The organism is Vibrio hepatarius, from assembly GCF_043642085.1.
In the GTDB taxonomy this organism is placed as follows: domain Bacteria; phylum Pseudomonadota; class Gammaproteobacteria; order Enterobacterales; family Vibrionaceae; genus Vibrio; species Vibrio hepatarius_C.
In genome coordinates this window covers 157,650-215,320 of sequence record NZ_JBHZSA010000001.1, presented here as the reverse complement: position 1 = coordinate 215,320, position 57,671 = coordinate 157,650, and the positions used below count along the sequence as shown (strand labels likewise).

General features: G+C 43.3%; 49 protein-coding genes (1 of these 49 only partly in view). 22 read left to right on the top strand and 27 right to left on the bottom strand.

The window, feature by feature from the left end:
* On the top strand, positions 1-1,213 hold the 3' portion of the coding sequence (locus tag ACHUFZ_RS00975) for an AAA family ATPase (RefSeq protein ID WP_394125482.1). Its footprint begins 434 nt before the window's first position; the window shows 1,213 of its 1,647 coding nt (coding positions 435-1,647); its start codon lies off the left edge, out of view; its stop codon occupies positions 1,211-1,213.
* Positions 1,214-1,304: 91 nt separating this feature from the next.
* Entirely contained in the window at positions 1,305-1,823 is a 519-nt protein-coding gene (gene fabA / locus ACHUFZ_RS00970) for a bifunctional 3-hydroxydecanoyl-ACP dehydratase/trans-2-decenoyl-ACP isomerase (RefSeq protein ID WP_004414032.1), read from the top strand.
* 131 nt (positions 1,824-1,954) lie between these two features.
* Here fabA and rmf read toward each other — a convergent pair whose 3' ends face one another.
* The 14 genes from rmf to ACHUFZ_RS00900 all read right to left on the bottom strand — a co-directional run bounded on the left by rmf (position 1,955) and on the right by ACHUFZ_RS00900 (position 22,732).
* Entirely contained in the window at positions 1,955-2,128 is a 174-nt protein-coding gene (gene rmf, locus ACHUFZ_RS00965; protein ID WP_004414030.1) for a ribosome modulation factor, read from the bottom strand.
* Positions 2,129-2,336: 208 nt separating this feature from the next.
* Positions 2,337-3,929, bottom strand: a complete 1,593-nt coding sequence (locus ACHUFZ_RS00960) for a DUF3466 family protein (RefSeq protein ID WP_394125481.1) — start codon at positions 3,927-3,929, stop codon at positions 2,337-2,339.
* 6 nt (positions 3,930-3,935) lie between these two features.
* Positions 3,936-5,852 carry an ABC transporter ATP-binding protein gene (locus tag ACHUFZ_RS00955; RefSeq protein ID WP_394125480.1) on the bottom strand — a complete coding sequence of 639 codons (1,917 nt, stop codon included), beginning with the start codon at positions 5,850-5,852 and terminating at the stop codon, positions 3,936-3,938.
* Positions 5,833-6,072, bottom strand: a complete 240-nt coding sequence (locus ACHUFZ_RS00950) for a glutaredoxin family protein (RefSeq protein WP_394125479.1) — start codon at positions 6,070-6,072, stop codon at positions 5,833-5,835. Before ACHUFZ_RS00950 ends, ACHUFZ_RS00955 begins: the two co-directional genes overlap by 20 nt.
* Positions 6,073-6,081: 9 nt before the next feature.
* The gene (gene rlmKL / locus ACHUFZ_RS00945; protein WP_394125478.1) at positions 6,082-8,205 is read right to left on the bottom strand and encodes a bifunctional 23S rRNA (guanine(2069)-N(7))-methyltransferase RlmK/23S rRNA (guanine(2445)-N(2))-methyltransferase RlmL; all 2,124 of its coding nucleotides are present in this window, start codon (positions 8,203-8,205) and stop codon (positions 6,082-6,084) included.
* A gap of 478 nt (positions 8,206-8,683) precedes the next feature.
* Positions 8,684-9,229, bottom strand: a complete 546-nt coding sequence (locus tag ACHUFZ_RS00940) for a cell division protein ZapC (RefSeq protein WP_394125477.1) — start codon at positions 9,227-9,229, stop codon at positions 8,684-8,686.
* A 197-nt stretch (positions 9,230-9,426) separates the two neighbouring features.
* On the bottom strand, positions 9,427-10,437 hold the full coding sequence (gene pyrD / locus ACHUFZ_RS00935; RefSeq protein WP_134836698.1) for a quinone-dependent dihydroorotate dehydrogenase: 1,011 nt from the start codon (positions 10,435-10,437) through the stop codon (positions 9,427-9,429).
* Positions 10,438-10,524: 87 nt separating this feature from the next.
* A complete protein-coding gene (locus tag ACHUFZ_RS00930; RefSeq protein WP_394125476.1) occupies positions 10,525-15,366 on the bottom strand; it encodes an NAD-glutamate dehydrogenase in 4,842 nt (1,613 codons plus the stop codon).
* A 188-nt stretch (positions 15,367-15,554) separates the two neighbouring features.
* A complete protein-coding gene (locus ACHUFZ_RS00925) occupies positions 15,555-15,773 on the bottom strand; it encodes a DUF2835 domain-containing protein (RefSeq protein ID WP_134836696.1) in 219 nt (72 codons plus the stop codon).
* A 95-nt stretch (positions 15,774-15,868) separates the two neighbouring features.
* Positions 15,869-18,475 (bottom strand): aminopeptidase N, encoded by a 2,607-nt coding sequence (pepN, locus tag ACHUFZ_RS00920; protein ID WP_394125475.1) that lies wholly within the window; start codon positions 18,473-18,475, stop codon positions 15,869-15,871.
* A 242-nt stretch (positions 18,476-18,717) separates the two neighbouring features.
* Positions 18,718-19,380, bottom strand: coding sequence for a hypothetical protein (locus ACHUFZ_RS00915; protein WP_394125474.1), 663 nt, complete (start codon positions 19,378-19,380; stop codon positions 18,718-18,720).
* Positions 19,381-19,514: 134 nt separating this feature from the next.
* A complete protein-coding gene (prc, locus tag ACHUFZ_RS00910) occupies positions 19,515-21,512 on the bottom strand; it encodes a carboxy terminal-processing peptidase (RefSeq protein ID WP_394125473.1) in 1,998 nt (665 codons plus the stop codon).
* Between the two features lie 17 nt (positions 21,513-21,529).
* Complete coding sequence (gene proQ, locus ACHUFZ_RS00905) at positions 21,530-22,159, bottom strand: RNA chaperone ProQ (RefSeq protein ID WP_394125472.1); 630 nt, start codon at positions 22,157-22,159, stop codon at positions 21,530-21,532.
* A gap of 99 nt (positions 22,160-22,258) precedes the next feature.
* Positions 22,259-22,732: a GAF domain-containing protein gene (locus ACHUFZ_RS00900; RefSeq protein WP_134836692.1), complete on the bottom strand. Its 474-nt coding sequence runs from the start codon at positions 22,730-22,732 to the stop codon at positions 22,259-22,261.
* A 101-nt stretch (positions 22,733-22,833) separates the two neighbouring features.
* On the opposite strand from ACHUFZ_RS00900, the gene ACHUFZ_RS00895 reads away from it, so the two are divergent.
* The 4 genes from ACHUFZ_RS00895 (at position 22,834) to rsmF (ending at position 30,061) form a co-directional block, all read left to right on the top strand.
* Positions 22,834-24,630, top strand: coding sequence for an ABC transporter ATP-binding protein (locus ACHUFZ_RS00895; protein ID WP_394125471.1), 1,797 nt, complete (start codon positions 22,834-22,836; stop codon positions 24,628-24,630).
* Between the two features lie 33 nt (positions 24,631-24,663).
* Positions 24,664-25,923 (top strand): PqiA/YebS family transporter subunit, encoded by a 1,260-nt coding sequence (locus tag ACHUFZ_RS00890; RefSeq protein ID WP_394125470.1) that lies wholly within the window; start codon positions 24,664-24,666, stop codon positions 25,921-25,923.
* Positions 25,916-28,549, top strand: coding sequence for a PqiB family protein (locus tag ACHUFZ_RS00885; protein ID WP_394125469.1), 2,634 nt, complete (start codon positions 25,916-25,918; stop codon positions 28,547-28,549). The genes ACHUFZ_RS00890 and ACHUFZ_RS00885 overlap by 8 nt, the downstream gene beginning before the upstream one ends.
* A gap of 87 nt (positions 28,550-28,636) precedes the next feature.
* Positions 28,637-30,061 (top strand): 16S rRNA (cytosine(1407)-C(5))-methyltransferase RsmF, encoded by a 1,425-nt coding sequence (gene rsmF, locus ACHUFZ_RS00880; RefSeq protein WP_394125468.1) that lies wholly within the window; start codon positions 28,637-28,639, stop codon positions 30,059-30,061.
* Positions 30,062-30,260: 199 nt separating this feature from the next.
* Here the strand turns inward: rsmF and ACHUFZ_RS00875 are convergent, their stop codons facing one another.
* Complete coding sequence (locus ACHUFZ_RS00875; protein WP_134837141.1) at positions 30,261-31,094, bottom strand: CvfB family protein; 834 nt, start codon at positions 31,092-31,094, stop codon at positions 30,261-30,263.
* Between the two features lie 90 nt (positions 31,095-31,184).
* Here ACHUFZ_RS00875 and ACHUFZ_RS00870 point away from each other — a divergent pair, with 90 nt between their 5' ends.
* On the top strand, positions 31,185-32,570 hold the full coding sequence (locus ACHUFZ_RS00870) for a hypothetical protein (protein ID WP_394125467.1): 1,386 nt from the start codon (positions 31,185-31,187) through the stop codon (positions 32,568-32,570).
* Here the strand turns inward: ACHUFZ_RS00870 and ACHUFZ_RS00865 are convergent.
* Together ACHUFZ_RS00865 and ACHUFZ_RS00860 are read right to left on the bottom strand one after the other, a co-directional pair.
* Positions 32,539-33,018, bottom strand: coding sequence for a PaaI family thioesterase (locus ACHUFZ_RS00865; RefSeq protein ID WP_394125466.1), 480 nt, complete (start codon positions 33,016-33,018; stop codon positions 32,539-32,541). The two genes, ACHUFZ_RS00870 and ACHUFZ_RS00865, sit on opposite strands and share 32 nt — an antisense overlap.
* Before the next feature lie 111 nt (positions 33,019-33,129).
* Complete coding sequence (locus ACHUFZ_RS00860; protein WP_394125465.1) at positions 33,130-34,017, bottom strand: putative PEP-binding protein; 888 nt, start codon at positions 34,015-34,017, stop codon at positions 33,130-33,132.
* Between the two features lie 213 nt (positions 34,018-34,230).
* Between ACHUFZ_RS00860 and ACHUFZ_RS00855 the strand changes: the two genes are divergently transcribed.
* Together ACHUFZ_RS00855 and ACHUFZ_RS00850 are read left to right on the top strand one after the other, a co-directional pair.
* Complete coding sequence (locus ACHUFZ_RS00855) at positions 34,231-35,283, top strand: 3-deoxy-7-phosphoheptulonate synthase (protein ID WP_394125464.1); 1,053 nt, start codon at positions 34,231-34,233, stop codon at positions 35,281-35,283.
* A 16-nt stretch (positions 35,284-35,299) separates the two neighbouring features.
* The gene (locus tag ACHUFZ_RS00850) at positions 35,300-35,785 is read left to right on the top strand and encodes a YajQ family cyclic di-GMP-binding protein (RefSeq protein WP_053440406.1); all 486 of its coding nucleotides are present in this window, start codon (positions 35,300-35,302) and stop codon (positions 35,783-35,785) included.
* Between the two features lie 58 nt (positions 35,786-35,843).
* Here the strand turns inward: ACHUFZ_RS00850 and ACHUFZ_RS00845 are convergent, their stop codons facing one another.
* The gene (locus ACHUFZ_RS00845) at positions 35,844-36,782 is read right to left on the bottom strand and encodes an NAD(P)-dependent oxidoreductase (protein ID WP_394125463.1); all 939 of its coding nucleotides are present in this window, start codon (positions 36,780-36,782) and stop codon (positions 35,844-35,846) included.
* Between the two features lie 459 nt (positions 36,783-37,241).
* Between ACHUFZ_RS00845 and ACHUFZ_RS00840 the strand changes: the two genes are divergently transcribed.
* The 7 genes from ACHUFZ_RS00840 (at position 37,242) to ACHUFZ_RS00810 (ending at position 42,702) form a co-directional block, all read left to right on the top strand.
* Positions 37,242-38,270, top strand: coding sequence for an amino acid ABC transporter substrate-binding protein (locus tag ACHUFZ_RS00840; protein ID WP_053440404.1), 1,029 nt, complete (start codon positions 37,242-37,244; stop codon positions 38,268-38,270).
* Positions 38,271-38,346: 76 nt separating this feature from the next.
* Positions 38,347-39,549 carry an amino acid ABC transporter permease gene (locus ACHUFZ_RS00835; RefSeq protein ID WP_394125462.1) on the top strand — a complete coding sequence of 401 codons (1,203 nt, stop codon included), beginning with the start codon at positions 38,347-38,349 and terminating at the stop codon, positions 39,547-39,549.
* 1 nt (position 39,550) lies between these two features.
* Positions 39,551-40,648 carry an amino acid ABC transporter permease gene (locus ACHUFZ_RS00830; protein ID WP_394125461.1) on the top strand — a complete coding sequence of 366 codons (1,098 nt, stop codon included), beginning with the start codon at positions 39,551-39,553 and terminating at the stop codon, positions 40,646-40,648.
* A gap of 18 nt (positions 40,649-40,666) precedes the next feature.
* The gene (locus tag ACHUFZ_RS00825; RefSeq protein WP_394125460.1) at positions 40,667-41,416 is read left to right on the top strand and encodes an amino acid ABC transporter ATP-binding protein; all 750 of its coding nucleotides are present in this window, start codon (positions 40,667-40,669) and stop codon (positions 41,414-41,416) included.
* Between the two features lie 131 nt (positions 41,417-41,547).
* The gene (locus tag ACHUFZ_RS00820; RefSeq protein WP_394125459.1) at positions 41,548-41,940 is read left to right on the top strand and encodes a hypothetical protein; all 393 of its coding nucleotides are present in this window, start codon (positions 41,548-41,550) and stop codon (positions 41,938-41,940) included.
* Positions 41,941-42,101: 161 nt separating this feature from the next.
* Positions 42,102-42,284, top strand: a complete 183-nt coding sequence (locus ACHUFZ_RS00815; protein ID WP_394125458.1) for a hypothetical protein — start codon at positions 42,102-42,104, stop codon at positions 42,282-42,284.
* Positions 42,285-42,462: 178 nt separating this feature from the next.
* Positions 42,463-42,702, top strand: coding sequence for an RNA recognition motif domain-containing protein (locus ACHUFZ_RS00810; protein WP_394125457.1), 240 nt, complete (start codon positions 42,463-42,465; stop codon positions 42,700-42,702).
* Between the two features lie 120 nt (positions 42,703-42,822).
* Here ACHUFZ_RS00810 and ACHUFZ_RS00805 read toward each other — a convergent pair whose 3' ends face one another.
* From ACHUFZ_RS00805 to ACHUFZ_RS00785, 5 genes are all read right to left on the bottom strand, one after another.
* Entirely contained in the window at positions 42,823-43,440 is a 618-nt protein-coding gene (locus ACHUFZ_RS00805; RefSeq protein WP_394125835.1) for an HAD family hydrolase, read from the bottom strand.
* 140 nt (positions 43,441-43,580) lie between these two features.
* Positions 43,581-44,057, bottom strand: a complete 477-nt coding sequence (locus tag ACHUFZ_RS00800) for a DUF6653 family protein (RefSeq protein WP_394125834.1) — start codon at positions 44,055-44,057, stop codon at positions 43,581-43,583.
* 100 nt (positions 44,058-44,157) lie between these two features.
* Positions 44,158-44,673, bottom strand: coding sequence for a P-loop NTPase family protein (locus ACHUFZ_RS00795; protein WP_394125456.1), 516 nt, complete (start codon positions 44,671-44,673; stop codon positions 44,158-44,160).
* Positions 44,674-44,919: 246 nt separating this feature from the next.
* Positions 44,920-45,396: a GNAT family N-acetyltransferase gene (locus tag ACHUFZ_RS00790; protein WP_394125455.1), complete on the bottom strand. Its 477-nt coding sequence runs from the start codon at positions 45,394-45,396 to the stop codon at positions 44,920-44,922.
* 128 nt (positions 45,397-45,524) lie between these two features.
* Positions 45,525-45,938, bottom strand: coding sequence for a nucleotide triphosphate diphosphatase NUDT15 (locus ACHUFZ_RS00785; RefSeq protein ID WP_394125454.1), 414 nt, complete (start codon positions 45,936-45,938; stop codon positions 45,525-45,527).
* A gap of 313 nt (positions 45,939-46,251) precedes the next feature.
* Between ACHUFZ_RS00785 and ACHUFZ_RS00780 the strand changes: the two genes are divergently transcribed.
* Positions 46,252-46,443: a hypothetical protein gene (locus ACHUFZ_RS00780; protein ID WP_394125453.1), complete on the top strand. Its 192-nt coding sequence runs from the start codon at positions 46,252-46,254 to the stop codon at positions 46,441-46,443.
* Positions 46,444-46,600: 157 nt separating this feature from the next.
* On the opposite strand, the gene ACHUFZ_RS00775 is transcribed toward ACHUFZ_RS00780, so the two are convergent.
* Complete coding sequence (locus tag ACHUFZ_RS00775) at positions 46,601-46,918, bottom strand: heavy metal-binding domain-containing protein (RefSeq protein WP_134837121.1); 318 nt, start codon at positions 46,916-46,918, stop codon at positions 46,601-46,603.
* A gap of 114 nt (positions 46,919-47,032) precedes the next feature.
* Positions 47,033-47,515: a GNAT family N-acetyltransferase gene (locus tag ACHUFZ_RS00770; protein ID WP_394125452.1), complete on the bottom strand. Its 483-nt coding sequence runs from the start codon at positions 47,513-47,515 to the stop codon at positions 47,033-47,035.
* Between the two features lie 187 nt (positions 47,516-47,702).
* Between ACHUFZ_RS00770 and ACHUFZ_RS00765 the strand changes: the two genes are divergently transcribed.
* The 3 genes from ACHUFZ_RS00765 (at position 47,703) to ACHUFZ_RS00755 (ending at position 50,148) form a co-directional block, all read left to right on the top strand.
* Complete coding sequence (locus ACHUFZ_RS00765) at positions 47,703-48,410, top strand: SDR family NAD(P)-dependent oxidoreductase (RefSeq protein ID WP_394125451.1); 708 nt, start codon at positions 47,703-47,705, stop codon at positions 48,408-48,410.
* A 612-nt stretch (positions 48,411-49,022) separates the two neighbouring features.
* Entirely contained in the window at positions 49,023-49,691 is a 669-nt protein-coding gene (locus ACHUFZ_RS00760) for a Bax inhibitor-1/YccA family membrane protein (RefSeq protein ID WP_053440382.1), read from the top strand.
* A gap of 127 nt (positions 49,692-49,818) precedes the next feature.
* Positions 49,819-50,148: a TusE/DsrC/DsvC family sulfur relay protein gene (locus tag ACHUFZ_RS00755; RefSeq protein WP_394125450.1), complete on the top strand. Its 330-nt coding sequence runs from the start codon at positions 49,819-49,821 to the stop codon at positions 50,146-50,148.
* A gap of 27 nt (positions 50,149-50,175) precedes the next feature.
* On the opposite strand, the gene yccX is transcribed toward ACHUFZ_RS00755, so the two are convergent.
* The gene (gene yccX, locus ACHUFZ_RS00750) at positions 50,176-50,448 is read right to left on the bottom strand and encodes an acylphosphatase (RefSeq protein ID WP_394125449.1); all 273 of its coding nucleotides are present in this window, start codon (positions 50,446-50,448) and stop codon (positions 50,176-50,178) included.
* A 96-nt stretch (positions 50,449-50,544) separates the two neighbouring features.
* On the opposite strand from yccX, the gene ACHUFZ_RS00745 reads away from it, so the two are divergent.
* Both ACHUFZ_RS00745 and ACHUFZ_RS00740 read left to right on the top strand, forming a co-directional pair.
* Positions 50,545-51,948, top strand: coding sequence for a methyl-accepting chemotaxis protein (locus tag ACHUFZ_RS00745; RefSeq protein ID WP_394125448.1), 1,404 nt, complete (start codon positions 50,545-50,547; stop codon positions 51,946-51,948).
* A 96-nt stretch (positions 51,949-52,044) separates the two neighbouring features.
* Positions 52,045-53,238: a class I SAM-dependent methyltransferase gene (locus ACHUFZ_RS00740; protein WP_394125447.1), complete on the top strand. Its 1,194-nt coding sequence runs from the start codon at positions 52,045-52,047 to the stop codon at positions 53,236-53,238.
* Between the two features lie 156 nt (positions 53,239-53,394).
* Here ACHUFZ_RS00740 and ACHUFZ_RS00735 read toward each other — a convergent pair whose 3' ends face one another.
* On the bottom strand, positions 53,395-57,660 hold the full coding sequence (locus ACHUFZ_RS00735) for an Ig-like domain-containing protein (RefSeq protein WP_394125446.1): 4,266 nt from the start codon (positions 57,658-57,660) through the stop codon (positions 53,395-53,397).
* Positions 57,661-57,671: the final 11 nt, after the last annotated feature.

Here is a 57,671-nt window from a genome sequence, read left to right as displayed (position 1 = left end):
GAGTGTTAACCCAGTAAACGCTAATACAAAGTCCATTGCACTCGAGGAACCATCATCTAAATACGATATTAAAGTCGTGCTGGTTGGCGATAGACACCAAATTGCTGACTTCGAGTACCTTGAGCCTGAACTCTACACCGGATTGGCTCTGTTTACAGAAATAGAAACCGAACTCGCACTTGATCATAATAGTATCGAGCAGTACTTAGGGTTTATTTCTTGGATTGTTCAGCAGTACAAACTGCCCCAGCCTACTTTTGGGGCCATTCACCGCCTGATGAACGCTGGAGCTCGATATACTGAAGATCAGCACTACATGCCTATTGAAGTACTTTGGTACTTGGCTCTTTTTGAAGAGGCACGCCTCACCTCCAATCAGCAGTTCATATCAGAACTCGACTTAGACCACGCACTAGAGAACAAGTATCAGCGTGAAGCTTACCTACCCGAGCGCGCGTTGGCGGATATTACCGATGGCCAAGTCATCATTGAGACTAAAGGGGAATGCATTGGCCAAGTCAACGGCCTAACGGTTATTGATGTACCTGGTCACCCGATGTCATATGGTGAACCTGCACGTATTTCATGTGTCATCCACTTCGGTGACGGTGATATTTCTGACGTTGAACGCAAAGCCGAGCTCGGTGGTAATTTGCATGCAAAAGGCATGATGATTATGCAAGCCTTCGTTAGCAGTGCCCTTCAACTTGATGAACCCTTACCGTACTCTGCTTCAGTTGTGTTCGAACAATCATACAGCGAAGTCGATGGCGATAGCGCAACCTTAGCGGAACTGTGCTCTTTCGTTAGCGCATTGTCTGAATACCCAATCAATCAACAAATCGCTGTGACCGGAGCCGTGGACCAGTTTGGTCGAGTGCAGGCCGTCGGTGGCTTGAATGAAAAGATTGAAGGTTTCTACCACGTATGTAAACACCAAGGCTTTACGGGCGAACAAGGCGTAATCTTGCCTAAAACAAACCTCAAACATTTGGCTCTTCATAAAGATGTCGTTGAAAGCATCAAAAAGAGCGAATTCCATATCTGGTCGGTATCAACGGTTGATGAAGCAATTCCAATCATCATGGGTAAGCCTTTTAGAGGTGATGATGAAGAAAGTGTGATTAGTAAAATCGCTCAACGTATTGAAAACTTTGAAAGACATGAACACCCTCCGGGATTTGTGGAACGAATCAAAAACTGGTTCATGTAAGACTAAAATCATTAAAAAATGGACTGATCGGAGTTGTTTAGCGTACACGTGTTCACTAACATGCTCCTATCAAAATTTGGAGTAATTGATAATGCAAAACAAACGTGATTCTTATAACCGTGAAGATCTTCTAGCATCTAGCCAAGGTGAACTGTTCGGCCCGGGTTACCCTCAACTACCAGCGCCAAACATGCTAATGATGGATCGCATCAGTAAGATGTCAGAAACAGAAGGCGATTACGGTAAGGGTCTTATCTTAGCTGAACTAGATATTACTCCAGACCTATGGTTCTTTGACTGTCACTTCCCTGGTGACCCAGTAATGCCTGGTTGTCTTGGTCTTGACGCAATGTGGCAGCTTGTTGGTTTCTACCTAGGCTGGGTTGGCGGTAAAGGTAAAGGTCGCGCACTAGGTGTTGGTGAAGTGAAGTTCACAGGTCAAATCCTACCTACTGCGAAAAAAGTGACTTACGAAATTCACATGAAGCGCGTTGTTAACCGTAGATTAGTTATGGGTCTTGCTGATGGCCGCGTTCTTGTAGACGGTAAAGAAATCTACGTAGCGAAAGATCTTAAAGTTGGCCTTTTCCAAGATACGTCAGCGTTTTAAGTAGTAGAGTTTTCAAAAGCGACTAAAACTAGTCGCTTTTTTCATAACAATATATTTAGTTATAGTGCATTAGTTTGCTATTTAAAAGCCCCTTTCGGGGCTAGATCCTTTCAAAGTATGTGGATTGAGTGTTATTTGTAGAGACCAGAGTGTTTATCTTCTCTGGCATCGCGCCAACCACCAAGCCAATAAGATCGAGCATCCATCTGCTGGTATGGACATGCCTCCATTGAGCGGCCATTAAGGCCCGCTTTGTATCCTTGAGATTGAGCTCTTTCTAAGCGGTCACGCTTTTGTCTCTTCATAGTGTCGTCCTCATACATAAAATGTTTTCTTAACGTACTACTTAAATCCATCACTCCACCAGCAATATCATTGCTCGCCTCTTTACGTGATAGACGTGAAGCTTTTATGGCTTCTAGATTAAGATTCGATCAAAATCTGGCTTTATTCAAGATAAAAAAAAGGCACAGATTCAAAATTGTGAACCTGTGCCCTTGTTGAATATTCAACCTATTTTCTACGGAACCCAAGCAGGCCTAGAAGTGTCAGAGCGAAGAAGCCTAACGTACCACCCTGGCGTTCAACTGTTGAAGTTTCCACAGGACGTTTAGTAATTGCAGTGCTGCCACTAATAGGCACAAGTTTCACCGCGACCAACTTAGATGAACCGCTACACGCCGCATCAATTGCGTCACTAGCGTAACCGCCTTCACAGTAGTATGCCGTTGCTGCAATCACGCCTGCATCATTAATGTCACCCGCTTGGATAATGCGGTAGTCATTGTTCGAAGCTAGCGCATCGCCACCATATGTAAGGTCATCAAGGTACCATGCTTTACCTTGAAGTGGTGCCTGAGCTTTAGTCGTTAGCTGAGTAATGAAACCTCTTTGCGCACGTGGTTGACCATCAACTTCACGGTGAGTTTCAAAGTCAACAGAACCCACTACTTCATCATACTTGTTAATGCCGCCGATTAAGCCGTTTGCGCCGGTAAAGAAGATATCACCGGAGAACACTTTCGCTGTTGGGTTAGCTACGTCTGTTACGTAGAATAATCCGTTACTGTATGCACCGTTACTCACGACATCTCTAAGCTTATACGTACCAACAGCGACACCATTTTCACTTACGGCTGTCAGTGATGAGTTCAGGTAGTTATCTAAGTCTCGGTCACCACCATCAAAGCCGCTAACAAATGTCGATGTCCAAGTATTGCCGTCAGTTGAAGAGAAAACGCTTGCGCGTAAACGCTCATCACCATCACTGTTATAGCCAACTGCGTAAAGTGTAGAAGAGACTTTTGTAATATCTCGAGCGCTACCTTGTGGCATTACGCGATCACGAACAGCCGCACTATCCCAAGCAACAGATGTTAGTGTAGTGCCTTTCCAAATAGCTGCTTTCGAGGTGTAATCGCTCGCTGAACCATATTTTGTTGAAACACTACCAACTGTGTAGACATCTGAACCATCAGTATACTGAGCCCATGCACGAGAACGATCTCCATCGGTAAAGGTATCAGTACCTGCATAAGCAGTGTTACGGCGAGTACTAGTTTGGTAGTTACCTACAGGCTCTCCAGAAGCATCGATACTGTTAACAATTACGTTGCCCTGAGCCGATTGAACATCGCTGTTCTCAAGGTATGCTTTTGAATTGTTTATATCACTATTTTCAAACTCATTTGCGTAGCCATTCGTATACTGGCTATTTGCCCAGTTTTCACACAGTGAGTCGGTGTAGCCAAGATAGTTGTAACAGTACGAACGGAAGTTGTCGTATACGTTATCACCTTGATCAATGTAATCAAAACCGAAGTTGACTAAGAACGGTGATTCATCACGGTACTGAAAGCCTTCCGGGTATCGCTTACCTTCATATGCAATATCTGAAGTATCTTTTGTACACTCGACACCTGATGGGTCAAGAGGGTCAAAACAGTTTACCTGTCCGTCAGCTGTAACTGGCGAGATCGCAACACCGTATGTCTGCACTGCAGAACTGTCATCATACTTGTAAACGTTGTATAACGCCGCATTCGCTGCAAAAGAAGCTGCGACTGTTGCCGCTACTGCTGAAATCTTAAAAATTTTACTACTCATTTGATCTTAACTTTCCTGTTGCATTGCCTCTAGCTCTTCCCAGCGTTCGAAGGCAACTTCAAGTTCCTGCTCAGTAGCAGCTAACTTATCTAATATTGGTTGCGTCTGGTCGACAGGCTTTGAAAAGAAGTCTGCGCTGTTGACCTGCTCTTGCAAATTCTCGATTTCAAATTCTAGCTCTTCAAGTTTTGCGGGTAACGCTTCTAACTCTCGCTGCAGTTTATAAGATAACTTCTTAGGCTTGCTCTTAACCGCTACAGTTTTGGGAGTTTCCTCAACCTGTTTAACACTTTTCGATGATTTTTCATCCGATCGAGCTTGATGGCTTTGTAGACGTTGCTGTTGAGCATCGTGATATCCGCCAACAAATTCCTCAATCACGCCTTCACCTTCAAAAATCCAGCTAGTGGTAACTGTATTGTCGACAAACTGACGATCGTGACTGACAAGAAGCAACGTACCCTGATAATTGGCAAGCAAATCTTCCAAAAGTTCCAAAGTTTCGATATCAAGATCGTTAGTTGGTTCATCTAGCACCAACAAGTTATTTGATTTGAGGAAAATTCGAGCAAGTAGCAAGCGGTTCTTTTCACCACCCGACAAGGCTTTAACCGGAGTACGAGCACGTTTTGGCGCGAATAAGAAGTCTTGAAGGTAGCTTAAAGCATGGCGCTGACGTCCACCGACCATAACCTCTTGCTTACCATCCGCTAAGTTATCAATAACTGACTTCTCAGGGTCTAGGATTTCACGATATTGGTCAAAATACGCTACTTCTAACTTAGTACCGCAATGTAGCTTACCGGACTGTGGCTCAATATCGTTCAGCAATAGTTTAAGCAGTGTACTCTTACCGCAACCATTAGGACCAATCAGCGCTATACGGTCGCCACGCATAATATTGAACGAGAAGTCCTTAACGATAGACTTACCATCAATACTGTAATTGATGTTCTTAGCTTCAAATACGATCTTGCCAGAACGCGCTGCATCATCAATTTGAATGTTGGCTTTACCCTGAACTTCACGGCGGTCGCTACGTTCTTCACGAAGCTTTTTAAGTGCTCTCACACGCCCTTCGTTACGAGTACGGCGCGCTTTAATACCCTGACGAATCCAAACTTCTTCTTGAGCGAGCTTTTTATCAAATTCAGCGTTTTGCATTTCCTCAACGCGTAACGCCTCTTCTTTCTCTACCAGGTAGTTCTCATAATCACCTGGGAATGAAGCGAGTTTGCCACGGTCTAAGTCGACAATACGAGTCGCCATTGATTTAATGAACGCGCGATCGTGTGAGATGAAAATGATTGAACCGCGAAAATCTTTAAGGAAGTTCTCTAACCATTCAATCGTTGTCACATCTAAGTGGTTGGTTGGCTCATCAAGCAGTAATACGTCTGGGTCGCGAACCAAAGCACGAGCAAGGGCTGCTTTACGCTGCCAGCCACCGGATAAATCCGTCAGTTTTGTATGACCATCGAGCTTCAAAGCCGCCAGTACGTTTTCAATGCGGTCTTCAAAACGCCAAGCACCATTAATTTCTAACTCTTCTTGGATACGCGCTAACTTATTGATGTTTTGTTCAGACGCGTCGACCGCAATCAGATCGAGCTGATCTTGATAGATCTTAAGCTTTTCACCAATTTCAGCTAAACCACCAGCAACATAGTCAAAAACGGTGCCTTCTTGGTTTCGAGGAGGATCTTGTTCAAGTCGCGAAACGACAACATCTTGCGTAACAGTAAGTTTACCGTCATCAAGAATGACCTCGCCGGCTAATACCTTCATCAAGGTAGATTTACCAGCGCCGTTTCGACCAACTAAACAAACACGCTCGTTTTCTTGAAGTGCGAAGTCCGAATGGTCAAGTAAAGGGTGATCACCGTAAGCCAGTAATCCGTTATTAATTGTTAGCAATGCCATTGTTATCTAACCAAACTTGTAGTTGTTCCAAATCAAAAGGCCAATTGAGCTCATTTCCTTGATAATTCAGCACGGGAATAGTGACCCCGTAACGAGAAAATAGCTCATCATCAAATGCGATATCTACAATTTCGACCTGATCTGATATTTTGAGTTGTTGAGTTAACTGAAATGCCATCTCACAAAGATGGCACCCTTCTGTACTGTACAAAGTGATCACGATACTTAACTAGTCCTTGTGTTTTAGTACCCAACAGTTGTGAATATGTTTGTTACGTGAAAAGTCTAATGGCAGCGTTTGACTAGAAATGTTCTTAGCTTCCAGCCCTAACTCTTGCAGAGACTCTAAGTCCATCTTGAAATGGCGCTTGTTATTTGAGAACACGATAGTGCCTTCAGGACGAAGGAGACGTTTTAAGTTTCTCATCAGCTGGATATGATCGCGTTGAATATCAAAGCTCTGTTCCATACGTTTAGAGTTCGAGAACGTTGGCGGATCGATGAAAATCAAATCGAACTGACCTGTCGACTTCTCTAACCACTGTAAGCAGTCTGCTTGTTCAAAACGGTGCTGACGGCCCACTTGACCATTAAGCTTCATGTTGTCTTTCGCCCACTCAAGATAAGTGTTCGACATATCGACGGTTGTTGTAGATTTAGCGCCACCACAAGCAGCGTGCACTGTTGCAGAACCTGTATAAGCGAATAGGTTCAAGAAATCTTTACCTGCAGCCATTTCACCCAGTTTACGACGAGTAATCTTATGATCTAAGAACAAGCCAGTATCAAGGTAGTCATGCAAATTAACGATGAGCTTAACGCCGTATTCGTTCACCTCTAGCTTTTCAGATTCTTGAGATAGCTTTTGGTATTGAGAGCGGCCTTTCTGCTTCTCTCTCACTTTAAGAACGACTTTGTTTGCCTCAGTACCTGTAACTTGTATCGCAGCGCGGATAATGTCCGTTAAACGGCGTTTAGCAGTCTCTTCAGGGATGTTTTTCGGTGCTGCGTACTCTTGAATCACTAATTGATCCAGATATACGTCGATTGCAACGTTGTAATCAGGCAAGTCAGCATCATAAATACGGTAACAATCTAGTTGCTCTTTACGAGCCCACTTACCAATCTTGCCGATATTTTTCTTGAGACGGTTTGAGAAGTCAGGTGCTATAACCTGCTCCGTGACATTGTCACCTTTATTTTCAGACTGACGTGTACTAATTGAATAATTCTTTTGCTGACAAGGCAACGCACCGTTATTGAGCTTGAATTGCTTGTCTGCACGCATGCGTAAACAACTTAGTAGCTCATCAGAACTAGAGAAGATTGAAGCTTGGCAACCACCAAACTGAGCTTTTAGTTGCGCACCAAATGCTGTGTATAAAGCGATTAGACCAGGATGTGTACCCAGACGCTCACCATATGGCGGGTTTGATACAATAACACCCTCTTCGAAGCCTTCTGGACGTAATACTTGAGCCGCATCACCTTCTTTAAACTCGATCAGTGAATCAACACCAGCGCGTCGAGCATTATCACGAGCGGTTTGGATTACGCGCGCATCATTGTCAAAGCCGTAGAATTTAGTGTCAATTTTATTGACGCCTCGGCGAGCTTGTACTGACGCCTCAGATTTAACCTCAGTCCAAAGGTCAGGTTCAAAATCTTCTAGTGATTCAAAGCCCCACTTTTCGCGTTTAACACCTGGAGCCATGTTAGCGGCCATCATTGCAGCTTCGATAAGCAAAGTACCTGAACCACACATAGGGTCCAACAATGGCTTATCAGCAGTCCAGCCACTACGCAGGATAATCGCTGCAGCTAATGTCTCACGCAGAGGCGCTTTACCTGAAGCAGGACGGTAGCCACGTTGATGAAGACCACCACCGACCATATCAACACCCAAGATAGCTTTATCGCGGTGTAGACGAACGTGAATACGAAGATCTGCATGATCTTTACTGATCGATGGTCTTGGTAAGCTTTTCTTCTCAAAGCAATCCACTACTGCATCTTTAACCTTCATCGCACCGTATTGGCTGTTTCTGATTTCACGGTTCGTACCATTGAAATCAACAACAAACTTTTTAGAGCTATGGAATTGGTTGACCCAATTTACTGAAGAAGTCGCGAGATATAAGTCCATGTCGTCGTTACAAGTGAACTCCGATAACACACGAACAAAACGCGACGCCAGACGGCTCCACAAACAACAACGATAAATCTGTTCATTAGAAGCTTTAAAGCGAACGCCCGCTTGCACAGGTTTGGCATTCGAAATGCCTAGCTTTGTAAGCTCCTCAACCAGAAGGTTTTCGAGGCCATTGGAAGTAACCGCAAGATATTGATGCATAGTGATCTTTTTATTCTGTAGAAAATGACCCCCCATTATACCTGACATCAACATATATCGTTAGCCGAATAGCGACTTTCCTCACGTTTAATTCTTAATTGAATACACATTCGCCACTTTTAGTTTGAGTAATCGAATTTCATTTCTCCTCTAAGAAAGTTTTCACTTTTTACTAAATAAAGGGGCCTAAAGGCGAAGTGAATACTTATTCGCATTAAATTTGGTCTACACCAAGACTCATTAAATGTGTAATTTACTTTCAAAATAACCATAAATGGGGAACTTGTGACCATTTTTAAGGAAAAGAGTCGTGCTGGTGTAGTGATTAATTGAATGTTATTTGCTCAAAAATCGAACCAAGTTCACAGTTGTGTCCTGCCGAACAGGTGCTTAACTTATTGTATTAGCGGAAAATTGGGCAAAAAAAAGCCAGCTGGATAGCTGGCGGGAAATGAAACAAAAGGAACGATAATGGGTTTTAGCTCACCATTCTGATGGGCTGAACGGTAAAAAAGTGATTCACAATCGCCATACGGTCATGCATGACTTTAATTGCTTCACCGAACTTAAGGCTTTTTGAGCCACTCAAAGCAAACTCTTCTATGCAGACCGAAGCGCATAAGCTTGCGCTCTCTCCTACTTCTAGGACAATGAAGTAACCTTCATTATGGCTGTTTGACAAGCGAATCAAATCACCCTCTTCAGGGCTGATTGAACCATCGGCCACTGAATCAAAGAACCAACTTTTTGGCTGGACCGGTTTGTGGAAACGTTTAGCAGCTACACAATACAGAGCGAGTTCCGCTTGTCTTGGTTCGCTTAAATCAAGATGAGCAATTTGCTCCTTGTAACCTTGATAGGCAGACGCATCGTCCACAGAGAATTCGTTTATACCAATTGCGCAATCGACAATCAGTTTACGAGGAAGATTTGTTTTAAATAGCATGTCGTTTCCCAGATCGAGCATTAAATGCCCTTCTGAGTCTTCGTAATACCATGTCCATTTGTCACTAGGTTTAAGCATCGTTCCATCTCTGGTTAGTTTTTACATTATTAGGTAAAACGCTTAATTACCTTCCAAATAATATTGAAATTCTATTCCCTCTCTCGCAAAAAAAAAGAGGAAATGACTATGCATTTCCTCTCGTTTCACGTCAGCTTTTTTGTCACTAATTCAAAGTGACATTGTCACCATCATTTTGATGGCATAAACAATACAGACTATAGATTCTTAACGATATCTCGTACTAATGCTGGACCGTGGTAAATAAAGCCCGAGTAAACTTGAACCAGTTGCGCGCCAGCCATCATTTTCTCTTTAGCAGCAACATAAGAGTCAATACCGCCTACCCCAATAACTGGGATCTGGTCATTTAACTCTTCATGTAAACGGCGAACAACTTCGGTACTGCGTGATTGAACTGGGCGACCGCTTAAGCCACCAGCTTCATTACCATGCTTCATACCTTCAACAATGCTACGATCTAACGTTGTGTTTGTTGCGATAACAGCGTCAATTTGGTTTTTGATCAGAGATTCACAAATCTGAGAGATTTCATCATCACTTAGATCCGGCGCGATCTTTAACGCCAGAGGTACATACTTGCCAAATTTCTCAGCCAACTCTGATTGCTTAGCTTTTAGTTCAGCAAGAAGCTCATCTAAAGCTTCGCCGTATTGTAGTGAACGAAGCCCTGGTGTATTTGGTGAAGAGATATTTACTGCGATGTAACCTGCGTGCTCATAGACCTTCTCCATACAGATCAGGTAATCTTCCGCACCCTTCTCGATCGGAGTATCTTTGTTTTTGCCAATGTTAATACCAAGAACACAATCGAACTTTGCTTTCTTAACATTTTCAATCAGGTTATCAACACCTAGGTTATTAAAGCCCATGCGGTTAATAATACCTTCCGCTTCAACCAAACGGAAAAGACGTGGTTTGTCATTACCCGACTGAGGACGAGGTGTCACTGTACCTACCTCAACGAAGCCAAAGCCCATCGCATCGAATGCTTCAATACATTCGCCATTTTTATCTAGGCCAGCCGCTAAACCAACAGGGTTACGGAAGGTTAGCCCCATGCACTCTACTGGGCGATGAGGAAGCTGTTGACGATAAAGAAGATCCAGTGGTGTGCCGGTGAAACGTTTGAAGTTTTGGATTGCAAGATCATGTGCCTTTTCGGCATCAAGTTGGAAAAAGCCAGTTCTGGCTAGACGGTAAAGCATTGTGCCTCCGAAAGAAAAAAGCCCCGTGTAAACGGGGCTGTATTATTTACTGTTTTACCGAATTATTCAATGAATTATCGCAATCGTTTACTCATTCGCTGAACAATTGAGGTTTAGAAGCATCAGTTCACGTAAAGCAACCGAGAATTTAGCAAATTCATGGACAGAACCTACTTTAAATTCATTGAGAATATTCTCCCAGCGATGCAGTGATACTTCGTTAGTCTCAATCCAGTCATCAAGCGCTTTCATGACATCAAGCTCTTCCGGTGAACAGCCGCAACTAAGTACCTGACCTGTTAATTGGCGTTGCTGCCAATCAAGGTCTTCACGGAATGCCGCTCTTGCCAGTGCTTGCCAGTTGTTATCGACTGCCTGGCCATTGATTTGTTTCAAGAACCAGTGAAGTGATAATCGATCGCCTAGGTTGTAGTAAAGTTTGGCTGTTTGTTCAACCGTTTTACCTTTTTCACGGGACACTGTGGAAATATCCAGTACTGAGTACAAGCTAGACAAACGAGCAACATAATTGGCAACTTCACCATTAATGCCCTGCTCAATCCACGCCTGAGCCATCTCTTTATGTTCTTCAACTTCAGATGGAACCAGCATGTCATCAAGGTGCGTTTTGATAGTATCAACATCACCTTGGTACAGCTCAATCAGTTCATTGACTGACTGGCGACCAGTGCGATTACGCAGTAACCAGCGCGATAAACGACGTAGCGTGCGACGAACATAGAAAATCATATCGTACTGAGCATCCGTCGAGGCTTCATTATCTTGCGCTCGAATCTCATCGAGTACTTTACCTAAACCAAAGATTTCACGCGTCGCCGCATATGCATTGGCAATATCGACTACGTTCGCACCCGTTTCTTCTTGTAGACGAGTCACGAAGTTACAGCCCATTTCATTGACCATTTGGTTGGCCAACGCTGTCGCAATAATTTCAGCGCGTAGCGGATGGTTGTCCATTTGGTCCGAATAGTTACGGCGTAACTCGGTTGGGAAGTAATTCACGAGCTGCTGTGCATGAAATGCATCTTTAGCAATATCTTCGTGCACCAACTCTTCTTTAAGAACCATTTTACCGTAAGCAACAAGAACGGATAGCTCAGGGCGAGATAACGCCATACCCTGCTTTTCGCGCTCTAGAAGCGTTTCATCATCTGGGATGTACTCTAGCGCACGATCCAAGTGGCCTGCTTTTTCCATGGTATGGATAAAGCGAATCTGCTCTTTTACTAACGAGATACCCTGACGCTCAGTTACTGAGATCGATTCAGATTGGCAATACGCATCGTCTAGAACGATATCGCCAACTTCATCTTCCATCGACTCAAGGATCTTATTACGTTGTTTAACCGTAAGATCGCCGTTGGTCACTAGACCGTTAAGGAAGATCTTAATGTTTACTTCGTTATCAGAACAATCTACACCACCAACGTTATCAACGAAGTCAGTATTAACACGACCACCAGTAAGTGCATACTCGATACGACCAAGTTGAGTCATACCCAAGTTACCACCTTCACCAACAACTTTGGCTTTTAGGTCACGGCCATCGATACGAAGAACATCGTTGGCGCGGTCACCAACATCAGTATGAGTCTCTGTAGACGCTTTAACATAAGTACCGATACCGCCATTCCATAGAAGATCGACTTGCATGGATAAGATCATTTTAATCAGATCATTCGGTGCCATCGACGCCTTTTTGGTACCCAGCATCTTTTGAATTTCTGGTGTAAGCGCAATAGATTTTGCTCGGCGAGAGAAGATGCCACCACCTTGCGAGATTAAGTCAGTATTGTAATCTTCCCAGCTTGAACGCGGTAAGTTGAACAGGCGATTACGCTCTTCCCAGCTACTTGCCGATTCAGGATTCGGGTCAATAAAGATGTGCATATGGTTGAAAGCAGCTTGCAGGCGAATATGCTTAGACAGCAGCATACCGTTACCAAACACGTCCCCTGCCATATCACCAACACCAATCGCGGTGAAATCAGTTGTCTGACAGTTAATTCCCATTTCACGGAAGTGACGTTTAACAGATTCCCAACCACCTTTAGCGGTGATACCCATCGCTTTGTGGTCGTAACCATTCGAACCACCTGAAGCAAATGCGTCACCTAACCAGAAGTTGTATTCTGCAGACACTGAGTTAGCGAGGTCAGAGAATGTCGCCGTACCTTTATCCGCGGCAACAACCAAATATGGATCATCTTCATCATGACGAACCACACTCTTAGGGTGCGCAACTTCGCCATCAATGATGTTGTCTGATACGTCTAGAAGTGCACGAATGAAACGTTTGTAGCAACGTTGACCTTCAGCGAAGATTTCATCACGGCCACTTAGGGTTGGTTGACGTTTACAAACAAAGCCACCTTTCGCACCAACCGGTACAATTACCGTGTTCTTAACTTGCTGAGCTTTCACTAGGCCAAGGATCTCAGTACGGAAATCTTCTTGACGATCTGACCAACGCAGACCACCACGCGCTACTTTACCGCCGCGTAGGTGGACACCCTCAATATCCGGTGCGTAAACAAAAATTTCGAATGCCGGCACTGGCTGAGGAATTTCAGGAATATCACTTGGCTTCATTTTCAGCGATAGCCAAGGTTTCGCCTGCTTGTTGTCATCTAGCTGATAGTAGTTAGTACGAAGCGTCGCGGTAATCATCTCCATGTAACGGCGGATGATACGATCGTCATCAAGACTTTCTACATGATCGAGTTGCTCGGTAATTCTAGCAATCAGATCATTTTGACCTTTCTGACTACCTTTAAATTTCGGCTCAAAACGTTTGGTAAATAGCTCTACCAAACCTTTCGCAAGATCTGGATAATGACTTAGCGTCTCTTCAATGTAGTGTTGGCTGAATGGGAAACCAACCTGGCGCATGTAACGGGCGTATGCACGCAGTATTGAAATCTCACGTCCTGTTAGTGAAGCGCCAAGAACTAAGCGGTTAAAACCATCACTTTCAAGCTCACCCGCCCAGATAGCAGCAAATGCTTGTTGGAAACGATCTCTCGCTTCACGAAGATCCACAGTCTTATCGCTCTTATGCAGCATTGAGAAATCAAGGATCCAGTACACTTGACCATTTGATTTACGCACTTCATAAGGTGACTCACCAATAACACGAAGACCAAGGTTTTCTAGCATTGGCATTACGTCAGACAAGTGAATTGGTTCATCACGGTGGTAAAGCTTAAGTTTTACTGCTTTGGAATCAGAACTCAGTTCTTGCGGACGGTAGAACAACATTCCAAGCTTGTTGTCATCACTCAAGCTTTCTAAACGTTCAATGTCTGCCACGGCAGAACCTGGCATAACATCTTCTTTGTATGAACGTGGGAATGCGCGCAGGTAGTCCTTTGATAAAGGTAGACCTTTACTCTCACCGAAGTTTGCCACGATCGCTTCTGATAAACGATCATCCCATGTAGAAGATGCTTCCATTAAGTTTTGCTCAATCGTTTTAACGTCGACATCCATGTTGTTGTTATCAACACGAACGATGTAATGAGTGCGCGCGAGTGGGCTTTCCGAGAAGTAAGTTGTAAATTCAACTTCCTGCTCGCAGCCAAAGTATTGTTTAAGAATTCGTTGTGTTTGACGACGCAACTCTGTGTTATAACGATCTTTAGTGACATACACCATGCAACTGAAGAAACGACCAAATGGGTCTTTACGCACAAACAGACGAAGCATGTCACGATCTTGCATCTGAACAACGCCCATACCGACTTCTAATAACTCTTCTTCTTTTGCTTGAAGTAGTTCGTCGCGTGGGTAGTTTTCTAGAATATTGTGGAGTGCTTTATAAGAGTATGAGCCTTCTCGGTAACCACTTGCATCAAGAATACGTTCAACTTTCTCTCTGATAAGCGGGATGCCCGCTACGCTTTGGTTGTATACCGCTGACGTATATAGACCTGTGAATCGGTGCTCACCAATTACCTTACCATTCTTATCGAATTTCTTAATTCCGATATAGTCAGTGTATGCTGGGCGGTGAATACGAGATGCGCGGTTACCTTTGGTGACGATCAGAAGAAATGGTTTTTTCGCTTCTAATCGCGCTGAATCTGGAAAATCTGAAAGTTTCACGGTACGGACACGTTCACTATTCGCGAACAGACCTAAACCTTTATCTTCAGTTGGGCGTAACTCCGTATCACCATCAACAGAAACAAGATCGTATTCCTTGTAACCCATGAATGTGAAGTTGTGATTGCCTAACCAGCGAAGGAATTGCAGCGACTCATCATAACGATCGCGTTGGATCTCTACCTTTCCTTGCTGAGACTCGACCTGAGCAGTTACCTGTTCTAGTTTTTCAACCATCAGTAACCAGTCTTGAACAACTAATCCCGTGTCGTTCAAAATGCTGAGAAGTTCTGCTTTTAAAGAAGCCATTTCTTCTTTTTGACTTAGACGGTCAACCTCAATATGGAATAGAGATTGAAGAACGCCCTCGCCTTCATTAATACCGGTAATTTCACCTTTATCGGTACGAGCTACCTGTGTAGGTCCATGTAGCATTAAGTGTGATGAAAGATCCAAACGGCTAAGTGCCATCTTAACCGAGTCAACCAAAAACGGACCATCAGGCACCACGATTTCTACGATCGTGTGTGTCGACTGCCATCCTTGACGACTTACGGTTGGATTAAAAACTCGAACAGAAATATCGTCGGCTTTTTTCTCGTTAATATGATGCCAAAGTGAGACAACAGCACCATATAAGTCAGATTCATTGCGTTCGACTAAATCGTCTTGAGAGATGTTGCTAAACAGGTGTTGAGCAAGTTGGGTGACTAAAGGTTGATGAGCAAGCTCGAGTTTGTCTTGAATAAGTTTATATACTTTTTCAAGCAGAACCGGCATCAATGTTTCACGCGCGGTCATAATCACACTCCACAATTAGAATTGTATGTATTTTTGAGGGTTTTTGTAAGCATAGTGCTTAACACGGGTAATGCCGCTTTATTGTAAAAGCTTTATTGATAAATGGTTAATTGTTTTGGAAGTGGTAGGAGGTGAAATGTTCGAGAATGTGACTAAGGTTCTATTTAAACTTCTATAAAATCAGTTGCTCACAGAAGTTCTAACTTCATAAACTTGTTATTTTGGTCAGTTGTTAATCTGAACCGCCCTTTTAGCCCTATTTGACTAAGAAAAGGCCTGAAACGAGATGCAGGCAATTGTAAGCGCAAGCCCTTGTCAGTAACGACTAAAACGTTACTAGCAGCACCATTATAGTGAGCTAAGAAAGTTTGATATGAGATGTTTAGGGTGAAGTAATAGTGGTTCATAAATTGGCTAAAAAAGTTACGTTTTTATCACCGCCACAAAATAACTGTATAAATAAACAGTAGCACACAAAAGTGCTACTGTTTTATCCATGTGGTTAAGACTCAAGCGCCTTAGTCACTTTTTCAAACAGATCTTTGGCGAGATTATCCATAGATTTCAACGCTTCCAACTCTGCTTTAATCAAAGCTTGGCGTTGCTCATCATACTTACGGAATTTCAACAAAGGATCAATCAAACGAGACGCGACTTGAGGGTTACTGCTGTTTAGTTCACGCAAAATTTCTCCAGCGAACTTGTAGCCTTCACCACTCTTAGCATGGAAACGTACAGGGTTCATGTTTAAGAATGAACCCACTAAGCTGCGAGTACGGTTCGGGTTTTTCAAGCTAAAGGCTTCATGACCCATCGTCTGTTTAATCACATCAAGTACATTCTCTGCAGGATTAGTACCTTGCAATGCAAACCACTTATCCATCACCAAACCATCATGCTTCCACTTGTCGCTGTAATCTTGCATTAACGATTCGCGACACTCAAGCTGTGCACTGTTCGCCGCACTCATCGCTGCAATTGTGTCTGTCATGTTGTTCGCATCTGCGTATTGGCCTTTGGCTAGCTCATTGCCTTGCTCAGTGTAAGCCAAGAAGCTAAGCGCCGTATTACGTAGAGCTCGTTGACCAATCGCTGCGTGATCGATCGAATACGCTGCTTGTTTAGAGCTATGGTAAATCGCACTTAGCTCATCATTGAGTTGCGTAGCAAGAATTACTTTTACTGCCTTTAGCACCTTAGTAACAGCATCAACATCTACCTGCTTGTACCAACCAGACACTTCATTAAAGCTTGGCAGAGAAAGTACTTCCGCAATAAATGCTGGCTCTAGATCTTTTGAAAGTAGAACACCACGGAATGCATCAACAACCGCATCGGATAGTTCAGCCTCTTGTCCTGCTTGTACCTTAGCAACATTCGCGCGAATGTACTTAGCAAGAAGCATTTGACCCGCATCCCAACGAGCAAATTCATTGCGAGCATGAACCATTAAGAAAATTAGCTCTTCGTCGCTGTAATCGTACTCAAGTTTCACCGGAGCAGAAAACTCGCGCAGCAATGACGGCACTGGTTTCTCTGCCACGTTTTCAAACACAAAAGTTTGCTTAGCTTGAGTTACGTCCAGTACATTGTGTACCGGCTCATTGTTACAGCGTAACTCAATTGCACTACCATTTTGAGTATAGAGCTCTATATCAAACGGGATATGTAACGCCTGCTTATCTGCCTGGTCTTGAGTTGGCTCTGTCGACTGCTCTACCGTTAATGAGTAAGTTTGCTCAGCAGCATTGTACTCACTTGATACTTTTACTGTCGGTGTACCCGATTGGCTATACCATAGACGGAATTGTTTAAGACTGATGCCCGATGCGTCTTCCATCGCTGCGACAAAATCTTCACAGGTTGCTGCTGTACCATCGTGGCGCTCGAAGTAAAGCTTCATACCCGCTTGGAAACCCTCTTCACCTAACAGAGTATGCATCATACGAATAACTTCACTGCCTTTCTCGTAAACGGTCAGCGTGTAGAAGTTGTTCATTTCGATCACTTTGTCAGGTCGAATTGGGTGAGACATTGGGCTAGCATCTTCCGCAAACTGTGGACCACGGATTATGCGTACATTGTTGATACGGTTAACTGATCGTGAGCCTAAATCTGACGAAAACTCTTGATCGCGGAATACCGTTAGACCTTCTTTCAAACTGAGTTGGAACCAGTCTCGGCACGTTACTCGGTTACCTGTCCAGTTGTGGAAATACTCGTGACCAATTACCGCTTCAATGCCTAGGTAATCGGTGTCTGTTGCCGTTTTCTCGTTGGCTAATACAAATTTGGAGTTAAAGATGTTCAGACCTTTATTCTCCATTGCGCCCATATTGAAGAAATCTACGGCTACAATCATGTAGATATCAAGATCGTACTCTAGGCCGAAACGTTCTTCATCCCACTTCATTGAGTTAATCAGTGACGTCATTGCATGTGGTGCGCGGTCCAAATTGCCTTTATCAACAAAGATTTCAAGTTCTACATTGCGGCCCGACTGAGTAACAAACTTATCGCGCAATACATCAAAATCACCTGCCACTAGCGCAAACAGGTATGCTGGCTTCGGATGTGGATCTTGCCATTGAACCCAGTGACGACCACCGTCTAAGTCACCTTGCTCAATGCGGTTACCGTTACTTAATAGGAATGGGTATTGACCTTTATCTGCGATAACTTTGGTCGTGTATTTCGCCAGTACGTCTGGGCGATCCATATAATATGTGATGCGACGGAAGCCTTCTGCTTCACATTGAGTACAGAAAGCGCCACCCGACTTATATAAACCTTCAAGTGCTGTGTTCGCTTCTGGGTCAATCAATGTCTCGATAGTCAGTTCGCATTCAGCAGGTAATTGATGAATTTCCAATGCACCTTCCAACTCATCGTACGCAGTCCAAGCTTCGCCATTAACATGAACACTCTTAAGCTTGAGATCTTCACCTTCTAGGCGCAGAGTCGTGCTCTCTTTAAGCTGTTTTACTTTTGACGTAGCGACAACGGTTGTGTCGTTATCATAGAGATCAAACGTAAGGTCGATATCAGTAATCGTATGAGACGGAGACTGGTAATCTTTGCGATATTTGGCTTGAGGAGTCTGAGCCATGTCTAAATCCTTCTGACTAATTTCATTGAAGTGCTCACCAAGGAGCCTTGATGATAATGAATTGTGTATGGTGAATAGCAGATAACAACTGCCTTCATTTGTTGCGTGTTAGCTTACAACTCTAAATAGAAAAAAACGAGGCTCTCTATAGAAATACCTCGTTTTTTATCTATTGTTGACGCAAGACTCAAACTATTTGTCTATATTGTCATCAAACCTCACACTATTGCGCCAAGCAATGCTTAGCGAATTCTATTCAATACCGCGTACATCGCCCCTTGTTCCATTTCTAACGTTAAGGTATCGCTATTTAATGTGTACTTAGTCTCATGCTCACCATTTTCATACAACAAAACGAGATGTTCTCCTTCGGTGTAATACACTCCACGGTGAATGGCTTCCGCTCCAGCGTCATTACTCACACGGAACATAAACACGAAATCTGGTTGAAGAATTAAATCTAGCTGGTGGACTTCATTTGCCGATTGGTCATCACCACCAATTTTGGCACTTGACCACATACCTGCTAACGCGTTCGAAAGTGCTTTAGTAAACACAACGCCGTTGAGGTTCAATAAATTATGGTTCGCAGAATACTCATAAATTTGTGGCTCAGAAGTGTTTAAGCCGAGAATAAGCGTGTCGTCGTTCGCAGTATAGAGCCCTTCCCAATGGTCTACAGAGTAATCCCTTTTCTGAATATCGATTTTAAAACTATAGTTAGAATCCAAAGTAAGCTTAATAGCTAAGAAGTTTTCTTGTGATTCCTCAGGGTTAGGATTTACAAGGTACCAATCACCTAATAAGAATGGTTGATCAAACTGCGTTAAATCGCTGTTGTCACGACTCTCATTGCCGAATACTGAAAAACATATAATCAGTGATATCAATCCAATCAATCTCATCGCTCACCCCTCACTCTTTTCTTTAAGCTTAGGCATAGGCTGAATAATTAGCGAAATATTAGATCTAAATCACATAAATTATCTAAATAAAAAAAGCGAGCTTAAGTAGCTCGCTTTCTATCTGACTAATTTAATTAGGATTTAATCATATCGACCGTAATGGCTACAGATTCATCCAAATAAGCATCTGGTGCCTCGTAATCCTTCGGCACATCATCCAAAGTGCTAAAGGTCTCTTCACCGAGCGCTTTTTGTCGCTGATTAATTCGATCGAGACGTTTCTTATCCGCTTTATCACTTTCAGCTTTACGAGTTTTCTCGTTTAATGACAAAGTATTATCGTCTTTTTCAGCTTTGTATTTTTCAATATCTTCTGCAATAAAACGGAACTCAAGATCTTTAGCGATGCGAACTTGGTGCTTGGCAGTCAGTTTACCAATCACAGCCTCGTTACGCTGTAACACTTGGTATTTCGCTTTGTCAATGCTATCCCAAGGTAGCGCATTATCCTCAACACTTTCGCCCGTTTCGCTTGGGTCAACAGCTGTAGGGAATGCGATATCTGGTGCAACACCTTTATTCTGCGTACTACCACCATCGATGCGGTAGAATTTCTGAATCGTGTATTGAACGTAACCTAGTTCTTTATCGAATAGATCATAGATGTGATTCAAAGAGCGATGCTGTTGAACAGTACCTTTACCGAACGAGTTTTCTCCCAGAACGATAGCTCTACCATAATCTTGCATGGCTGCGGCAAAGATTTCTGATGCTGATGCACTGTAGCGATTCACCAATACTGTCAGTGGCCCTTTATAGCTAATCTGGCCGTCAGTATCACTGTTAACATTGATACGACCATAACTATCACGCACCTGCACTACTGGCCCACTGGTAATAAATAAGCCAGACAATGCCGTTGCTTCAGTTAACGCACCACCACCGTTATTACGTAAATCAACGATAATGCCATCAACGCCTTTCTCTTTAAGCTCGTTGATCAGTTTATCTGTATCTTTCGCTAAGCCAACATAGAAGCTTGGTACTTCTAATACACCAATCTTTTTGCCATCTTTTTCAATGACTTCAGATTTTACCGCTCGATCTTCTAGACGAATTTTATCTCGAACGATGGTAATGACTTCAGCTTTAACATCTTTACCTTCCGGCAAGATTTGCAGATTAACTTTGGTTCCTTTCGGCCCCTTGATCAATTGAACAACGTCATCTAGACGCCAGCCAATAACATCAACGATCTCTTCACCATCTTGACCTACACCGATGATGCGGTCACCTTCCGCTAACTGCTTACTATTAGACGCAGGTCCACCAGCAACAAGAGAGCGAATAACCGTGTAGTCATCGGTCATTTGTAGAACCGCACCAATACCTTCTAGAGATAGATTCATCTCTGTTTGGAATTGGTCTGCACTACGAGGAGAAAGGTAACTAGTATGTGGATCAACTTCTCGAGCAAACGCATTCATGTATAGCTGGAAAGCATCTTCATTGTGCGTTTGGCTTAGGCGCTTAAGGGCATTGTTATAACGCTTGCCTAAGACCTCTTTGATCTCATCCCAATCTTTACCCGTCAGCTTTAAGTTAAGCGCATCGTATTTCACACGTTTGCGCCACAACTCATCCAGTTCAGCCGTAGTTTGAGGCCAAGCAGATTCGCTTCGATCAAGTTCAATAGTTTCATCACTATCAAACGCCATCTCTTTATCAAGCAGGTTTAATGCATACTGAAAACGCTCATAACGACGCTTAATAGAAAGATTGTAGACATCAAAAGCAATCTGGTTATCGCCGGACTTCAACTGATCATCAATACCCACAGACCAACTATTAAACGAGTCGATATCCGCTTGTGTAAAGATGTTGCGATTGAAATCAAGCATTTCGATATAGCGCTCGAAAATAGCCTGAGAAAACTGATCGTTTAACGAGAAATGTTTGTAGTGAGAACGAGTAAAGCGAGACGTGACGCGTTTACTTGCTGTCTCATGCTGAGCTTCAGGAGCAAGGACGGGTAAGTCCTCAAGAGTGATATTTGCTTCAAGAGCATGAGCTGAAGAAGCTGCTAGCCAGAGGCTAGCAGCAATCAGCGACAATTTTGAACGGCATTTCATGCGTAGGAGTATCTCCTTTATGCGCGTAAATGCTCCGCTTTTACAACCATTTGTAGGCCGTTAATCAGCTGAACACGCACATCTTCCTTATTGATTTCAACGATAGTCGCAGCCATATTTCCTTTGCCCATATTTACGTTTACTTGATTACCGACTTTTACTTCGTCAGCAGTCAGAGCGCGCGTCTCTACTGGCTTGCTGGCCTTTTGTACTTTGTTCTGTTGCGGACGACGAGCTTGAGGCTTCTTCGCCGCTGGTTTCGCTTTCGCTTTACCTTCTTCGCGAGCTTTCTGTGCTTGCTCTTTACGACGAGCTTGCACTTTAGCCTTGCTTTCAGCTAGTGCAGTCTTTGCGTGTTCAACGTGTTCTTCGTCAAGCTCACCTGCTGGGTTGCCGTCTAAATCTACACGTACTGCACCAGGCTTAACACCGTGAAGGTAACGCCATGATGAAGTGTACTGTCTTAACGCTGCACGAAGTTGAGTCTTACTTACTTTCGGGTCGTCAGTTAGACGATCCGCAAGATCTTGAAAAATACCAATTTTAAGTGGCTTAGCTTCACCTTCTAAAGTAAAGCACTTAGGGAAACATTCAGCAATATATGCGATAACTTCTTTGCTGTTTTTTAACTTTTCAGTGTTTTCCATGTGGATTCCTGGTTATTGCGGCATGTCCGCGAGCATTAAGAATAAATATTTGAGGTATTATAGTGACCTGCAAGCGAAAAACCACACTCAATAATCAATTTATGCCTTGATAGCGTGTGAATTAAGCAGCTTTTCTACTTCGCTCATCAAAAAAGTCAGTCCTTGCTCGTCAGTTTCGCTGAATCGTCCTACTTTTGGGCTATCAATATCCAAAACGCCAGCAACTTGACCATTGATTGAAAATGGAATCACTATCTCAGAGTTACTTTCCGCATCACAAGCGATGTGACCTTCAAACTCATGGACATCATAAACGCGCTGAACACGATTTTCAGCCACTGCGGTTCCACATACGCCGCGTCCTACAGGAATTCGCACACAAGCAGGTTTACCTTGGAACGGACCCAAAACCAGCTCATCACCCTTCATTAAGTAGAAACCAACCCAGTTTAACTCTTCAAGTTCCATATTCAGTAGAGAACTGATATTCGATAAGTTAGCAATTAGATCCGTTTCCGATTCAATAAGTGCGACCGCTTGCTTGGTTAAGCGGTGGAAATGTTCTATTTTCATAAGGTCTATACGTCCTACTATTCCATTTGAAAATTAGAGACTTCTAGCATGAATCTGCGTACAATCGCCGCAAACCATAAATAGTAAGCATTCTCATTATAATGATAGATAATCCCAACACTATTAGCCGTTCTTGGTTGATAACACAAGTAAAAAAGCACAAATCAAAGCTAATATTTGCCAATGTCATTGCTCTACTTGCCACTTTGATTAGCGTGCCGATCCCTCTTCTTATGCCACTAATGGTTGATGAGGTGCTTCTGGATCAGCCGGGAACTGGACTAGCCGTGATGGATAGGGTTCTACCCGCTTCTATGCAAACACCGACAGGTTACATTTTTCTTACTCTATTACTTGTCATTATTATGCGAAGCGCCAGCCAAGCGTTAAGTATTGTTCAAAGTCGCCAATTTACCCTAGTCTCAAAAACCATTACCTATCAGATGCGCAGCAAAATGATCGATAAACTGGGGCGCATTAGCATTCGTCAGTATGAGACTCGCGGAAGCGGCGGTATTAATGCCCACTTAATTACCGATATTGAGACCATTGACCAGTTCATTGGTTCAACGTTGAGCAAGTTCCTCATCAGCCTACTCACTGTTATCGGAACCGCGGGCGTTCTTTTATGGCTCGACTGGCGCCTCGGCCTGTTTATTTTATTGGTAAACCCAATCGTCATTTATTTCTCTCGTAAGTTAGGTAGCAAAGTTAAGCACCTTAAAAAAAGAGAAAATCAATCGTTCGAACATTTTCAAAACCGCCTGGTTGAGACCTTGGATGGTATCTATCAACTTCGTGCTGCCAACCGAGAGCGAGAGTTCCTTAATGAACTGAAAGGCCAAGCAGACCAAATACGTCATGATGCCGATAAATACGCTTGGCAGTCAGAGGCTGCTGGACGCGTCTCTTTCTTACTGTTTCTGTTAGGCTTTGAGCTATTCAGAGCGGTAGCCATGCTGATGGTACTGTTTAGCGACCTCACCATAGGCCAAATCTTCGCAGTGTTCGGCTATTTATGGTTTATGCTCTCGCCGGTTCAGGAACTATTAGGTATTCAATTTTCTTGGTACAGCGCCAAAGCCGCGCTAAAGCGTATCAATGCACTATTAGATCTTGAAGAAGAACACCGCCCAGTCAGTCAGGTGAACCCATTTACTGATGATCGTGAAGTCGACATCGAAATCCAAAACGTAAACTTCTCATATAATGAAGAAGCAAAAGTCTTATCGGACCTAAGCTTAACCATCCCCGCAGGCAAGAAAGTCGCCTTAGTCGGTGCCAGTGGCGGAGGCAAATCGACACTCATTCAACTGCTTATTGGCGTCTATCAGCAAGACTCTGGTTTCATTAAGTTTAATGGTCACACCACTGACGAAATTAGTTTTGACATAATTAGAGAACAAATAGCCGTTGTATTACAACAGCCTATACTTTTTAATGACACTTTAAGGCATAATCTGACGCTAGGTTCAGATTATGATGACTTGCAGCTCTGGCGCGCTCTTGAGATCGCACAAATGCAAGATGTTATTAATCAATTGAGCGATGGGCTAGAAACGCAAATCGGCCGAAGCGGCATCCGCTTATCTGGCGGGCAAAGACAACGTTTAGCTATCGCGCGAATGGTATTGAGTAACCCTAAATTTGTTATTCTTGATGAAGCAACGTCAGCGCTTGATACGGCTACTGAAGCCGCACTACACAAAGCGCTAACTGAATTTTTAAAAGGTCGTACAACCTTGATTGTCGCGCATCGATTATCTGCCGTTAAACAAGCAGACCTAATTTATGTTTTAGAAGATGGTCAAGTCGCGCAAGTGGGTACGCATGGAGAGTTGGTTGAACAACAAGGCTTATATCAAACCTTATATGGGAACGTGCAAACGCACGCTTAGCCCAAACAATCTACACCTATTAGGAGAGAAGCGATGAGCTCCTCTTCTAAGCTTCATGCACACTCAAGCAAACTCACTTCAGTAAGGTTATGTCACGGCTGTGAACTGCCTGTCGATCTTGTCGAAGTCGAAAAAGGCAAAAGCGCACACTGTCCACGTTGTAATACCCATCTATATAGAGGAGGAACCCCTTCTCTATCTGGTAACCTCGCTGTTGCCGTCGCTTGTCTTCTGCTATTTATACCTTCGCATTTTTTCGATTTTATTAGCATTCGACTGTTTGGGATGATGATCCCCGCAACGCTGCCTTCCGGTGTATTAAGCCTGTTTAATGAAGGCTTTGTACTTCTCTCCATCTTAATCATATTTTGTAGCTCAATTGCCCCACTCTTGGTCTGTAGCTCAGTCGTCACCGCACATATCGCGCTAAAATATCGAGCATTTAAACTGCTCAAGTATTCGCTTTCAATTATTCAGCACTTGAAAACTTGGGTGATGATCGACGTATTTCTTGTCAGCATCGCCATTTCCTGTTTTAAGCTTCAGGATTATTCTGATATCTATGTTGGGCCAGGCCTGATCGGTTTGATTCTGCTGCAAGTCGCGACCATTTTATTGATTACTCGCGTTAGCGTTCGTCGCTATTGGGAAGCCTTCCAACCAGAAGATAACTACCACCTACCAGAGAAAACGCTACACTGTCACCAATGTCATCTATCTCAGCCTGAAGGTGAGCTATGCGTACGTTGTCATAGCCCTATTCACCATCGTAAACCCAATTCTATCCAAAAAACTTGGGCCTATTTGATTGCTGCGAGTATCGCGATTTTTCCTGCTAACCTAATTCCGATATCGATACTACTGACTAATGGTAAACGTCTAGAAGACACCATTTTTTCCGGCGTCGCATCACTGGTAAATAGTGGCATGATTGGTATTGCTGTCATTATATTTGTAGCCAGTATTGTCGTTCCGGTCGCTAAGATTATCGGTCTCTCATATTTGTTACTGGCGATACAATTCAAAAGAAAGATCTATCACAAACACAGAATGTTTATATATTTTGTGATTAAGTGGATTGGGCGTTGGTCAATGATGGACCTGTTTGTTATTTCGATCATGATGACCTTAGTCGATCGTGGTCAGGTTCTCGATTTTACGCCCGGCTACGGCGCTGTAGCATTTGGCTTAGTGGTTGTTTTGACCATGCTGGCCGCTGAAAGCATGGATCCAAGATTAATTTGGGATAACTACCCTGATGAAGTTAAACAGAAAGAGTCTATAAATGAGTAATTCTTCTCCAACTCAAAACTCGTATTCACCGCATATAAAGCGCAATAAAGGGATATCGCCACTCTGGCTGTTACCAATAATCACTATGGTACTTGCGGGTTGGTTGGTGTTTAAAGCGGTTCAAGATGCTGGGCAACGAGTGCAGATCTATTTTTCTGATGCACAGGGGCTCATTGCTGGTCGAACAACCATCCGATACCAAGGCCTAGAAGTGGGTATGGTCAAGGACATTAGCTTGGCAGAAGATCTTCAAAGTATTTATGTTGATGCGGATATTTACCCTGAAGCCACTAAGCTTTTAACCAAAGAAACGCGCTTTTGGATGGTTAAGCCGACTGCAAGTCTCTCCGGAGTCTCTGGCTTAGATGCGCTTGTATCTGGTAACTACATTGCTATTTCTCCGGGTAACAACCCTTCTGAGCCAGAGACAGAATTTACAGCGTTAGAAAGAGCGCCATCAGATCTCCTGGCTGAAGCTGGCCTCAATATTTCGCTCAAGTCGCGCGACCTTGGCGGTATCTCAGTTGGCTCTCAAATCGTTTATCGTAAGATACCGATTGGTGAGGTTTACAGTTACCAGCTCGACTCCGAGTCCAAAAACGTCATCATTCAAGCTTCAATCCAAGACGAATATCGCCATATCATCACCGACGACAGTCGTTTCTGGAATGTAAGCGGTATTGGCGCAAATATCGGCTTTGAAGGTGTCGATGTACGCTTAGAAAGTTTAAGTGCGTTGATTGGTGGTTCAATCGCGGTGGATTCACCAGACGGAGGTGAACCCGTCGCTGATAATACGCAATTTAGACTTTATAAAGACATTAAGACTGCGGGTCGCGGTATTGCAATTAAAATTGCCCTGCCCGACGGCAACAATATCAGCGCCTCAGGTGCCCCTATTATGTACAGAGGCATAGAAGTTGGCCAAGTCACGGACTTAGAGTTAAGCGAAGGCCGAGAAGAAATCGTTGCTTCTGCCGCTATTCAACCAGCATTCAGCGACATGTTGACGACAGGAAGCCGTTTCATTCTTGAGGAAGCAAAGGTATCACTGTCTGGTGTTGAGAATATCGCCAACATAGTTAAGGGCAACTTCTTAACCATCGTTCCGGGTGATGGTGAGCGTTCCCGTGCCTTTAGCGCGGTGCGTAAAGATGACTTCAACCGCCAGCAAGCGCGCTCGGTTTCACTGCAGCTTGTCGCCGACAACTCTTTTGGTCTTGATAAAGGCGCAAACATTCTTTATCGCGGAATTAGTATCGGCTCTGTCACTCAGGTCAGCCTAGCTAAAGATAAGGTTCACTTCGATATACTTATCGACAGTGCCTACTCTTCGCTAATCAAATCTCAAAACAGATTCTTTGTAACGGGTAGCGCAAGCGCGGAACTCACCGAGTCTGGCTTAAACATTACTGTTCCGCCAGCAAAACAGCTCTTAACTGGCTCTATTAGCTTCGTCAGCGAAGGAAAAGAGACACCGCTCGACGAATACAAGCTCTATCCAAGTAAATCACTAGCAGAGCTAGCGAAATACAACATGTCAGGCTCTACTCAACTCACACTGTTTGCCAACGAGCTACCGCCAATTAGTAAAGGCAGCCCACTACTCTATCGCAACTTACAAGTCGGCAGCATCTCAGATTTTTACTTAGTCGACGGTGGTGTAATTATCACGGCAAGTATTGAGAACCAATACAAACACCTTGTTACTGGCCAGACCGTATTTTGGAACCGTTCTGGTGTTGAAATTGATGCAAGCTTAGCGGGTGTAAGCGTTAAAGCCGCACCGCTGAAATCGCTTATCCAAGGTGGCATTGCGTTTGACTCACTTCCTGGCGTCGACAACAAGCAAAACGACAAATGGCTACTTTATGATGACTTCAAAACCGCTCGTAAATTCGGTCAGGTAATCACATTAAACTTTGAAGGGGAAAATGCCCTCTCTAAAGGCACTGTGATTAATTACAACGGAATTAAAGTGGGTGAAGTAACGCTCGTCGTACCTAACTTTAAGCGACACACTGTCGAGGTGAAAGCGCGTATTCTGCCAGAATACACCAACGCGATCGCTGCTGAAGGATCCTACTTCTGGTTACCGAAAGCTGAAGTCGGCTTACGTGGTGTGAAAAACATTCAGAACTTACTCTCTCAATCGATTAGCGTTCAACCGGGGCAAGGTAAGGCAAAGAATACCTTTACCCTGCACAAGACTAAGAAAGCGACTCAGGGCGTTCAATTTACACTGCAGAGTGAGTCCAGAGGCTCGATTGCAATCGGTACACCAATACTCTACCGCGATATCGAAGTGGGTGAAGTGACGCACGTATCTCTTGGGGAGTTCGCTGATCGCATCGTATCTAAAATCGTTATTAAGCCTGAGTATGCCTATTTAGTTCGACAAAATAGTGTGTTTTGGAATGCATCTGGCGTTGACGTCTCTATCGGCTTAACTGGGGCAAACATCAAGGCAGGCACTTTTGATAGCCTCGTTCGCGGTGGGATCTCCTTCTCTACGCCAGAGCAGAGTCAGTTAGAGCCTATCGCAAAGGACGGCCATACCTTCTATCTTAATGCGAAAGCGGAGGAAAGCTGGAAAGCATGGAGAACCGCCATCCCTAAGCCATAATCAATAAGAAAAACGCAGCCTAATCGCTGCGTTTTTTCTTTTAATTGGCTATAATCATCGCCCTTTCAAGCTTGTAGAGACAGAACCTTGCACCAGAATGTATATCTCCCAGCCGAATTCCTCAGCGAAATTGAAGCGATTCTTCCATCTCAACTTAACATGGAAGACTTTATCGCCGCTTGCCAACGTCCATTACGTAAAAGCATTCGTGTCAACACGTTAAAGATTTCGATTGAGGCATTCTTAGCACGCGCTAAAAGCAAAGGTTGGCAATTGGAACCCGTTCCTTGGTGTGAAGAAGGCTTTTGGATAGAAGCAGATGAGTCAGAAGTGCCATTAGGTAACACAGCGGAGCACATGTCGGGGCTATTCTATATTCAAGAAGCCAGCTCGATGATGCCGGTTTCCGCTCTGTTTAATGACAAAGATGAAGAGTTTAGCGCTGTACTTGATATGGCGGCGGCACCGGGTTCTAAAACCACTCAAATCGCCGCGCAAATGGGTAACGCTGGCGTGTTGGTCGCGAATGAGTTTTCTGCCAGCCGCGTAAAAGTACTACATGCAAATATTGAACGTTGTGGCGTTCGAAATGCTGCCCTATCTAACTATGATGGCCGCGTATTTGGTGGTTGGTTACCGGAACAGTTTGATGCGGTATTGATTGATGCACCATGCTCTGGTGAAGGCACAGTTCGTAAAGATGCTGATGCAATGAAGAACTGGACGAAAGAGTCCGTTATCTCTATTTCTGAGACGCAGAAAGATCTTATCGAAAGTGCGTTCCATGCACTAAAGCCAAATGGCGTGATGGTGTATTCAACTTGTACTCTTAGCATTGAAGAAAACCAACAGGTTTGTCTTCACCTAAAAGAGACTTTTGGTGACCTTGTTGAATTTGAAAGCCTAGCAAACCTGTTTACTGACGCGGATAAATCACTAACAGAAGAAGGCTTCCTGCATATCTTCCCACAGGTATACGACTGTGAAGGTTTCTTTGTCGCGAGAATACGTAAAGCAGGTTCAGTTGAAGCGCCAAAAGTTAAAAAGCGTTTAGGTAAGTTTCCATTTGAGAAAGCAAGCGCCAAGGTACAAAGCGACATTGCTAAGCAACTTAAACAGACACTGGATATTTCATTACCCGATGACGCATCTGTGTGGCTACGTGACAATGATGTTTGGCTGTTCCCCGACGCGCTAGAACCTATGCTTGGAGAGTTCCGCTTTTCACGTATGGGAATTAAAATCGCAGAAGCTCATAAGAAAGGTTACCGCTGGCAACACCAAGTTGCGACAACCCTTGCTACGGGTGAAGAAGCTATGTGTGTAGCACTTTCTATTGAGGATGCACGTGAATGGTTTATGGGACGCGATGTTCGCCCAGCCGACCTTTCAGGTAAAGGTGAAGTGTTTGTAAAATTTGATAACGATGTGATTGGCTTAGGAAAATGGGTTGGAAATCGAATTAAGAATGGTTTACCAAGAGAACTGGTAAGAGATAAAAACCTATTCTAAACCGTAAAACATTAGTATGAAATTCTACACTGACCGTGCAAACTCCAGATATTGTACTAGAATTAATTTATTGATTTGAAATATCAACCAATTAGCGCAGGCTCAATGTGAGCCCTTCCCCAGGCCCATAGCAGGATCAGCTTTGGGCCACTTTTTTTAAGCCGCACAACTCGGCGGCTTAAACGTATCGAGATAAGCGTTAAGCTAAACGAATACCTTCTTTATCGATAACAATCTTACCTTGCTTGTAAAGGCCACCAATGGTCTTTTTAAATGTACCTTTACTGGTTCTAAACGCTGCAAAGATCGCTTCTGGTGAAGACTTATCGTTTAGTGGAAGGAAGCCACCTTTTTTCTCTAGCAGATCCATCACTTTTTGGCTCAAGTCGTCCATCTTCTCTACACCAATCTTTTGTAGCGACAGGTCGATTTTGCCATCTTCACGAATGCTCTTGATGTAGCCCTTTAGCTGTTTACCAATGAACAGCTTACCAAACACATCTGACTTAAAGATCATGCCCCAGTGTTCACCTTCAACAATCGCCTTAAAGCCTAAGTCGCTGCGTTCAGCAATGATAAGATCAACTTGCTGGTTGCGCGTGTAATTTGCCGGCGTTTTGTCCAATAGCTTATTAAACTTAGTGGTACCAACAATACGTCCAGACGCTTTGTCTGTATACACGTAGACCAATACGTTTTGTCCTTCAGAGAAACGAGCACGCTGCTCACTGAATGGAATAAGAAGGTCTTTACCTTTAATACCCCAGTCCGCAAATGCACCTGTCGCATTTACGCCTTCGATCTTCATAAGACCCCACTCGCCCACTTGAGCAATTGGAGTTTCAGTTGTGGCGACTAACTGACTGTCAGAATCGAAGTATAAAAACGCATCAACGAAACCACCCACTTCGGTACCTTCCGGAACGAAACGGTTTGGTAATAAGGTTGTGCCGTAATCCCCTGCATCAAGGAATACGCCAAAATCGGCTGTTTTTACTACTTCTAAGTGGTTAATCTGACCAACTTTAATCATTTCAACTGTCTCTTGTTAAATTTGCGGTGATTATAGCGAATCTCTGTTATGCTTGCGCCAGATATTTAGTACTTTTTTTAGGAGCTTTATTTGTTAACCGTTGATAAGCAGGACGGCATAACTCTCAAAATCTCACATGCAATGGCAGCAACCAAAAAGTCAGACCTCGACTTGTATTTTTTCGTCCCTGGCGAACTTGGGCTGTCCCCTGACGTTATCAAAGAGAGTGAGTTCTACTACGAGTCTATTGCTCAAAAACGCGCTTACTACAGTGACAAAACGCTCTTGCCTTTAGTCCACAGTCGACTCGCTAAACGAGGCCGACTTTCTACAACTCAATACCGCGTAAGTTTGAGTCTCTTCGCCTATCAATACGTCATCGCGTTAGATAAAGCGGTTAACGAGCTCAACAAGCACAATAAAGAAAGTGTCACGACTGACGAAGTCGACGAAGTCATTAAACTATCGCTCGATATCCTTAAAAAGCTACGTCGTGGTATCCCTTACGAAGAAAGCTTAAAGCGCTACTATGCCAATATCGATAACTACTTGTCTTGGTATACCGGCCAACGCCTGATGTCGCTGGTGGCGCACATGCCTCGCGATAGCGAATATAAAAGCTTGAAAGAGAGCTTACTGGCGATCGTCGAAAAAGAAGCCGCTCATCGTAAGCTAAATAACTATAACTCGAAGAGTGTACGTGACGACGTAACGCGACTAAGTAATAAAATGCGCTTACTACGCCGATTGATTGAGCACCCTGTTGTTCTACAGGAAAAAACTCAATCACTGGGTAAAAACATGAAACGCGTTGTTAAAGGCGGAGCAACTGGCTTCGTCATGGTATTCGTTACCATCACCGCGATTCTTGCTCGTGACTACTGGGGTGAAATCACCGCTTCGTTTATCGTTTTAATGTCATTCGTTTACGCATTGCGTGAGATCTTTAAAGATGACCTTCGCGACGTTATGTGGCGATGGATTCGTAAAGGTCGCCCTAAATGGCGTAAATTGTACTTAGACCCAACAACCAAAAAAGCCGTTGGACAAAAGCTTGAATGGCTAGATTACAAGGTTCTTGATAAGTTACCTGACCGCATTAAGTCGATCCGAAAAAAGCGTGTGGTGCAAAGAGAAGAACAGATCCTTCACTACAGCTCAAAGACTGAGATGTCGACGTCAAAGTTCATGAGTGGTTATGAGGAAACAAGAGAATCAATACTAGTAAGCATGCGCGAGCTTACCCGCTTGATGGACAAAGGCTCGAACAAAGTCTACACGCATAACAACGGCCAGGTTAGTCGCGAGTCTGTAGAGAAACGCCATCTTATCAATTTGATTGCCAAGGAAAACAATCACAACGGCCAAGTAAAATACTACCGTTGGAAGATTGTTTTAAATCGAAGCAAAATCGTCGCTGTCGAGCAAATGGAAGTGGAAGAGGTTAATCACCCTTTCGCTTCAGTGACAGAGTAAGATAGAACTCCGCCATTGGCTCATCGCCATGGAGTGATGGGCATATGGCGGTGATTTTTACCGCTTCATTCACCCTCTCTCCGGTATCAAACGTTCGCTTAAGCATTTGATCGATCTGTTTGCCATCTTCACATATGAAATGAACATCCGCTTCAGGACGCTTCAAAAATTGCCCCTCTACAGCTTTAAACGCTAATGACACCTTTCTGCCACTGTCTTGAGCTTTGCTCATTGCCATAAAACCACCAGCAACATCAGCCCCAACCGCTAAAACACCAAAATACATGCTGTTTAAATGGTTCTTTGTCCGTCGTCTGATCGGAATCTTAACTTCGACTCGCTCTTCATCGAGATGCAGAATTTTTGGTCTTGCTAACCATATGAAGGGAACTTTGAAAAAACCAAAGTAGTTTAGGTATAGGTTTGCTTTAGTAAGCGGAGATAACATGCGACTAGTCCGACCAGTGAGTATGTGACTAGTTGATAATGAAAAAAGGCCAATGTCAACAATTTGTTAACATTGACCTTGTAAAACAGTGACCATCTTAAACATGTAAAGTTACGGCGTCACCACCGCGTCTACATTATCATATTCTGCTACTGTCTCTTGAATACGAGCATATTGCTCTAAAGCATTGCTACAAAGAACAACAGGTTTATTACTGCTATGAGCCGACTTAACCACTTGCTCTATCAGTTGGATAACCGCATCACTTTGAGGATCAAAAAGGTATTCAAGCTCTTCACTTAGGCGGTCGATGCCAAGTGTAAATTGTGCAAGGTTTTCCAGATTAATGACAACACCATCAAAGTAATGCAGTAACTTTTCTGAAAGTAGCGCGCCTGCTGGCACATCAACGGTATACAGCACCTTGAACCCATTTAACCCACGAGGAAGTCCCTGCTCGGCAAGTAAATCAATGATTTTTGCTGCATCAGAAAGCCCACGTACAAAAGGAACCACGACCTCTACATTGCAATCTTGTGCCTGCAACGCCTTGATAACTTTACATTCAAGAGCAAATTGATGATTAAATGGTTGGGCAGCAAATCGTGAAACACCTCTAACACCAAGTGCTGGGTTAGTTTCATCCAGCTCTACTTTGCCGCCAAGCAGTGAGCTAAAGCTGTCGCTATCTGCACCACTTAAACTCACACGGACGGCTGTATGACTAGGCTTAACTGCTGAAAGGATCTGCTCTGTTAGCGTTGATACAAAGTGCGTTTCAACGTCCAATTCACCTAAAATAGAGTTGATTGAGGCGATTTCTATCTCATCCAATGGTTCTTTCGATTCACCATAAGTTGGATGATAAAAAACATGTTCTAGAATCAATTCAGATAAAGATACAAACAAATGAGAGCCCTCAAATTCCGTATCTAGTTTTGGTAGTGACTCACCAATATTTAAGGAAGGATGCAAACTGCTCGAACTATTTTGACTCATTACTGCTCCGTGCAAACATTTTGTTGTGTTTATAACCTTCAACATACCGCTCGACTTACTCTAACACAAGGGTAGATCAGCATTTTTACTTTACCTAAGTGCATAATTTTTCAGATTTACACACCGATAGAGATAAGATTGACGATAAGTGGTTTATTCCTAGGTTCGTTTCCGCTATCTTTACCGCTTCGCAATAGAAATACAGGCTGTGGTATGCCACTTAAAACCGATGAATTAAGAACCCAACCACTGGGTCCAATGCCAACTCCGGCAGAACTAGGAAGCGCGCATCCGATTACGGACGAAGTCGCAGAACGCATTGCACAGTCACGTCGTCAAATTGAAAACATTCTTTCAGGGGAAGACCAACGCCTATTGGTGATCGTCGGCCCTTGTTCAGTGCATGATACGGAAGCTGCTATTGATTACGCTGAGCGCCTAGCGGCAATTCAAGAGCAATACAAAGATGAACTTTTCGTCGTTATGCGTACGTACTTTGAAAAGCCACGTACTGTTGTTGGTTGGAAAGGTCTGATTACCGACCCTAACCTTGATGGTTCATACGCTCTTGAAGCTGGCTTAAACAAAGCGCGCAAATTGCTTTTAGATATCAACAAACTTGGCCTTGCGACTGCGACCGAGTTCCTAGATATGATTACGGGTCAGTACATCGCTGATCTTATCACTTGGGGCGCGATTGGCGCTCGTACTACAGAATCACAAATCCACCGTGAGATGGCGTCTGCGTTATCTTGCCCTGTTGGATTTAAAAACGGTACGAACGGCAACATTAAAATCGCAATTGATGCAATTCGGGCATCTCAGGCATCTCACTACTTCTACTCACCAGATAAAAATGGTCGTATGACTGTTTATCGCACCAGTGGTAACCCATTTGGTCACGTGATTCTACGTGGTGGTGAAACAGGCCCTAACTTCGATGCTGAATCTGTTGATGCGGCATGTAAGCAACTTGGCGAATTCGGTTTACCTGAACGTTTGGTTGTTGATTTCAGCCACGCTAACTGCCAAAAGCAGCACCGTAAGCAGTTGGATGTCGCAAAAGACATCTGTGAGCAAATCAAGTCAGGTAAGAATCAAGTCGCAGGTATCATGGCAGAGAGCTTCATCCTTGAAGGCAATCAGCCAATGAATGACCTAGACAACCTTACTTACGGACAGTCGATTACCGACCCATGTTTAGGTTGGGAAGACACACGTACCATGCTTGAAATGTTAGCTAACGCAGTCAAAGCCCGTTCATAATTAAAAGGATTCCAACATGCCATCATTTGATATTGTATCTGAAGTCGATTCAGTAGAACTTCGTAATGCAGTCGATAATGCTTCACGTGAACTATCAACGCGTTTTGATTTCCGTGGTGTTGAAGCATCTTTTGAAATGCAAAAAGACGAGTCTGTTAGATTAAACGCCGAAGGTGACTTCCAGCTTAAGCAAATGCGTGACATTTTACGCGGAAACTTAGCGAAGCGCGGTGTTGATGCAAATTCAATGGATGCGAAAAGCGAAGAAGCAACAGGCAAAAACTGGCATCAAATTGTTCTCTTTAAACAAGGCATCGAAACGCCAATGGCGAAAAAGATCGTTAAGTTAATTAAAGACAACAAAATGAAAGTTCAGGCTTCAATTCAAGGCGAGAAAGTTCGCGTGACGGGTAAAAAGCGTGATGACCTACAAGCGGTTATCGCCCTTATTCGCGATGCAGAGCTTGGTCAACCGTTCCAATACGAAAACTTCCGTGACTAACACTAACTCAAGCTAGTTCAAAGAAAAAGGCCAGATACGATTTCGTATCTGGCCTTTTTTATTTTTGACTTCCCAGTGAGATGATTGTGTCCGAACCTTGTATAAAGGTGACGTTCGTCGAGTGAGGAGCCAACAACACCACTACCCGCTTATCTTCGTTCTTAGCGATTTCTATCTGGGTGGATAAGTCCGCTTGATTAGCAAATTCTAGACGCTCTGCATCCCGTCTAACTAAATCCACAAACGCGAACGGGCATTGACTATCGAATAGCACGATTTCTGCTTGTTGCATCAATCGTAACGCTTTTAGCGTCAGTAGCTCTACATCATTACCATGTTCTATCCAGGTCACTGACCCTTTACGGCTAAAGCCTACCTCTAGCGCATTTTTATACGCCGCTTCTAAAATAGCATTGGTACTGGCATTATCGACATCTGGGCGGGCAAAGAACATTTCCCAAAACTTACGACGCTCATCGACGGTCGGCAATTTTTCTTTTATATCATTGCGCTTGGACGCAGCAAAATCTGCCTGCAACGATAAGTTTTGCGGTAATACCGCTTCTATCTTCTCGCGCATATTACGTATTAAAACAGGAGCTGCACCACCACTAGAAATCGCGAGCTGAATGCGGCCACGATTAATCATCGAAGGGGTAATAAAATCACAATAGGGTAAATCATCAACGACATTGACTAAAATTCCTTTGCGCTTCGCATCACGGTGTACCTGATGATTCAAACTAGGGTTATCTGTTGTCGCCCAAACCTGTACGTAAGACGTTTCAAGCAATTCTTCAGAATAGAAGCCCTGAATCCACTGGCACTCACCTTTGTCGATCAATTGACTCAAATAATTTTCTACTTGAGGGGAGACGATCGTTACACTCGCTCCTGCCCTCACTAGGCTATCCACTTTGCGACTCGCGACTTCGCCACCGCCAACGACTAAGACGGGTTTATGGTTCAAATTCACGAATAGAGGAAAATACTGCATTTCATTCCTTGATGTGTATAAGGGGCTGTTCTACTGATACTACCAAAAACAAGCGATAACGTAGATGCCCTTTCTTTCACCTGACCGACATATAACCAAATTTTCATCGATCTTTAGTTAAATATTCCAGACATCTAGGGTTTGTATAATTATCAAATCTAAAATCATTGATAATTTTATCACACCAGTCTGTCGTTTCTATTTTGTGAACTTATACACTGTTTACATTGTCGTAACATTTCGCCATTCTAATGTCTGTCAGGAAATGTGAGTTCATTCAAAAATCTTTTTAAATTATAGAGTTGTGAAAACACAATTCCTTTCCTACGCTTATAACTGGTTGATTTAACAAAGACTCAATAAAGAGCACTGCAACCAAACAAATAATGAAACACAACAGAGCTTAATCGTTGCATCGAGAAATCTCGATTTAACACGGATCATACAGGAAGGATACAAATGGCACATAAACTAACACTTCTTGCTTCAGTTGTAGCAGCATCTACTGCACTGATGTCTACTAGCGCTTCTGCAGCAGATAGCACGCTTGATAAAGTAACTAAACAAGGCTTCTTAACTTGTGGTGTAAGTACTGGCTTGCCAGGCTTCTCTAACCCGAACTCTAAAGGCGAATGGGAAGGCATCGACGTAGAATACTGTCAAGGTCTTGCAGCTGCCGTTTTGGGCGATAAGACAAAAGTTAAATACGTACCGCTAACAGCAAAAGAGCGTTTCACTGCCCTACAATCTGGTGAAATCGACGTGCTTTCTCGTAACACAACATGGACGCTACACCGTGATACAGCACTAGGTCTTAACTTCGTCGGTGTTAACTACTACGACGGTCAAGGTTTCATGGTTAAGAAAGATCTTGGCCTGACAAGTGCTAAAGAGCTAGATGGCGCTTCTGTTTGTGTTCAGTCTGGTACAACGACTGAGCTTAACCTAGCAGACTACTTCCGTAATAGCGGTATGTCTTACAAGCCAGTTGTATTTGATACAGCAGCTCAAACATCTAAAGGTTTCGATGCTGGCCGTTGTGACGTACTAACAACTGACCAATCAGGTCTTTACGCTCTTCGTCTAAACCTTCAAGACCCGTCTTCAGCACAAGTACTACCAGAAATCATTTCCAAAGAGCCACTAGGCCCAGTAGTTCGTCAAGGTGATGACCAGTGGTTTAACATTGCTAAGTGGACACTTGCTGCAATGGTGAACGCAGAAGAGTACGGTATTTCCTCTAAGAATGCTGACGAAATGCTGAAGTCTAAAGATCCAAACATCAAACGTATCCTAGGTGTCGATGGCCCTAAAGGTAAAGGCCTAGGTATCCGTGATGACTGGGGTTACCAAGTAATTAAACAAGTAGGTAACTACGGTGAGAGCTTCGAGCGTACAGTTGGTGAAGGTTCACCTCTGCAAATCTCTCGTGGCGTGAACGCTCTGTGGAATGCAGGCGGCTTCATGTACGCTCCACCAATCCGTTAACTTTTAAAGTTACAACACAAAATGGGCGGTTTTGGCCGCCCTTTTTAATAAAAAATGGATTTGAGGTTATAGTTGTATGAAACCTACTAATACGGCGTCGAGCGCGGATAACGGACCGGCTAAGAACGCTAACCTTATATACAATCCCACCTTTCGAGCAGTTGTATTCCAGATCATTGCGATTACAGCGCTTGTTTTTTTCTTTTACACGATTGTCAATAATGCACTCACCAACTTAGAAGCTCGCGGTATAGCCACGGGTTTTGATTTCCTCGATCAAGAAGCCGGCTTTGGGATTGGCCTAACGCTGATTGAATACGATGAAACCTACTCTTATGGCCGAACTTTCATCATCGGTCTACTAAACACCGCTTTAGTTTCCTTTTTCGGTATTATTCTCGCAACCGTGATTGGTTTTATCATGGGTATCGCACGTTTATCATCTAACTGGTTAGTTAGCCGATTAGCTGCGGTTTACATCGAGATATTCCGTAACGTTCCGTTACTACTGCAAATTTTCTTTTGGTACTTTGCAGTACTGCAAGCTCTACCATCAGCGAGGCAAAGTCTAAGCTTAGGTGAGGCCATCTTCCTCAATGTACGAGGCCTGTACTTCCCTGCTCCAATTTTTGAAGAAGGCTCATCGTTCGTTGTCGCTACGTTTATCGCGGGTGTCATCGCTTCGATTGTCATCGGCATTTGGGCTAAGAACAAACAGAAGTTAACAGGTCAACAAACGCCTATGGGTCGTATTGCACTTGGGCTTTGTATTGTACTTCCTACCATTGTTTACTTTTTGATGGGTTCTCCTATTTCAGCGGAACTTCCTGAGTTAAAAGGATTCAACTTCCGTGGCGGTATCAGCATCATTCCTGAGCTCGCAGCACTGTTACTCGCATTAAGTATCTATACGGCTTCTTTCATCGCTGAAATTGTTCGTTCTGGTATCAATGCGGTTAACCATGGTCAAACGGAAGCAGCGATGTCGCTTGGATTACCGCGCTCACGTACCTTAAAGCTTGTTGTTATTCCTCAGGCATTAAGAATCATCATCCCACCACTAACAAGTCAGTACTTGAACTTAACCAAGAACTCATCCCTTGCGATGGCAATTGGCTACCCTGACTTAGTTTCGGTTTTTGCAGGGACAACACTCAACCAAACAGGTCAAGCGATCGAAATCATCGCCATGACAATGGGTGTCTACCTGACTCTCAGCTTGCTGACATCAGCACTGATGAACATTTATAACCGTAAAGTAGCGCTAGTGGAGAGATAGCATGAGTATTCATCAATTTCAGCCTGACCTTCCGCCACCAGCTAACACAGTGGGCGCTGTAGGCTGGCTGCGTAAAAATCTATTTAACGGTCCAGTTAACTCTGTCGTTACTGTTATCCTTGGTTACCTTGCGTTCATGCTTCTTTGGAACATCTTTGACTGGGCATTTTTAAACGCAGACTGGGTTGGCACAACGCGTGATGCATGTAGCAAAGATGGGGCTTGTTGGGTATTTATCAGCGTGCGCTGGGAACAGTTCATGTATGGTTTCTACCCACAAGAAGAGTTATGGCGCCCTCGCCTATTTTACATCACTTTGGCGATTTTCACGGCTCTACTTGCTTATGAAAAAACACCGAAACGCTTATGGATTTGGCTGTTCTTCGTCAACATCTATCCATTTATCATTGCAGCTTTGCTATATGGTGGCGTATTTGGCTTAGAGGTTGTAGACACACACAAGTGGGGTGGCTTACTTGTGACGCTCATTATCGCATTAGTAGGTATTGTTGTTTCACTACCCATTGGCGTTGCCCTCGCACTTGGCCGTCGTTCTGAAATGCCAATTATTCGCAGTATGTGTACCGTGTATATTGAGGTATGGCGTGGCGTTCCTCTTATCACTGTTCTATTCATGGCATCAGTAATGCTTCCGCTTTTCTTAGCCGAAGGTTCTGAAACAGACAAGCTGATTCGTGCTTTGGTTGGTGTGGTGATGTTCAGTGCAGCCTACATGGCAGAGGTAGTTCGTGGTGGTCTACAGGCAATCCCTAAAGGTCAATATGAAGCTGCTGATGCACTAGGTCTAACTTACTGGAAGAAGATGGGGCTGATCATTTTGCCGCAGGCACTTAAGATCACTATTCCTTCAATTGTGAACACCTTCATCGGTCTATTTAAAGATACCAGTCTTGTACTTATCATCGGTATGTTTGATGTACTCGGTATCGGTCAGGCAGCAAACACCGACCCAGAGTGGTTAGGCTTTGCAACTGAAAGTTATGTATTTGTCGCGTTAGTGTTCTGGGTATTTTGTTTCGGCATGTCGAGATATTCGATTTGGCTTGAAAACAAACTTCACACCGGTCACAAACGATAATTAGCTCAAGGACGTATTATGACGCAACAACAAGATTACATGATCCAGCTAAAGGATATGAACAAGTGGTACGGTGAATTTCACGTACTAAAGAACATCAATCTTGACGTTAAGAAAGGCGAAAAGATTGTTATTTGTGGCCCTTCAGGCTCAGGTAAATCAACGATGATTCGTTGTATTAACCGTCTTGAAGAGCATCAGAAAGGTCACATCTTCGTTTCTGGTAACGAACTGACTGAAGATTTGAAAAACATTGAAGCTGTCAGACGTGAAGTTGGTATGTGTTTTCAGCACTTTAACCTCTTCCCTCACCTAACGGTGTTAGAGAACTGTACTCTAGCGCCTATTTGGGTGAAGAAAATGCCTAAGCAAGAAGCTGAAGCGATTGCGATGAAATACCTTGAGCGCGTTAAGATCCCAGATCAAGCCGAAAAGTATCCAGGCCAACTATCAGGTGGTCAGCAGCAGCGTGTAGCTATTGCTCGCTCTCTATGTATGAACCCACAAGTTATGCTGTTTGACGAACCAACATCAGCGCTTGACCCAGAGATGGTACGTGAAGTACTTGACGTTATGGTCGAGCTTGCCGAAGAAGGGATGACGATGCTTTGTGTAACTCACGAGATGGGTTTTGCAAAAGAGGTCGCTGATAGGGTTATCTTTATGGATGCTGGCCAGATTATCGAAGAGAACAACCCAGTTGATTTCTTTGAAAATCCTCAGTCAGATCGTACTCAAAACTTCTTGGCGCAGATTCTGCACCATTAATTGCCTATAATCGATGTAACAAAGGGTGGCTTCGGTCACCCTTTTTCGTTGTCTGCAAGTGGTTCTAAATATTTTGTTATGTGCTTACGCTACAGGTACAATCGCGACGCTTACATTACGGACAAACTGCGATGCTATTTAATAACGATATCGACGAAATGATTAACTATTTAGAGCGTTTCTGCAAAGAACCGCATATGAGAGCGCTCGATAACGTTTCAGACGACCAAATTAACCTGCTTCTCGACTTTTTAACGCTTTCCCACCGATTAAACTGTGATATATACGCAACTAGAAATCTGAAAAGTTCGCACTTTATCGGTGTTGGTGCGTTCGCTCTAACCCAAGACAGAGCACCACAAGGAAACTTATTTCTTAAGGTGGAATGTGATCGACTTTACCTAACATTCGAATTAGATGATTGTAATGAAGATAACTTGTTAACGCCTATTCGTGTCATTGACGCCCTCGTCTACCTAACGGAATACACTGGCCACGCGCTATTGCCAGAAAGCTATAAGTAAGCCTGCCTCGCTACTTCAACCAGCGCTCAACAAGCACTATTGCAACCTAGCTCAAAACTACCTGCCATTTAGTTAATCTAATGTTCCATATTTAACAGGTGCGCAACGACAACAAACTTACTAATGTTAGTAGCACGTCTAACTCACCGGAGCGAGAATCTATGAAAGTACTCATTAAGTACACCCAAGCAGGAAAATATAAAGACCAAGCGTGGGAAGCGTTAGTAAGCAGAGAAAAAGGTGAAATTCAAACCGTGACGCCATCTTATGCTGCACAGCTCATTGAACAAGGTAAGGCTAGCCTTCTAACGACAGAAGATGGACAACTCATCACTCATCCTTAAGCCAACTTGATGAGCTCTGAAATATGAGCTCATTCTTAGCTTCACAAGCAGCCAAACGTTAACAAGCAAAATAATGCACTGTTAAAGAGCATTACCCCCATATTGAATACAAACTTTTCTTGGTTTACACCCTTATACCTGAGACAATTGGACTGCAATTTACACTAGGCAAAATATTATGAAACTTTTAGTCCGCAATCTAGCTCGTACTACAACAGAACACGAAGTTCGAGTTCTTTTCTCTGCTCATGGCACTGTTACCCAATGTGATTTAGTTCTAGATCAGGAAACAGGTCAATCTAAGGGCTTTGCTTTCCTTGAAATGCCTGATGAAACTGAAGCAAAAACAGCTTTGAATAGCTTAAACCTGACTGACGTAGCTAAGAGCAAGATTCGAGTTAAATTCGCTCAAAACTAAACGCCCAAATAGGGAGCTAGCTAATCTAAGCTCCCTTTCATTCCAACCTCGCTAATTTCTAACGTTCATAGTGTATAAGCGCGAAAAATTAAGGGCTCTTTAAAGCACTTGATTAGTAGCCTAGAAAGACAGCCCCAGTGCTTTCAGCTCTTCTTCACATTGAGCCACGTTCTCAAATTGGATCCCTGCGATACCAACTGCTCTAGCACCCTCCACATTGTTTGGCATATCATCGATAAATACAGTTTCTGACGCAGCTAGCTTATGTTGAGTTAGTAATGATTGATATATTTCAGCTTGCGGTTTTAGCAGGCCTAGTTCCGCCGATACCGTCGCACCATCAAATAACGTCCAGAATGAATATTCTGATTTTAGGTAGGAGACAATCTCGTGGACATTATCTGTTAACGCATAAACGTTGTAGCCTGATGACTTAACGCGTTTAAGAAGATCGACTGAACCATAAACAAGGATCTGTGTTCGCTTAACATAGTAAAATAGGCGCTCACATTCCAAGTCAGACAAATCTAATAACTGTTTGTACTGCGCCTTAGCATCAGCTTCAGAAATGAAGCCTTTATTAAGATCTAGCCAAGTTTCAGACTGAAAGATGCGTTTTGCCAGTTCCTCCGGAGATTGGATTTCACCGAATGTCAGCTTCACTATTTCCAAAGGCGCCCAACGCACCATCACGTTTCCAATATCAAAGACCACATTTTTAATGCTTTCTGAACTCATCATTGTCTCCTATTTACATAAACGCCTAGTACTCAAAGACCTTCTTAAACATTGTTTGATTTAGACTGAAAGGAAAAGGCTCATAACGTTATGATTTGGTTCACTTTCAATATTAACCATGAGTATCCTAATGACTGATACTAAGACTTCAACCACGATAGATAGACAGGATCGCGGTCTTTTACATCTTGATATAGCCACACCATTCTGTCTACAAACCACACCTTGGTCATCATTAGCCACAAGGTGCTCAAAAGCATTAAGGGATAGCTCATTGAATAAAGACTATATAACCAAAATGGCAAGCCCAAAAATTGAAGGCCAATTATCCACCTACACATGCGTAAATGGTGACCAGGGATTAGATTCTCGCCGCGACGATTAAGATAAATTCGCTCACCAAAAGTCCCCATCGACGCCCAGTTATTCGTCGTTTTCGGGGCTGAAAATAGCCTAGGGTTCAACCATGTCCATAGTGACACGAGTAACACAGCCGCCAGAGTCCACCAACCCAAATACTCTCTTACTGCTATGGTCACAGTAAATAGAGGTAGAATTGAAAACCGCGAATAGACGCTCAAGGGGTTTGAGTGCCGTTGCCATGAACTTTCGTCCATCGACATTAATCTTTCGGATACTTTCAAAATGTCCATTTAGTTCTCCAAAATTCAAACTTCGTATAGCTGAAATGGAAACGCTCCGGTTACTCAATGCGCGCTATTTAGTTTGTGTTAGAACAAAATCATTCAATTCAGATACTGTTTTGATGACATAGACTTCTTTACTGCTCTTGTGTTCCATCAACTTAGACAAAAAGTCATCGTTCCAAAACTTCGGGCATAATTTGAGTGTCTTATAGCTATTCAGCGTACCTTTTAGTATTGAACTTCCATCCGGCCAGCCCTCTGGTTTTACCAAGAGTCCTTTCAAAAGTCGCTTGGTCACAAACCAATAACTAACTGAGTATGGCAAGTCGATGTAAATAAGAGTATCTGCGGCCGCTAAACGCTCATTAAAGGAAGTGATTGGGCCCAGACCATCGATCACCCACGCTTCTGAGCGCAGAATATCATTGTGGGTAGCATCAAACTCTTTTCGCGCGACAAACTCACCATTGGGTTTGTAAACGATTGAGTCTAGTTGATGAAGCGGTAAACCTAACGCTGACGCTAATGCTTTACTTACTGTTGATTTCCCGCTACCTGGCTTACCAAAAACGGCTACTTTTTTCATTTAAACACCTCCGAGAGACTCATTCCCAAAAGGCAGAAAAAGAAAACCCACCTTCTAGGGTGGGATCGATTTATTCCAAGTATACCAAAAGCCCACCATTCCTAAGGAATGATGATAATTCGCTGGTTAAGTTGATCTAGATTAAATTTCATACAGTCACTCTGATATAGATACGGCCAACTGTCAATTTGTCTTTGTATAAAGGTTAGCATTCTATTGTCGTTACGAATTAACCTCATGTACTGGTCAAAGCCGCTTTTCCATTAACAAAAGATCCCAAGCTTCACCATCAAAAGAACGAGTACCAGATTGATGTGAGGTCACCTGAAAACCCAACGATTCATAACAATTCTTCGCCACCGTATTACGCTCAAAAACCGCCAGCGATAGAACTTGAGCATTGTGCTCTATTTTCGCCAATTCGATTAATTGCTCAAGCATCCGTTTTGCAATGCCCTGACCACGAAACTCATTCGATATAAATACACGGCAAACCCGTAACTTTGACTCCGAGAGCCTGAATAACTCGACGTAGCCAGCGCTGCTTCCCTCATGCACAAAAACAAAGGAAATGACCTCCGGCTTAGCACAATGTTTATCGAGCTGATTACTATCTAAAGGGAAGTCGAAATTTGGTCCACCCCATTGATAATTGAGTTCTTCAGAATCAATCCAACGGATTAGCAAGTCGTAGTCTGTTTTTTCAAACGCTCTAAGTGCCATTTATCCTTCCCTATATAGTCCTATTCTGTGTTTAAATATAAGTTCACCAAGGCGTATATATGAACAATATCTATAAGAACCTCTCAATAAGGACTTCGTCTACGTACCGCCATCACTAAAGCTGATTGCTAAGTAAACGCACGGAGGCTTACGGGTTCTTTTAACAAATTAGTCAGAGGCAAGAACAGCGGCTCTGGGAGTTCATCTAATTCGAACCATTTCCACTGTTTACATTTATGTGCTTCAGTTACCTTAGGCTCACCACGAGAACACGAGGCGACAACGAACAACGTCACATAGTGCTTGCCTTCTTTTTCGAAGATATCGTTAGTGAAGCTAAATTTCTCAAACGAGTCTACAACTAAGCCTGTCTCTTCCAGTGTTTCCCGCGTTGCGCATTCTTCAATACTTTCACCCAATTCAAGATGCCCACCAGGAGTCGCCCAAGTATGCGCACCATGGGAGCCAATACGCTCTCCAAGTAAAATTCGTCCTTCACGTAGAATGACTGCTGCCACGCCCACTCGCACTTCCTTACTCATTCTTTACTCCTTTTCACACGCCGATTCGCCAAACGTTGCAAACCTGACCAGTTTAATTGTTAGCTGAATTTGTAAGCCTTTATGACATTCAAGAGTTATATGAATAACTCACTAATCAAAACAACGAGATAATGTGCACAAAATTTGCCTCAACACATTATCCCAAGCCACACACACTAAGCCCCTAATTGTCACTATGAATACCTAAATATTTCTTGCCATTACCATAAATTTTTCAAATCAAATGTGCAATTGATCTCATACAGATAGGTGGCTATTTTAGTTACAGCTCCCTAAATGAAGGTAAATTGCCATGGATAAATTATTTAAGTCAGCTATCAAAAGCAGTAAAAGAACACCTGTCACAACTCTATTCGTACAGAATGGCTTTAAGATCGCTATGACGGACTTTGATGATGTCGTATTCAAAAAGGATGATATAAAGGTCAATACTCACTTTGACTTAAACTCGAACTTGAAGTCAGTGATGGTTTTGCCAAAATAGAATAGGTAAAACATTGATATAGCTGGCTTCTAAGTCGTAAGCCAGCTAGCAATTAGGGAATAAGCAACACCCAACACGTCGCTAAAACCATTGTATCGTCGCCACTAAAGCTGATTCAAACTGAAAATACCAAGCATCAGACCACTCTCAATGCTTGTTACGTGCGAAGCTTAACGGCCGTACCAAACACGAGTATTTCTGATGCCCCATCAGTAACAGAGCTAGTTGTAAATCGTATTCCCACTATTGCATCTGCATTTAACTTTTGAGCGTCTTCTATTAATCGTTCAACTGCTATATTACGAGCTTCCATCAACATCTCGGTATAACCTTTAAGCTCACCACCGACAATACCTTTCAAGCCAGCCATGATATCTCGGCCAACATGCTTAGACTGGACCACATTTCCATTAACAATGCCCAATACCGCTTCAATTTCCTTACCAGGAACGGTTTCTGTTGTCGTATAAATCATAATTTCCCCTTAGAACATAACTCTAAATCACGTAGTGGACAAAACGCTACCCAACCTACAGCATTGTACGGCAGACACAAAACAAACTAGTATTGAAGGGGACAAACAATATGATTATGGTCGGGAAATCGCATATTCATAGAAAACCACACCATTATCAGTAACAGCGTGCTCTACAAAACCTAACTTTTCAAGTAACTTGGCAGATGCAACATTGGAGTGGTCAACGCCGCCAACGAGCTTTACCCATGGTTCGGATTTCACGACTTCATCAACAAAACCTTGTAGTAATTCACTAGCCAACCCTTGCCCCCAGTATTCTTCAGCGAGTAAATAACCAATATGGGCGCTGTTGTCGTTCTCTACGTAGGCGAACAAAAAGCCAATTAGTTTATGATTGTTGTTTTCCACCTGAAGTAAGCGGCTCTCCAACAACATTCGAGCAAGCCAGATCCTAGCCTGCTCACTAGACGCTATATCATAAAAATATGGAGGCAGATTTCCTACGACAGCGGGTGTGAGAATGTGAGGTATTCGCTCTAGCAAATCGGAGTGTTTCGGAGTGTTTAGACAAATCAAACTCTCCAGAGACCTCATATACTGCCAGCCTCTGACTCTTAAACGACATTGCCATACAACCTCCCTATTTCGATAAAAATCATAACGCTCTGTTAAGTGGCTTTAAACGGTTTGTTATCCCTTCATGCAAAAATCAGTTCGAATTAGGGAAACTATTTAGTACATTACCCGACAATACGCTTATTCCATCATTTAGGGATACATTATGTCTAAAGTTGCCATAATCACTGGCGCTAGTCGCGGGATTGGAAAAACTATTTCTCATTACTTTGCTCAGGAAGGATACTCCTTAGTATTACTTGCTTTAAATACAGAAAACCTTGAGCAGGCTAAAGCAGAGCTAACGTCCCAGTATTCCTCATGCCTCGTGGACACAATGTCCGTCGATTTCAACAATCCATCAGAAGTTGAAACCGCAATCAAATCAATCATAAAAGAGCGAGGAAACATTGATGTTATGGTTAACAGCGCTGGTGTCTTAGCCGCTGGTAATACTAACCTTTCCCTAGCTAAGCTTTCTGAGTTGGTAAATGTAAACCTATTATCTACAATCACTGCTTGTAATTTGGTTGCTGAGAAGATGAAACAGCAAGGCTACGGAGAAATATACAACCTAGGCTCGACTGCGGGTTTGGCGCCAGTCCCTAAGATTGCGGCATATTCAGCCACAAAAGCTGCAATTGTTAGCTATAGCCAATCGCTTTATCACGAGCTTCTTCCTTTTGGGGTAAAGGTCTGCTGTTTATGCCCTAGCGTCGTAGATACTGATATGACGAATGATGGGCGCATTGATAATAATTTAAAAATTGAAACACAAGATCTAGCAAAATCACTTCAGTTTATTCGAAGTCTATCTGCTGGAGCTGCAGTAAGCACTCTCTCTATCCGCTGCAGTGTCATAGACTTAGAGTAACTTGAGGTTCTCAAAGAAAACACCCCGTTAAGGTGCAAACAACCGCGAATACCTTGCCTAAAGTATTGCGTTGTGGACTTGCACCTATAGGCTTAGCTATGTGCGTACCAAAAACATTGTTACGAAGCGGATTACGTTGAAACCCGCCTCTAAACCTGTAGGCTCAAAGCCGCGTAAAGTTCACTCAGTGTGGGAAACTTAGAACAGTCCCAATTTTAGTTGACCACTACATATATAGCCATTTACATCCATTTATTTATAACCTTATGTAGCAGACACCCACTGAGCACAAAGGGCGTCCAATGAAGTAGTGGGTATTGCTTTCGACAAACCTAAGTTATTGTGCCTGAAATGCTTATGCCGATTCAAACCCAAAATGCCGAACGTTGCTAATCCTCTTTAATTTTCGTTCACTAAATCGTCATCTCAGCAGTTTTTAATGGTGCAATAGAAAATCAACGAGACCACGAAATATCAGGTTACATATTTCAAAATACATAAGTTTTTATTTCTATTATTATTTTATTTACTACAACGTTAATTGGGGCTTGATTTTTTGGCCATTCAACCTCATAAATGTAGTTATAAACATAAAACCTTACGAGGAAGATCATGAACAGCCCTATGTTTACTCGTTCTACAAGTGCTCCTAATACACTTGAGATCAACAAAACACTTAAGAACACTTACTTCTTGCTATCAATGACGTTAGTAACAAGTGCAGTAGCGGCAATGGCAACAATGGCAATTGGTATTTCACCAATGATGGCTCTTGTTATGCAAATTGCAGCTATCGGTATTCTTTTCTTTGCACTACCAAAAAGCATTAACTCATCAATGGGTATTGTATGGACTTTCGTGTTCACAACTCTCATGGGTGGTGCTCTAGGTCCAATGCTAACTTACTACGCATCAATCGCTAACGGACCATCTATCATCGCTCAAGCTCTTGGTTTGACAGGTATGGTGTTCTTAGGTCTATCGGCTTACACAATCAGCAGCAAGAAAGACTTCTCTTTCATGCGTAACTTCCTGATTGCAGGTCTAATCATCGTTATCGTTGCCGCGATCATCAACATCTTTGTTGGTTCTACAATTGGTCAACTAGCAATCAGCAGCATGTCTGCACTTGTGTTTTCTGGTTTTATTCTATACGACACAAGCCGCATCGTACGTGGTGAAGAAACAAACTACGTAAGTGCTACAATTTCTATGTACCTAAACATCCTTAACCTGTTCACGAGCTTGTTAAGCATTCTAGGTATTATGAACGACGACTAATCGTTCATTTGATTGATACCCAAAAGCCCGGCAGATAACCCTGCCGGGCTTTTTCATACTTGCGATATTGTTTAATCACGGTATGCTGCGCTACCCTATTGAATATCTATGTTATTAGGATCGTAAGATGTTTGAGTACAACGGTAAACAAATCGAAACTGACGCACAGGGCTACCTATTGGATCATACCCAATGGGAAGAAGGAATGATTGGTATCCTAGCCGAGCAAGAAGGTATTGAATTGACTGATGCACACTTAGAAGTCGTCCATTTTGTTCGCGATTTCTATGTGGAATTTAATACATCGCCAGCAGTCAGAATGTTGGTGAAAGCGATGGAAAAGGCGCACGGGCCAGAAAAAGGCAATAGTAAGTACCTGTTCAAGCTATTCAAACAAGGTCCTGCAAAACAAGCGACCAAGCTCGCTGGCCTGCCAAAACCGGCTAAATGCCTATAATGCTATAGACGATTCTGTAGTTTCCCACTACAGAATCTTAAACCCTTTAAACGGTTTGAATGGAATCGCCTCTCTTACAACACTCTCCACTCTTGATGTCTTAGGGCCGTGCTCAAGCCACTGAGCCATTGCCTCAATTTGCTCCGGCAAACCACACGCCACAACCTCGACATCGCCATTGTATAAGTTCTTAGCATAACCTGTAACACCTAGCCTTTGCCCTTCATAAGATGTCGAATATCTAAAGCCAACACCTTGAACAAGCCCCGAGACCGTGAACCTCTCACAACTTTCATGCATTCGATGTACCTCTATTCATTGCTCAGTGATATATTTAGATGGTTTTAATTATCACCCATAATGGACATATGGGTTTTCTCACTGGATATAATAATTATGAAAGAAATACCATTTCGTTGGATTGACAAATATCTCATTCATCTCAAAATTCAGGAAAAGTTCTACCTTCTTTTCCTTCTCCCTTTGATTGCATTAGTCGTTCTTACACTCGTTTTGGATAACACTGCGGATCAAATGCTCAACCATCTCTATCAAGATGAGTTGGTTCTGATGCGTGACCTAATTGAAGCAGGTAACCTATCCCAGAGCCAAGTTGCTTCAATCATCAACAACTCAGACACGATCACCTTCGGTTCAGGCCAAGGATCTATTGCCATTAATGGCGGCGAGTTCAGTATTGTAGCAACACATGACCAAAACCTATGGTCTTCAATGTCTGCCACACATATCACCATCGTACTTGTTACATTGTCACTTATTGCGTTAGGTGTTTACTACATTATGACCTTCATTGGCGGCGCAATGTTTACCATGAACAAAGCATTAAGCACGCTAGCAAGTGGTGATTTAACTAGCCGTATGAATTTCTTCAAGGTACGAGACGAGTTTAGCGAAATCGCCATCACAATCGACCAAGTGGCCGAGCGTGAGCAAAACCTGGTTATTTCGATTCAAGAGTCAATCGCATTGATGCAGCAAATCAGCTCTGATTTGAATCAATCGAACATTCAAAGTGCTGATGTCTCTGGAACGCAGCAAGAGCACTTAAACTCCCTTGCAAGTGCCACTGAACAAATGGCTTCAACTATTCGTGAAGTTGCTAACCTTGCCCATGACTCAAGTACGCAAACAGAAGATGCGCGCAGCGTTGCAACTCAAGGTCAGCAGAAAGTGGGTCATACACTGAACTCGATTTCACAACTGTCTAATGAGATTCGCTCTGCTTCAGAAGCGGTTGCGGAGCTAGATGCAAACGCCGCTCAAATTGATGAAGTCGTGACGACTATCAACGGTATTTCTGAGCAAACTAACCTACTCGCACTTAACGCAGCGATTGAGGCAGCGCGTGCTGGTGAACAAGGCCGAGGCTTTGCGGTTGTTGCAGATGAAGTACGCGCTCTCGCAGGACGCACGCAGCAAGCAACCGTAGAGATCCAAACCATGATCGAAGCGCTGCAACGCAATAGCCAATCGTTGACTCAGTTAATGGAAACCACAGTAACCAACGCGTCTGAAGGTCAACAATTAATGTCTGAGGTTGATGTAGAGATTGGTTCTCTTGCTGAGAAAAACCAGTCTATCTCAGACAGTAGCATTCAGATTGCCACCGCAGCAGAGGAGCAAGGCGTGGTTGCTGACAACATTGCGGCAAGCGTTGAAGAGATTCGCATCCAATCAGATAACGTCTGCAGCATGATTAATGCGACCAATGCCAACATCGAGCAATTGAGAAATCAAAGTGACCAAATGGAAGCTCTGCTTACCGGTCTAAAAGCTTAACAATCTGAGCCGCCACTAGGCGGCTCTTTTATTTGCAATTCCAATACACATCCTAGAAAATACCTCTCCTTTAAAAACAACCTATTGAGTAACCCAATGACTCCAGCTATCTATCTAGTCAAAGGCCGAGACAAGTCCCTTCGCCGTAAGCACCCTTGGGTGTTTTCTCGTGGCATTCATCGAGTGGAAGGAGAACCAAAACTTGGCGAAACTGTGGATGTTTTCTCACACGATGGAAAGTGGCTGGCAAAAGCGGCTTATTCACCAAGCTCACAGATCCGCGCACGAGTTTGGAGCTTCGATAAAGAAGAGATTAACAAATCATTCTTCGTTAAACGCATCCAAGACGCTCAACTACTACGTGAAGATATCATCGAACGTGACGGTCTAACGGGCTACCGCTTGATGGCAGCTGAATCTGATGGCTTACCTGGCATCACCATCGATAAGTTTCAAAACTACCTTGTTTGCCAACTTCTAAGTGCTGGCGCTGAGTTCAACAAGCAAGTACTAGTTGAAGCTCTTCTAGAGGTATTCCCTGAGTGCAATATTTACGAGCGCTCAGACGTTGCGGTACGTAAGAAAGAAGGTCTTGAGCAAACTACAGGTGTTCTGCATGGTGAAGAGCCACCTAAGTCAGTAGTTATTGAAGAAAACGGCGTCAAGATCAGTGTTGATATCATCGGTGGCCACAAAACAGGCTTCTACCTTGACCAACGTGATAGCCGTCTCCAGTCAATGAAGTACGTTAAAGACAAAGAGGTGCTTAACTGCTTCTCTTACACTGGTGGCTTTGGTCTTTACGCTTTAAAAGGCGGCGCTAAGCGCGTGATCAACGCGGATGTATCTCAACCGGCATTAGATACCGCTAAATTCAACGCTGAGCTAAACGAGTTTGATATTTCGAAAAAACGCGCTGTATTCCTTAACGCCGATGTATTCAAACTACTTCGCGAATACCGCGACCAAGGTACTAAATTTGACGTCGTAGTTATGGACCCACCTAAGTTCGTATCAAGCAAGAACAACCTGACATCAGGTGCGAATGGCTATAAAGATATCAACATGCTAGCGATGCAGATTCTAAAGCCAGGCGGCACACTACTGACTTACTCTTGCTCTGGCTTGATGAGTGGTGAACTATTCCAAAAAGTCATTGCTGATGCTGCGGTAGATTCTGGTCGCCAAGTAAAGTTTGTTGAACGCTTTGAACAAGCTGCTGACCACCCGACTGATAGCGCATACCCAGAAGGTTTCTACCTGAAAGGATTTGCTTGTAAAGTGCTTTAAGCGAGAAGCGAGAAGCGAGAAGCGAGAAGCGAGAAGCGAGAAGCGAGAAGTTTTGAAGGGTTGACACTTGGTGTCAACCCTTTCTTTTTACTGATGCTGCAAGATACACAGCCTAAGTAACGAGCATTAAAAAAGGGCCTTGCGGCCCTTTTTGTTTTAGTTGCTTTCTGGAAGTTTGGTAAACAATGAGTTTATCAAGTCATTGAGAGACTCGCCTGTGACCTGGCCATCAGATATACCACTAAAGGAACTATCAACACTATTAACTGTTATCGTAATATCTTTATCCGAGTCAGTAATATGAATTTCCAACTTATCATCGGCTAGCTTGTCTACAGAAAGGTGAGCCAAGAGTTTTTCCATAGTGTCATCTTCTGTTAGTAGTTGCGATACATCTATATGGTCTTGACCAACTTGGAAATCGGTAATCGTGTCTGTTTCAGTACGGTTATCATTAGGTGTTTGGTCAACCCATTTGAAGATATCAACATCCTCACCACCAGTTAGGATATCATCGCCTAAGCCGCCGATTAGGGTGTCTTTGCCACCTTGTCCAAATAGGATGTCATTGCCTTCACCACCATCAAGTACGTCGTCACCGCCTCTACTTTCATCGAATAATCGATAAGCATCGTGATTTTGTTTAATAAAGTCATACAACTCTTCTTGAGTAGGCTCGGAACCATTTACTTCGTTAAGGAAACGTTTTATTCCCTCAATACCAGCATCAACATTAAGGTCTGATGGTTTGATAGGATTACCATCGACACCCCAAGGCAAGTCATCACTATTGATTGCATCACCAAACAGAATATCATCACCACGTCCACCTAGAACCGTGTCATTTCCTAACTCAGCAAGTACGCTATTTGAAGTTTCGCCAATCAACGCTGCTGTGAGTTCGTCACCTGAATTAACAATGTCGACTTGGCCAGCGGGAAGCTCCACAGACAAATTACCACTAACAGTAACCTTATCTTGGTCAGCGTGATGCCACGATATGTTATTAACAACTTGTACGATAAGACTATACTGACCCGATGCCAATCCGGTAACCGAAGACGTTCCTAAACGATCTCCAGATGCTACTGTATTATTATCTTTATCTACTAGCCACCATATTACAGTATCAGTGCCCCAACGGCCCTGCTCAAGGCCCTTACTATCGCTTTCCTCAATATCGAAACTTAAAACTGCTGACTGTGGATTTGTGTCTGCCAGTTCAAAACTAAATACTGTATCATAGCTATATTCTCCCTTCTTAGCTGTAATGGCATCTTCAAACTCGAACTCCACCATCTGATTCTGAATATCGTTAGCAGAGTTATCGAAGAACTTCAACGTGTCTTCATTTATGCCGTTACCTATACCAATAGCACGGACAGTACCTTTGGAAGCAACTTGTTGGTAATCATCGATAGCATTGATGAAATCTGCACTATCCAATGAACCGCCAGAACTAGAAGAATCTCCGTTATGTGTCGTTGGCTTACCATCAGTTAAAAATAGAGTTAGATTCTGGTAATCATTGTTTTGCTGTTCAGCATTAAACCAATTACTAGCCTGCTCGAACGCGGCTTCGTAGTTAGTTGCCTGACCAACATCTTGATTGTCGTTACCATCCACATCACCAATAGCTAAAGACTCTATAGAGCTAATTAAATCGTCAATGCTATTTCCTGACGTTAGGTCTTGAATATCAACAGCAATCTCAGCGCTCGTACCAAAGCCTATGAGCGTGATATTTATTGTGCCTGTATGATCATCTAAAGTGTTAACAAAATTGATTAGCGCATCTTTCATAACCTCAATACGCGTCGATGAACCCATTTCTGTATCCATACTTCCTGACAGGTCCGTAATAATAGCGATATTATAGTTAACTGCAGGAATGATACTTGTGTGGTATCCACCAATATCAGCAACGATAACATCATCACCACCATGACCCTCGACTGTTGAACTAGCATTTGTATCAATAATCAGGTCAGAGCTAGATAGAGTAGCGCTCTCTGATACAGTGGTTGTTGCAGAATCATCACCAACTTTCTCTTGGCTAGTCGCAGACACTGACAAATCAAAATCGAGGCTGCCTTCGTAACCACTTCGAGCAACTAATTCAGCGCTAATATTCCCATGCAACCCATCATTTGATAACTCTAACTTCACTGTGTAAGAACCATCAGAGTTAGGGGTTTGTACTACCCCCTCAATCACTAATTGAACACCATCTGGCACACCATTCAACGTAACAGACTGTTCTTGAATAAACTCACTTCCATCCAAATCATCTAGCGATACTGTAATATCAACAGGAAGCACGGTTTCCGTTTGCTCTTGTTTTACTGGTACGCCATCCTCAATAACGTATATTCCGTCAGCAAATATAAGTCTTTCGATGCTGTATAAGCGATCACCTTCAGCACTAGCTGTATCAATTCCACGCTTATCAACAAGTTGTATTGATATATTTGAACCTGAGTCATGTGGAGTTATAACATAATCAGAATAATTACCAGTGTATATCGCTGTATCAAAACCATCCGTCAAATCAGACTGATTAGATGGGTTGCCGCCATAGAGTGAATCATCCCCAGCACCACCAAACAAAATATCATTACCATCGTAACCAATCATGTGATCTGCACTTCCATGACCTTCAATATAGTCATGTGTACTATTCCATTCCGATGTAAAAAGTTGTTCAGATAGATCAGTACCTATTTTAATTTCACCGGCACTCGACTTAAGATCACTTATCACCTTATCGTAATCAAAATCGTCGACAACGCGAGACGTTGGATCACCAATGGCCAACGTAACGAAAGGTGCATCTGCAACGGGTGTAACATCGACATTTAGCTGATAATTACCGTCGCTATAGTCTTTACCATCACTTACTTCAAACCCAATCAAGGCGTAATCCAAGCCTGATTCATTATTACCTGGTACAAAACGAACTTTATCACCGTCAAGATCCGCAACAGTCAATTCTTGGTCGATGTTTACACGTACCCAATCGCCACCGACTTTATATTCAAGAACACCTTCTTCCGGTAATGAAGTAATTTTTATAGAAACTATAGAGTCCGATTCGACATCAGAGTAATTACCAAAATCTGAAACAGTCAGTACGTGAGGGGTATCTTCATCAGTTACTACATTCACGAGATCACTAACTGTCGGCGCATCGTTTACAGGGTTGATAACGATACTTACAGTAGCATCGTTACTCGTAAGGTCGCCGTCAGTGATATTGTATTCGAAGCTTACTTTTCCATAATAGTTTTCAGGTAGCGTAACTACTACATTCTCACCTACTAGCTCGAAGCTTGCGCCTGCAATCGGATTACCATCCCCATCCACTAGGTTAAATGTGTCATTAATCGCTAACTTCGAGTGCGCTGTATCAACATCGCTATCGTTGCTTAGAAGTTCCGAAACAGGAATCGAAATGACATCATCTTCATTGAAAGCAAATATACCTTCTGAACTAACCTCTAGGCCTTCTAGGAAGTAATCTGAAGAATCTCCCTTACCTTGATTACCACCAGTAAACTCGGTTGCTTCAAACACTATCTCGTCAAATGCAAAACCGTTGGTATCAATATCAAACTCACCAACGTGACCGTCTGTGTTCGCAAATAACCCGCTGGCAATTGCGACGCCGTTTAGATACGCCGTCCACTTACCTTGTTCACTTGAGCCACCTTCAACAGCATATAAATGGCTGACTTTAAACTTACCTTCTGTAGCGGGTTCGTCGAACTTAATGCTTAACTTTTCAGATTCACCAGAATCGCGGTCATATTGAATCTGTGTCGCTGGACCATTATTGGCATCACTATCAACTCCAATGCCAACACTGCTTGAGTCACTGTTGTGAGAAACACCTTGGCTAACGCCATTAAAGGAAGCATCAACGCTTGCAACACCTTGGTTATCCCAAGCACCATTTTCAGTATCAAAAGAACCTAGAGACAACACAAAACCTTGTGGGTCGTCTAGTGCGACTGGTGCGTCGTTCACTTGCGCCACATCGAGTGTCACCGTCGCATTGCTGCTTAGGCTGCCGTCACTCACGGTGTACTCGAATGACGTTGGCGCTGGCTCGGCACCGTTGTGTACGTAGCTAAAGCTGCCGTCCGCTTTCACCGTCAGTACGCCTTCACCAATGGTCACTTGCGCTTCACCGTCGGCATTAAAGCTCAGTAGCTGACCGTTAATGTGCGTCACACTCAAGGTGTCGTTTTCTGGATCGCTGTCTTGGCCTGCACCCGTGTCATCACCAATCAGGTTACCTGACACGTTACCGCCTTCGTTTACATCGTAGCTGTTCGCCGTCGCCGTTGGGCCGTCATTGGTGCCCGTAACCGTGATGGTCGCTGTCGAGGTCACCGGTTGGCCACTCTCATCGCTCATCGTGTACGTCA

What these genes read in the sequence shown, in the direction of transcription:
- ACHUFZ_RS00960 (WP_394125481.1), bottom strand. Translation starts at nt 3,929, where the DNA reads ATGAGTAGTAAAATTTTTAAGATTTCAGCAGTAGCGGCAACAGTCGCA.
- ACHUFZ_RS00845 (WP_394125463.1), bottom strand. Translation starts at nt 36,782, where the DNA reads ATGCAGTATTTTCCTCTATTCGTGAATTTGAACCATAAACCCGTCTTA.
- proQ (WP_394125472.1), bottom strand. Translation starts at nt 22,159, where the DNA reads ATGGAAAACACTGAAAAGTTAAAAAACAGCAAAGAAGTTATCGCATAT.
- ACHUFZ_RS00830 (WP_394125461.1), top strand. Translation starts at nt 39,551, where the DNA reads ATGAGTATTCATCAATTTCAGCCTGACCTTCCGCCACCAGCTAACACA.
- ACHUFZ_RS00780 (WP_394125453.1), top strand. Translation starts at nt 46,252, where the DNA reads ATGGATAAATTATTTAAGTCAGCTATCAAAAGCAGTAAAAGAACACCT.
- ACHUFZ_RS00775 (WP_134837121.1), bottom strand. Translation starts at nt 46,918, where the DNA reads ATGATTTATACGACAACAGAAACCGTTCCTGGTAAGGAAATTGAAGCG.
- ACHUFZ_RS00865 (WP_394125466.1), bottom strand. Translation starts at nt 33,018, where the DNA reads ATGTTATCTCCGCTTACTAAAGCAAACCTATACCTAAACTACTTTGGT.
- ACHUFZ_RS00940 (WP_394125477.1), bottom strand. Translation starts at nt 9,229, where the DNA reads ATGCTTAAACCTAGTGACAAATGGACATGGTATTACGAAGACTCAGAA.
- ACHUFZ_RS00915 (WP_394125474.1), bottom strand. Translation starts at nt 19,380, where the DNA reads ATGAGATTGATTGGATTGATATCACTGATTATATGTTTTTCAGTATTC.
- ACHUFZ_RS00955 (WP_394125480.1), bottom strand. Translation starts at nt 5,852, where the DNA reads ATGGCATTGCTAACAATTAATAACGGATTACTGGCTTACGGTGATCAC.
- ACHUFZ_RS00895 (WP_394125471.1), top strand. Translation starts at nt 22,834, where the DNA reads ATGATAGATAATCCCAACACTATTAGCCGTTCTTGGTTGATAACACAA.
- ACHUFZ_RS00745 (WP_394125448.1), top strand. Translation starts at nt 50,545, where the DNA reads ATGAAAGAAATACCATTTCGTTGGATTGACAAATATCTCATTCATCTC.
- rlmKL (WP_394125478.1), bottom strand. Translation starts at nt 8,205, where the DNA reads ATGCATCAATATCTTGCGGTTACTTCCAATGGCCTCGAAAACCTTCTG.
- yccX (WP_394125449.1), bottom strand. Translation starts at nt 50,448, where the DNA reads ATGCATGAAAGTTGTGAGAGGTTCACGGTCTCGGGGCTTGTTCAAGGT.
- ACHUFZ_RS00835 (WP_394125462.1), top strand. Translation starts at nt 38,347, where the DNA reads ATGAAACCTACTAATACGGCGTCGAGCGCGGATAACGGACCGGCTAAG.
- ACHUFZ_RS00840 (WP_053440404.1), top strand. Translation starts at nt 37,242, where the DNA reads ATGGCACATAAACTAACACTTCTTGCTTCAGTTGTAGCAGCATCTACT.
- ACHUFZ_RS00815 (WP_394125458.1), top strand. Translation starts at nt 42,102, where the DNA reads ATGAAAGTACTCATTAAGTACACCCAAGCAGGAAAATATAAAGACCAA.
- ACHUFZ_RS00740 (WP_394125447.1), top strand. Translation starts at nt 52,045, where the DNA reads ATGACTCCAGCTATCTATCTAGTCAAAGGCCGAGACAAGTCCCTTCGC.
- ACHUFZ_RS00765 (WP_394125451.1), top strand. Translation starts at nt 47,703, where the DNA reads ATGTCTAAAGTTGCCATAATCACTGGCGCTAGTCGCGGGATTGGAAAA.
- ACHUFZ_RS00800 (WP_394125834.1), bottom strand. Translation starts at nt 44,057, where the DNA reads ATGGACGAAAGTTCATGGCAACGGCACTCAAACCCCTTGAGCGTCTAT.
- pepN (WP_394125475.1), bottom strand. Translation starts at nt 18,475, where the DNA reads ATGGCTCAGACTCCTCAAGCCAAATATCGCAAAGATTACCAGTCTCCG.
- ACHUFZ_RS00925 (WP_134836696.1), bottom strand. Translation starts at nt 15,773, where the DNA reads ATGAACCACTATTACTTCACCCTAAACATCTCATATCAAACTTTCTTA.
- ACHUFZ_RS00875 (WP_134837141.1), bottom strand. Translation starts at nt 31,094, where the DNA reads ATGATTAAAGTTGGTCAGATTAACCACTTAGAAGTAGTAAAAACAGCC.
- ACHUFZ_RS00820 (WP_394125459.1), top strand. Translation starts at nt 41,548, where the DNA reads ATGCTATTTAATAACGATATCGACGAAATGATTAACTATTTAGAGCGT.
- ACHUFZ_RS00770 (WP_394125452.1), bottom strand. Translation starts at nt 47,515, where the DNA reads ATGAGGTCTCTGGAGAGTTTGATTTGTCTAAACACTCCGAAACACTCC.
- ACHUFZ_RS00850 (WP_053440406.1), top strand. Translation starts at nt 35,300, where the DNA reads ATGCCATCATTTGATATTGTATCTGAAGTCGATTCAGTAGAACTTCGT.
- ACHUFZ_RS00855 (WP_394125464.1), top strand. Translation starts at nt 34,231, where the DNA reads ATGCCACTTAAAACCGATGAATTAAGAACCCAACCACTGGGTCCAATG.
- ACHUFZ_RS00825 (WP_394125460.1), top strand. Translation starts at nt 40,667, where the DNA reads ATGACGCAACAACAAGATTACATGATCCAGCTAAAGGATATGAACAAG.
- ACHUFZ_RS00890 (WP_394125470.1), top strand. Translation starts at nt 24,664, where the DNA reads ATGAGCTCCTCTTCTAAGCTTCATGCACACTCAAGCAAACTCACTTCA.
- ACHUFZ_RS00790 (WP_394125455.1), bottom strand. Translation starts at nt 45,396, where the DNA reads ATGGCACTTAGAGCGTTTGAAAAAACAGACTACGACTTGCTAATCCGT.
- ACHUFZ_RS00795 (WP_394125456.1), bottom strand. Translation starts at nt 44,673, where the DNA reads ATGAAAAAAGTAGCCGTTTTTGGTAAGCCAGGTAGCGGGAAATCAACA.
- ACHUFZ_RS00760 (WP_053440382.1), top strand. Translation starts at nt 49,023, where the DNA reads ATGAACAGCCCTATGTTTACTCGTTCTACAAGTGCTCCTAATACACTT.
- ACHUFZ_RS00785 (WP_394125454.1), bottom strand. Translation starts at nt 45,938, where the DNA reads ATGAGTAAGGAAGTGCGAGTGGGCGTGGCAGCAGTCATTCTACGTGAA.
- ACHUFZ_RS00860 (WP_394125465.1), bottom strand. Translation starts at nt 34,017, where the DNA reads ATGAGTCAAAATAGTTCGAGCAGTTTGCATCCTTCCTTAAATATTGGT.
- ACHUFZ_RS00885 (WP_394125469.1), top strand. Translation starts at nt 25,916, where the DNA reads ATGAGTAATTCTTCTCCAACTCAAAACTCGTATTCACCGCATATAAAG.
- ACHUFZ_RS00755 (WP_394125450.1), top strand. Translation starts at nt 49,819, where the DNA reads ATGTTTGAGTACAACGGTAAACAAATCGAAACTGACGCACAGGGCTAC.
- ACHUFZ_RS00810 (WP_394125457.1), top strand. Translation starts at nt 42,463, where the DNA reads ATGAAACTTTTAGTCCGCAATCTAGCTCGTACTACAACAGAACACGAA.
- ACHUFZ_RS00735 (WP_394125446.1), bottom strand. Translation starts at nt 57,660, where the DNA reads ATGAGCGATGAGAGTGGCCAACCGGTGACCTCGACAGCGACCATCACG.
- ACHUFZ_RS00805 (WP_394125835.1), bottom strand. Translation starts at nt 43,440, where the DNA reads ATGAGTTCAGAAAGCATTAAAAATGTGGTCTTTGATATTGGAAACGTG.
- fabA (WP_004414032.1), top strand. Translation starts at nt 1,305, where the DNA reads ATGCAAAACAAACGTGATTCTTATAACCGTGAAGATCTTCTAGCATCT.
- prc (WP_394125473.1), bottom strand. Translation starts at nt 21,512, where the DNA reads ATGAAATGCCGTTCAAAATTGTCGCTGATTGCTGCTAGCCTCTGGCTA.
- pyrD (WP_134836698.1), bottom strand. Translation starts at nt 10,437, where the DNA reads ATGCTTTACCGTCTAGCCAGAACTGGCTTTTTCCAACTTGATGCCGAA.
- ACHUFZ_RS00930 (WP_394125476.1), bottom strand. Translation starts at nt 15,366, where the DNA reads ATGACCGCGCGTGAAACATTGATGCCGGTTCTGCTTGAAAAAGTATAT.
- rmf (WP_004414030.1), bottom strand. Translation starts at nt 2,128, where the DNA reads ATGAAGAGACAAAAGCGTGACCGCTTAGAAAGAGCTCAATCTCAAGGA.
- ACHUFZ_RS00900 (WP_134836692.1), bottom strand. Translation starts at nt 22,732, where the DNA reads ATGAAAATAGAACATTTCCACCGCTTAACCAAGCAAGCGGTCGCACTT.